The organism is Candidatus Clavichlamydia salmonicola (genome assembly GCF_015356765.1).
In the GTDB taxonomy this organism is placed as follows: domain Bacteria; phylum Chlamydiota; class Chlamydiia; order Chlamydiales; family Chlamydiaceae; genus Clavichlamydia; species Clavichlamydia salmonicola.
This window is the reverse complement of record NZ_WTCQ01000001.1, coordinates 115344-173014: the sequence shown is the minus strand read 5'-3', so window position 1 is coordinate 173014 and position 57671 is coordinate 115344. Positions and strand designations below refer to the sequence as shown.

Below are 57671 nucleotides of genomic sequence, written 5' to 3'. Positions count from 1 at the left end.
TGATCGTGCTTGTTCAAAAAGTATTTCGCCTTTTTGATCTGTTAGATTTGTATTTTTAGAAAAAGATACTTCTTCAAAGGATTTCACTAAATAGTCAGAAGGATATCTAGAACAAATGTAGTTAATTACTGCATTAATATCATCATCTCGGATAAAAGTACCTTGAGCTCTTACAATATTTGCGCTTCCTGGAGGAAGAAATAGCATATCTCCATTTCCAATAAGACATTCAGCTCCAGGATCATCTATAATTATTTGGCTATTCACTCGGCTTGAAACTTTAAAGGCTATTCGACAAGGGAAGTTAGCTTTTATTAAGCCTGTAATGACCTCTCTAGAAGGACGTTGAGTGGCTAAAACCATGTGAATTCCTACAGCACGAGCCATTTGGGCAATTCTAATAATTGGAGTTTCCATATCATGCGAAGATGATAAAAATAGATCAGCTAATTCATCAATAATAACAACAATGTAAGGCATTTTTTCAGGAATATCTAAATCTAAGGCAGTTTCAAAAGAAATATTTCTTTTACGTGTGTTAAAAGAATGAATATTCCGTAGCCCAAGTTGCCTTAAAATTTCATAGCGAAGTTCCATTTCTTTAACTAACCATAGTAAAGCGCTATATGTAGAGTTTGCTTCAGTGATGACGGGGGTTAACATATGAGGAAGAGAAGAATAAGCAGTAAGTTCTACTTTTTTTGGATCAACAATGACTAAGCGAACCTCTTGAGGAGAGGCATTCATGATAATGGACATGACTAATGAGTTAATGCAAACAGATTTACCGGAACCAGTTGCGCCAGCTATTATAAGATGAGGCATTTTTGCTAAATCAGCCCACAAGGGATCGCCATTACTTAATTTTCCTAAAAGAAGGGGGACAGAGTGTAGATGTTCATCAGAACGATAAAGATTTAGTAATTCTCTAAAATTTACTTCTTCAGCGTGATGGTTGGGAATTTCGATGCCAACAGCTGCTTTTCCTGGAATAGGAGCGATAATACGAATGCTCTTTGCTTGCATATTTAAGGCGATATCATTTTCTAAAGCTTTAATTTTTTGAACTTTGACTCCTGAAGAGGGCGTCACTTCAAAAGAAGTAAGGGTAGGCCCAGAGGCAATGTTTCCAAGACTTACATCTATTCCAAAGCTAGCTAATGTTTCTTTGAGAATCATCGCTTGTTTTTTCATATCATTTTTACTAAAGCTAGATTCAGAAGAGACTTTTGTTAATAGATCTGCTGGAGGAAATGCATAGGTAGAGTTTGTAAATTTTTTATTAATTGAAGAGTGGCTTTTTAAAAATATATTAGATGATCGTTGGGGTTCTTTAGATGTAAAAATAGAAAGAGTTTCTATTGGTGGTGTTGGGATGGTTTCTTTATGCAAATTGGATGATCGAATAGTAGTTTTTTGAAAAGAGGATTTTGAAAAATTATTAGAGGGTATTTTTGTTGTTTGTGGAGAAGATTTTACCACATCTAAATAACTTTTTTTGCTTATTTTATAAATATAATCCCATATTTTTTTTGGAAAAAAAATACTGGTTAAAAAAAAGTTAAATGCATTGCGTAATGTATTTAAACAATTTGTCATGCCAAGAAAAAAGAGTAAAAAGATAAAACCAAAGCTAGTAAAAAGGATAAGAGATCCTACTGCTCCAATCGCATTTTTAAAAGAATAAGGAGAAGTTCCACCATAGATAACTGCAAAAGGTTCTCCTCCAAGTAAGGCAATAGGTTCGATGGTATTTAAGAGTGGATGTTTTTTAGATACAAGAAAATGTGTAAAAGATTGAGTTAAATTAGGGTTATAAATAGCTAAAAACGACAGAATGAATGAAGAGCAACAGAGCATTCCAAAATAAAAAACACTTTTTTTAAAAAGGTAAGAAAGCTGCTTTGTTCTAAGAAAAGAAAGGCCAAGCCACCAAAGAAAAATAGGAATTCCAAAGGCATTTAATCCTAATGTATAAAAGGAAATTTTGCCAACAAGCCAGCCTAAAACGCCAATCCAGTTAGATTCCCAGGATGCAGATGCTTTATAGCTTGTAATGCTAAGAGAAGAAAAAAGAGCCCATCCCATTAAAGTCAAAGCTTTAAAAGGCATAGAAACAGATGGGGACTTTACTCTAGAAGAATTTTGTTTTTTTTTTGCCATTTAAAAACTTCACGACAAGAGAACAAGTCGTCTTCCTTTAAAATAGTATCTATCATATACACATAACAGAAAAAGAAGAATAGAAAGAAGTGTAATAACAAGAGGGCGAACGACGGGACTCGAACCCGCGACTTTTGGAACCACAATCCAACGCTCTAACCAACTGAGCTACGATCGCCATGAACAAACTGAGGTCTTAAAGCACATAATTGTGCTGAGATAAAAAATAAAAGTCAAATTACAAACGCATCAAATTGCCTGAATTATATATAGATGGAATGTCATTGTCTGAGATTTAAAGAGGGATAATAATTTTTTGCCAATGAATAGAAAATTTTTAGATTTAAATAAGGTTTTTATGTGCGCTGATTTGTGTCTTTAATATTGCAGAACCTCTTAATAGGAATAGTTTCTTAGAGAATGTTTCAGGCAGGGAATTTGGACTTTTAGAGCATAAAAATTCAAAATAAGTCTGTTTTTTAAATTATCATATGTTTTTTGTTTACATAGAGTTGAGTTTCAAAAAAAAAGAAAACTACATTTAAGCATGTGTGAAAAGCATTTTAATTTATATTTTTATGAATGCGAAAGCTTATTTTTTTTTGCAAAAATCTTGATGAAAGATAAACAGAAGTGGGAATATTTTTTCTTGTTTTACAGAGAGAAAAATGAAGGTTTTGTTTTTTTTCTTTCAAAATGCATTGCATTAAAAAAGCCTTTTTTAGTAGTATCTTGGCTTCTTGATCGAACTGATTCATTTGGTTCACAACGAAAGCGTCTTCTTCGAAGGACGCATAATGAGCTGAAAAGCTTGTTCTTAACAACACAAAAAAGACAAAATACAAGCCAGCAAAAAAATAAAAGCTTGTGAGGATTTTTTTAAAGATCCGTTAATTTATATTATATTTTTTTTTACTGAGAATTTGATCTTGGTTCAGATTGAACGCTGGCGGCGTGGATGAGGCATGCAAGTCGAACGGAACGATGACTTCGGTTGTTGTTTAGTGGCGGAAGGGTTAGTAATACATAGATAATCTGCCTTCAACTTGGGAATAACGGTTGGAAACGATCGCTAATACCGAATGTGGCGGCTCCAGGCATCTGGAGTTCGTTAAAGCGGGGGACCTTTGGGCCTCGTGGTTGATGAAGAGTCTATGGGATATCAGCTAGTTGGTGAGAGAAAAGCTCACCAAGGCTAAGACGTCTAGGCGGATTGAGAGATTGGCCGCCAACACTGGGACTGAGACACTGCCCAGACTTCTACGGAAGGCTGCAGTCGAGAATCTTTCGCAATGGGCGAAAGCCTGACGAAGCGACGCCGCGTGTGTGATGAAGGCTTTAGGGTTGTAAAACACTTTCGCTTGGGGACAAGAAAGACTTGCTAATATCAGGTCAATTTGAGGGTACCAGGTAAAGAAGCACCGGCTAACTCCGTGCCAGCAGCTGCGGTAATACGGAGGGTGCAAGCGTTAATCGGATTTATTGGGCGTAAAGGGCGTGTAGGCGGAAAGGTAAGTTAGATGTTAAATCTCGGGGCTCAACCCCGAACAGGCATCTAATACTGCCTTTCTAGAGGTCGGGAGGAGAAAAGGGAATTCCACGTGTAGCGGTGAAATGCGTAGATATGTGGAAGAACACCGGTGGCGAAGGCGCTTTTCTATCTTGATCCTGACGCTGAGGCGCGAAAGCAAGGGGAGCAAACAGGATTAGATGCCCTGGTAGTCCTTGCCGTAAACGATGCATACTTGGTGTGAGTGGACTCAACCCCACTCGTGCCGGAGCTAACGCGTTAAGTATGCCGCCTGAGGAGTACACTCGCAAGGGTGAAACTCAAAAGAATTGACGGGGGCCCGCACAAGCAGTGGAGCATGTGGTTTAATTCGATGCAACGCGAAGAACCTTACCCAGATTTGACATGTACGTGACAGCGATAGAGATATCGTCTTCCGAAAGGACAGGTACACAGGTGCTGCATGGCTGTCGTCAGCTCGTGCCGTGAGGTGTTGGGTTAAGTCCCGCAACGAGCGCAACCCTTATCACTAGTTGCCAACACTTAGGGTGGGAACTCTAGTGAGACTGCCTGGGTTAACCAGGAGGAAGGTGAGGATGACGTCAAGTCAGCATGGCCCTTATGTCTGGGGCGACACACGTGCTACAATGGCCGATACAGAAGGAAGCAAGACCGTAAGGTGGAGCAAATCCCAAAAGTCGGCCTCAGTTCGGATTGTAGTCTGCAACTCGGCTACATGAAGTTGGAATTGCTAGTAATGGCGCGTCAGCCATAGCGCCGTGAATACGTTCCCGGGCCTTGTACACACCGCCCGTCACATCATGGGAGTTGGTTTTACCTTAAGTCGTTGACTCAACCTTTTATTAGGAGAGAGGCGCCCAAGGTGAGGCTGATGACTAGGATGAAGTCGTAACAAGGTAGCCCTACCGGAAGGTGGGGCTGGATCACCTCCTTTTAAGGACAAGGAAGACTGCTTCGGCAGTTGGACTAAGGTTGGGCAAGCTTTTAGCTGAGCCTGTATTTTGTCTTCTTTGTGTTGTTAAGATGTCTATACATCTAAGAGTGAAGTACATAATATAAAAGTAACAAAGTAAGTAAAGTTAAAGTATTCAAGTTTTTTCACTTGCAATAATTAACGCTTAAAGAATACTTGTTTTGCGGCGAATCCTTATATTTTAAGGATGTTTATTTATATAAAATTTATGAGATCAAGTTAATAAGGGCTATTGGTGGATGCCTTGGCATTAACAGGCGAAGAAGGACGTGATTACCTGCGATAAGCTCCGGTGAGCTGGAAAGAAGTTAAGACCCGGAGATTTCCGAATGGGGAAACCCGATAAGACTAATATCTTATCATTTCATGCTGAATACATAGGCATGAAAGGCGATACTTGCTGAACTGAAACATCTTAGTAAGCAAAGGAAAAGAAATCAACGAGATTCCCTATGTAGCGGCGAGCGAAAGGGGAACAGCCTAAACCAGGGTTTTTAAATCCTGGGGTTATAGGGCCGATTACATTAAGAATAAAATCATTTAGTCGAACAATTCTGGAAAGTTTGATGATACAGGGTGAAAGTCCCGTAGACGAAAAGTGATTTTTACTTATATCGGTACCTGAGTAGAACCAGACACGTGAAACCTGGTTTGAATTTGGGGAGACCACTCTCTAAGGCTAAATACTAGTTAATGACCGATAGTGAACCAGTACTGTGAAGGAAAGGTAAAAAGAACCCCTGTTAGGGGAGTGAAATAGATCCTGAAACCAGTAGCCTACAAGCGGTCGGAGGCCTATGTCTCTTTTTAAGAGAAATGGCTGACGGCGTGCCTTTTGCATGATGAGTCAGGGAGTTACGTTAAACGGCAAGGTTAAGGGATAGACATTCCGGAGCCGAAGCGAAAGCGAGTCTTAATAGGGCGATTAGTCGTTTGATGTAGACACGAAACCAAGTGATCTACCCATGACCAGGTTGAAGCGGGAGTAATGCCTCGTGGAGGACCGAACCAGTACCTGTTGAAAAAGGTTTGGATGAGTTGTGGATAGGGGTGAAAGGCCAATCAAACTTGGAGATATCTTGTTCTCTCCGAAATAACTTTAGGGTTAGCCTCGGATATTAAGCTTTTGGGGGTAGAGCACTGAATTTTAGCGGGGGCCTACCGGCTTACCAACGGAAATCAAACTCCGAATACCAAAAGCAAGTCCGGGAGATAGACAGTGGGGGATAAGCTTCATTGTCGAGAGGGGAACAGCCCAGACCGCCGATTAAGGCCCCTAATTTTATGCTAAGTGAGTAAGGAAGTAATGGTTCAAAGACAGTTGGGATGTTGGCTTAGAGGCAGCAATCATTTAAAGAGTGCGTAATAGCTCACCAATCGAGAATCGTTGCGCCGATAATAATCGGGGCTAAAGCATAAAGCCGAAATCGCGGGTGCACCTATTTTTAGGTGCGCGGTAGGAGAGCGTAGTATGCTGCGTTGAAGGTGTATCGTAAGAAGCGCTGGAGTGCATACTAGTGAGGATCCATGACATGAGTAAACGATAAAGGAGGTGAAAATCCTCCTCGCCGTAAGCCTAAGGTTTCCAGGGTCAAGCTCGTCTTCCCTGGGTTAGTCGACCCCTAAGTCGAGGTGGAAACGCGTAGACGATGGGAAGTAGGTTAAATATTCCTACACTGCCTAAAGCTATAGCAATGGGATGACAGAGTAAGTTAAGCACGCGGACGATTGGAAGAGTCCGTGATATGATGAGATCGGTTGATAGGCAAATCCGTTAACATAAGGTCAGGTCATAGCCAAAGGGAATCTTCGGAGGAACTGATGGTGTAGCGCGATGCTTTCGAGAAATAATCTCTAGCTGCTGATTGGCAATCGTACCAAAACCGACACAGGTGGGCGGGATGAGTATTCTAAGGCGCGCGAGATAACTTTCGTTAAGGAACTCGGCAAATTATCCCCGTAACTTCGGAATAAGGGGAGCCTTTTGAGGTGATTGTCGAACGACTTGAGCGTCGAGAGGCCGCAGAGAAATGGCCCAGGCGACTGTTTAGCAAAAACACAGCACTATGCAAACCTGTTAAGGGGAAGTATATGGTGTGACGCCTGCCCAATGCCAAAAGGTTAAAGGAATATGTTAGTTTTTCGGAGCAAAGCATTGAACCCAAGCCCTGGTGAATGGCCGCCGTAACTATAACGGTGCTAAGGTAGCGAAATTCCTTGTCGGGTAAGTTCCGACCTGCACGAATGGTGTAACGATCTGGGCACTGTCTCAACGAAAGACTCGGTGAAATTGTAGTAGCAGTGAAGATGCTGTTTACCCGCAACAGGACGAAAAGACCCCGTGAACCTTTACTGTACTCTGGTATTGGCTTTTGACTTTTCATGTGTAGGATAGCTGGGAGACTAGGAAGGCGTTTCGTTAGGAATGCTGGAGTCAATCTTGAAATACCAGTCTTGACGAGTTGAGAATCTAACATATTTCCGTGAATCCGGAAGATGGACAGTGCTAGACGGGCAGTTTTACTGGGGCGGTATCCTCCTAAAAAGTAACGGAGGAGTCCAAAGCTTGTTTCATCGTGGTTGGCAATCACGAGTAGAGCGCAAAGGTATAAAACAGGTTGACTGTAAGACTTACAAGTCGAGCAGAGACGAAAGTCGGGCTTAGTGATCCGGCGGTGGAAAGTGGAATCGCCGTCGCTTAACGGATAAAAGGTACTCCGGGGATAACAGGCTTATCGCCACCAAGAGTTCATATCGACGTGGCGGTTTGGCACCTCGATGTCGGCTCATCGCATCCTGGGGCTGGAGAAGGTCCCAAGGGTTTGGCTGTTCGCCAATTAAAGCGGTACGCGAGCTGGGTTCAAAACGTCGTGAGACAGTTTGGTCTCTATCCTTTGTGGGCGTAGGATACTTGAGAGGAGCTGCTCCTAGTACGAGAGGATTGGAGTGGACAGACCTATGGTGTTTCGGTTGTTTTGCCAAAAGCATAGCCGAGTAGCTACGTCTGGAAAGGATAAGCGTTGAAAGCATCTAAACGCCAAGCCTCCCTCAAGATAAGGTATCCCATGAGACACCATCTAGATTAGGTGGTAGATAGGTTGAAGGTGTAAGCGCAGTAATGCGTTCAGCTAATCAATACTAATCAGTCGATTGTCTTGATCTCTTTTGTGATATTCTTAGCCGAATAGGCAAAAGCATGTGAAAAACATCATCTTTAAAATTAGATTTAACGCAGAGCAAAAGTGTTCTTTAAGCGTTAATTAGTGTGAGTGAATTGTTCATTATCATTGTGTACTCATTCGAAAGTTTGCTTGGTGACAATAGAGAAGGGGGTACACCTGATTCCATTCCGAACTCAGAAGTTAAGTCCTTTATCGCCGATGGTACTATACACAAGAGTATGGGAGATTAGGTTGTTGCCAAGCTTTTTTTTTGTTAAAAAATAATTGGCTTGAAAAGATGTTTTTATGAATATCTTTGAGCTTATCATAATTGATAATACAAACTATCTAAGTTTTGTATATCATTCTTATAAATTATATTTAAAACATATAATTACAGAAATAATATTTCTTAAATATTAATTTTATCCCTTAAAAAGAAAGTTCTTGAAGCTTTTGAATTCTTAAGAGCACAGTTTCTTGTAGAGTAGCTTGGATGGCTGAAGAAAATATATTTGTTACAGCAATTATACTTTTTCTAGAATACAAAGAATTTATTAATTCAATAATTCCATTAGGATATGCTTGATTAAAGTAGTAATCTGTAGGTAAAATTGAAAATACTAGACAGTTACTATTCAGAATAGCGAGCTTCCATTGATTTTCACAACAACGTACAGCTCTAAAATTAGAAGGACTGATATCTTCCAATCCATTTATGGTTATAAATTTTGCAAGTTGAATAAATGCAGCTTGTAATTCTTCATCATAATATTGCCAGATCTTATTAGCATAGATACTTGGAGCACATGTAATTTTTTCTTCTGCTAAATAAATATATTCTCGTCCTGCATGCTTAATCGTAAAAAGTTTATTTTTAGGAAGTATCAATTTGTCAAAATTTTGTTTCTTTAACTTTTGTTCTATTATTTTTATTTTTAAATATTTTTTTGACGTTTGATTGAAGTCATTAACATAAGCTTCAGAAGAGCAGTCGCTTATAGGTCCATTATTTGATGAATAGGTTTTAAAGATAATTCCAGGAAAGCTTTTTAGTTCAAAATGAATATGAGGAAGACTAACAGGATAATAATAATAAATATTAGGATGAGTTTTTTTCTGATTAATATCCTCTTTTAGTTCATATAGCTCTTTAATAACATTTTCTAAATCTAACTGATTAGGATCAGTAATACTGCTAAAAAAGTGTGTTTCAAGAATAGAAGAAATGTCTTTTGAAAAGGGATTGATTAAATTAGGTAAAGAAGAGCATTTGTTAATAGAATCAAAAAATATAGATCTTTCTTTAAATGTATGAGAGTAACGAAGTAAAAATTTTGCGAATAACATTATTAAAGGAATAATAATAGTTAGATAAGTAAAAATTTTACAGGCTGTGAAAATTTTTGAAGAAGGGGCTGATTTTACTAAGACACCTTGATGTAGAGAAGTTTTTTTGTTGGAATCAATAGATTCATCAACTAAGAATATAAAATTTTTATGAATATGAAAATATTGATCAACAGCATTAAGGGCATGCTGCCATAAGCAGGAAGGTTTATATCCATGATGTTTAAAAATTACTGGATACCAAAAAAATATCGACATTTTATAAAGCAATTCCTACAACGTGTAAGCGATAATTATTATTAAAAATTAATAATTTAGTAATATAAAAAAATACATAATAATACCACTATAATATAGAAGTTACATATTAATGCCTATATAATATACAAATTATTTTTTCTATATAAAAACATATATTTATTCTTAATTACTTTTAATGCTCATTATTTTTTTTAAAAAAGAACATTGATGAAATGTTCAATATTTGGTTTTATTTAAATACAATTATTAATTTTATTATTTAAACATATCTAAATTTTAATAAAAAATCATGATGTAAGGAGAAAGTTATGAAAACAGGATCACTGTACATAGATATAGAAAATATTTTACCAATTATTAAAAAACATTTGTACGCAGAGCATGATATTTTCATTCGAGAATTAGTATCTAATTCTTGTGATGCAATAGGAAAATTAAATCGATTAATGCGAAATGGAGAATCAGATTCTCAAGAGTCAGAATTTTACATAAAGATTAGCATTAATTCTAAAGAAAAAACTATTGCTTTTTCAGATAATGGTCTTGGAATGACAGGGGATGAAGTTGAAAAATATATAGGGCAAATTGCTTTTTCAGGAGCAAAAGAGTTCATAGAAAAGTATGGTCAAGGGGCAGAAGATAGTGGCATTATTGGTCATTTTGGATTAGGGTTCTTTTCTACCTATATGGTTGCAGAACATGTAGAGATTATTACTTTATCTCATCAAAATAATAGTACAGCTGTGAAGTGGCAATGTGATGGTTCTTCTCAATATACTTTAACAGATGATGAAAGAGATACTCATGGGACAGATGTTATATTGCACCTCTCTCCTGATGCATCTGAATATTTAGAATCATCTAAGGTTCAAGCAGTATTAGAGAAATTTTGTAAATTTTTACCCCATTCAATTTATTTAGATGGATTGCTTATAAATAAGGAACAACCTTTATGGTTAAAAAATCCTGCAGATGTCTCAGATTTAGAATATATAGAATTTTATAGAGCGAATTTTTCTGCGAAAGAAGATCCAATCTTATGGGTTCATCTAAATATGGATTATCCATTTTCTTTAAAAGGAATTCTTTATTTCCCTAAAGATCTTTCTGCACGATCATCAAAATCAGATGGTATCAATATTTATTCTCATCGGGTTTTTGTATCTAACGAAGGTAATGTTTTACTTCCTGATTACTTAAAAATTATTCAAGGTATGGTGGATTTTCAAGACCTTCCATTAGACGTTTCCAGAAGCTCTATTAGACATAATTCTAATGTTAAACAGTTAGCGACCCATATTACAAAAAAAATTATAGATAAGCTCCTGCAGCAATATAGCATCGATAGAAATCATTATATCGAGATCTGGAAAATCATAAGCATGATAATAAAGATTGGCCTTTTAGAAAATCCAAAGCTATATGATCGTCTTAAAGATATATTATTATGGAAAAACCAATCAGGAGAATGGAGTTCTTTAGAGCAATATTTGGAAAAAAAAGGAGATAAGATTATCTATTATACAGCTGAAAATATTAATAATTTGTTTTTGAACGAACTTTATGAAAAAAAAAATATTGAAGTATTGATAGGAGCTTCTCATATTGTGGAAACAGCAATTATGGGAATGCTAGAAAAAAAATTAAATGTTTCTTTCTATCGTATTGACGCTATGACTGATCAAATTATTAGCTCAAAACAAGGAAAGGATCTTTTTTTACAAGCAGATGGGAATCCATTTGCTAATTCAACATCTGTAGAAAATTTATTTACAAAAGTGCTTACTAAAAAATCCTTAAAAATTAATTCTGAAGAATTATCTTCAGACAATCTTCCAGCATTATTAGTAATAAATGAAGAAGAGCGACGTAGAAGAGAGTTAATACATACTTTTAAGATGCAAGGAGCTGATGTAGAAGAAGAAAATAATAATCAGCTACAGGAGTCTCAGTTAATTTTAAATTCCAACAATCCCCTCATTAAAAATATCATAAATTTTAAAGATAATAGCGAATTAACAGAGCTGTTAGTTAAAGAAATTTATGATCTTACAGCTTTATCTCAAGGAGAAGAGACCTTAGAAGGAGTAGAGTTGTTTTTAAAGCGAACAATGAAGTTATTAGAATTATTAATTAAAAAATAAACAATGTTCCGATTGTTGTGTTTGCTGCACAACAATCGGAAAATAAGCTAAAATTTACTTAACAGAGCAAGCAGTAGCATCAGCACATGATCCAGAAGAACTTTCTTTATCAGATGATGAAGGAAGAATATCAGAAATAGCAGCTGTCATTACTTCCATTTTAGATCCTTCAACCAATCTTAATATTACAGTTTTTTCTTTTACAGAATCTACATGACCAATAATACCCATTACAGTAACTTGATCCCCTTTTTTCATTGAACTACGCTTACGCTCCATAGTTTTACGACGTTTTTGTTCAGGACGCCACATAATGAAATAAAAGAACATTAAAGCAACACCAATCATAATAACTGGTTGCCAAACAGAGCCACGAGATGGGAGATTTACTTCTTCTTCTGCAAATAACATTCCTTGAAGGGATAAAAGCGCGAAAGAAGTAAGAAATGATATGGATTTAAACATAATCTTCCTCGAATATTGAACATAGTAATAGCAAACACATTACCAGAACAAGATGGTCTGATCAAGAAGATATGCACTTAAATATCCACAAGCATTTTAGAAAAAATTAAATTAACAATGAAAAAGGAGATGTTACTCTCCTTTTTCGAATGGAAAGAAAATAGAAGATAAGAAAGGGCTTTTCTAAATACTATCTTTTTCCTCTTTTGTTTTTTACTGCTTTAGCAATAGGTTTTTTAGCTACAGTTTTCTTAGCTACAGGCTTTTTAGCCACTACTCTTGTTGCTACAGTTCTTGTAGCGACTTTTTTTGCAGGAGCTTTGACTGCTACAGCCTTTTTCTTGACCACAGTTTTAGCTTTAGCAGCAGTTTTAGCTTTTACAGCAGTTTTTTTAGTAGCATTACGTTTTTTAGCAGGGGATTTTTCTGATTTAATCGACTCTTTACGGTATAGTTTTGCTACTTTTTCTAGCCTTACGGTCATGGTCCGGACTCGTTGAGCAGCTGCTTTGTTTCCATCTTCAGCTTTTGGTAAGTCCGTGGTAATTGCATCAAGCAATTCATGCATCATTTTACATGTATCTTTAAGAGCCATAATATTCCTCTTGGTTTATTTAATAAAAAGTCACTTTCTTACTTTAATTAGTGTCTTTCTTTAAATTTATGCAACTCTTTTTTCAAAAAAATATTTTTGAATTTCAAAATGAAATAAGCTTCATTTTTTTTATCCTCTTTAAAACAACTTATGGGGCCTATTTTTATCATGATCTTTTTTTTACGAGTTTTTACAAATTTTTAAATAAATATGAAAGGAACTAGCTTTTGATATATGAGTATGGTTAAAGAAAAGTATAATTGCTTTTTCAGATTGTTTACATAAACACTCACCCTTTGAGGAATAGTTGATGAGGTTGTCATTTATTGTTTTTTTTATAAAAGGCCTATTTTTTCTTCTGCTTTTAACCTTATCTATTACTGGTATCACTACTTTTGGGTATTGTTCTGAAAAAATAATGCCTTTAGAAGAGGGAAATCTCTTTCTTTTAAAAAAATATATTGATGGCAAGGCGCTTGAGCAAGCTCTTATTATTTTTCAAAAAATCATGATGGAAACAGTATATTCTTTAAATGCGCAAGAAAAAGAGACTTTAGGGAGGTTGGCAATTGAGTTATCCGAACTATGTTTTCTTAATGAAAGGAAGGAAAGTGGGTTATCCATTTTACAAAATATTCAGGAATTATCTATTTCTTCTAATCTTCGTTTTTCTATTGAAGAAGAATTACAGAAAAGAAATGCACAAGCTCATTCACCAGAAGAATTTTATCGTTATCTACAATCTAGAAAAGACTTTTTATCCCCATCATATATGTCCTTGCAGGATGAGTGTTTTTCAAAGGTTTTACAGGAAGCACTAAGAAGTAATTATGATTTATTATTAAAAAGCGCACAGCGCTTGTTAATCATGGAAAATTATGATGAAGCTTATGAAAAATATCAAAAAATATTGAATGTATTTTCAAAAGACCCTGTTTGTTTTGAAGAATTATCTTTGAAAGAATTTTTTCTTGCTCGATTAAAAAAAGATGTTGCTTGGGCATATTTGAAAAAAAATGAATCTGTAGAAAAAGATCTAGGAAGTGCTACGCATATACAAGCATTAGCAGGGTATTCCAATGCTGCTGAGTATTATGAAAAAATTTGTAAAAATTTAGATGGGACAGTGGCAGGGAAGCCTATGAATAGGAATGATTTATTGGACAGGGTTTTCTTAGAAGATGGTGCTTATTATCACTCTTGTCAGAAAGATGATTTAGCGCTGCATTTATTAAATATCTTACTAGGGGATAATAAATATACATCACAAGAAGAAAAAAGAGCTGCATTCCTTGCAGCTAAGATTTACTTACAGCAAGGCTCATATAAAGAGGTGATTGCTATTATTCATAAATGGGAAGAAACCTTAAATGAAAAAGAAGTTTTTGCTCCTTTATTTTTAAAAGGAAGGTTAGCGCATGCAAAAGGAGAGTTTTTTAGGGCCGCTCAATTTTTAGGAAGAGCCTTAGTGGTAGCTGAAGAAGCTGAGGGTATTTTTATTGGAGAAGGCTTACAGTTATTAGGATGTACTTTTCTTCAGTTATTTTTAAAATCTTCTAACAAACAGCTTAAACAAGATTGTTTAATGAAAGCAGGGGATGTTTTTTTTAAAGCTGCAAAGAATCATGGCTTATCAGAAGGTGTTGTAGGTTTTGCTTATGTTCTTCGTTTAAAGAAGGAGATGGGCATGGTTGTTTCTTTAAAAGAACACAATGAGCTTATAAAATTTTTTAATAATTTATCTGATCAAGATCGTTTTTGGATTGTGCGTCAAAGTCTTGCAGGGGGAGATTTTTTATATCTAGAAGAAGGTTCAGTAGAGTTGCAGGCAGGAAGAAGGCAAAGCTATTATTTTGAAGAAACATTGATTAGAAGCTTAAGGAATACCTCTGATTCCAATACTGCAGCAAAAGAAAGATTATTAAATCTTACAGAAGAATTATTGTTTCATTTTAGCCAAAGCTCTTTGTTAGAGCCACTTCATGGCATTTATCAATTATTGCAAGATGATTTAATGAGATCTCTTAAAGATTTATTATTAGGTATTTTTACAGACCATAAAGAAGGTCCTATAAGTGATTATTTAGAGGGAATTTTTGCTATTATAATTAAAGATAATCAGCAAAAAAAGATGGTTAAAGCTTTAAAATCTTTGCAATTAGTAGATTTTGAACTAGAAGATCGGTTATTTATAGAAAAATACATGAAGGCAGCGTTATATTCTGTGAAAGGTCTTAAAGCAAAGGCTATTTCAGAGTTATATGATGCTTTTGGTTCCATAAAAAAGAGCCGGTATCAATTAAAATTACGTCTTTTTTTAGCGAAATTAGGTGTTTATGGGGGAAAATTACTTTCCCTTAATCATTTTTCATGGAAAGAGTGCGCTTATTATCCTTTAGCTGATGAATGTTTTTTTTTAGAGTATTCTTTTCAAGATTATATGCAAGGTTCTGAAGGAGTTAAAGAACATTTACAGCAATTTTCAGACTTATTTCCTCACTCGTTATTACAGCCCCTGGTTCTTTATTTTTTAGGAAATAAAGAACCAGATGTACATATAGCTATATCTTTGCTAGAGGAAGCTTTACAGGAAGAGAAGTTTATAGCTCCTAGTGGAAATGCACTGAAAGGACAGGCTTATTTTCATTATTGTATTAAAGAATTATTAGCTGAAAGGCTTGCAGTATCAAAAGATTATCCAAAAGGGCTGTTGCAAGCAGTTGCTATTTCTGAGGGGATTTTATCAGATTTTTCTCTTCCAAATCATCCTTTTGCATCATTATTGCTGGATGATCATGGATATCTCTCTATATTGCGTAATGTTGATTATTCGTTAGCAAGGTATTACTTATCGTTGAATGAATTCGATAAAGTGACACGCCATAGCAGTAAGGTTATAGGGCATTATATTCATAATCATTTATACCAAGATCCATATTTGGCTAATATATGGCGTATGCTTGCGTGGGTTTTTTCTAATAAAAAAGAATATCAAGCAGTAGTGAGTTGTCTATGTAATGCAGATAATGCCTTACCTTCTAAAGCAACACCTTTTTCAAAAAAATTACCAGATGTACTTGTGGATGTAGAAGATGATAATTATGTATTTTTATCAGAAGTAGTTAATATTTTATTGCCTAAGTAGAAGATGGCCTTAGGTTTATTCTGTAGAAGCAAAAAGATAACGTTAGGCTATGTTCTGGCGGATTCTGGCGGAAAAGAAAAAAACATAAGGTAAGAATGAATTGTATATATAGCTTTATTTATCATTTTTTAAAAAGGCTACACATGGCATTTGGTAGACATCCTAAATATGAAGAAGACAAGGAGTTATTAATGGTATAGGGTCGGGAATTAGTTAAGTCTGGATTAAAAGTAACTCGATGAGAGTGTTTGTTTGTGGAGAGAGAGGATGTAGTTGTAGCGCCTAACATGCTTGGTAAAGCTGAGGATTCAGTGGAAAATGGCTTAAGACAGGAATGTGAGATGGGTACTGGAATTGCATCAGATAGATATTCTGTAGGCAGTGTGTGTGGGTATGTACAAGGATCAGCGAAAGAAGGTATTTCTTCAAGGGATAATGAGATACCAAAATCAGAGGCTTTGCTTTCTAATGCATTTTTAATTTTGGTAAAAGTATTTTTTAATTCTAATAAAAAATCATTCACCCAAGGGTCATGATCTATAGATGTAATTCTTACAAGATAATGTATAGATCGACTTGTATGTAGGGTTGTATAGTCGATCCATTTTATAAGCTGTTCTTTTTTTAAAGAGGAGCTGTTGTTTGAGTGCATGATTAATTTATCATATACATTTAAAAGAAGGATAAAAGAATTTTTTAATCTGAATGGAAGATATTTTAGTTGTATAATTTCTGTGTTGGAAGTGCTTTGATGGGATAGTGAGGTTAAAATTTTAGATAAACTAAGAAAGAGAACGTTGATTAACAAGTCATCTTCTTTAGTTAACCTTGCAAAGGCACTTATAAAGCTAGGATAAAGGGTTGATAAGGATTCATATATATCAAAAAGATTAGGGCCAAGGAGTTTATTCTCTAATGTCTGTATAGGCATAAGAGAAGGGCTAGGATTTATTGATGGCAGAGCTAATGCATATCTTAGAATTTGTTTTTGGATAGTTACTTTTATTGCTGTTGAATGCATCTGTTTTTGTGCACATGACATTAAATATAAGGGAGATAGGATGCTAGGTACAGGGGTTAGGAAAAGATCGTAATTTTCAGTGGGTTCTATGTTTAGTGCTAAACATTCCTGTGCGGCATAAGGGAGGCTGTTGTTTTTAAAAATAGATCTTAGTAATGGTGATAACTTTGTGATAGTTAGTAGGTTTAATGGCGCGTTTTCTGAAACGCTATTAGAAGTATTATTGGAGAGGGGAAAAGGAGTTTTTAATACAGCTAATGTAGCCAATGTTGTTAACGATGGAATCGTTAAAGAGATAGGGGAACTTATTGGGAGCTGTTTTTGCAGGTATAAAAATGTAACTTTTAACGCTTCTTCTAGATGTGGTAAGTGAGGCAAAGTCTGGTGAAGTATAAAAAGTTTGGTTTCACCTATGAGGGTTTTACTTTGTAAATAATAGAGTAGTTCAGTTCTTAGGTAGCTTATTGCTGAAGATAATAATTGCACAACCTGTGTGGGGTGTGAAATGGATAACGTTTTCTTAACGCCTTTTTTTGAATAACATACTTGGAGAGGGAAAGAGAAATACATTGAGCCAGACAGAGCAAATGTTATGCTTTTGATTGTTGCTAAAGCATTTTTTAAGATAGCATTTTTTTTTGGAAGAGGATACAGATGATCAGCAAAACTTATAGATGTTGGGGTGCAAGAAAATGAAATCCAACCAAGATATAGAGATGATGAGCAAGGAAGAGATGAAGGTAATGAACGAGCAAAAGATAAGGATGCTGAACGAGCAAGATATAAAGATGATGAGCTAAGCTCAAGGCAAGAAGGAGGAATGATCTCTTTTAATGCAGTTATTTCATTAGATTGTGTAGTTAAAAGAAAATGAGAAGAAGACATATTTTTAGTAAAATAATTAAATTAATAAATCATTTTCTTTTTGTAAATAATTTGAATCAACATAAAAGAAAATATTATATTGTTAAATTTTTTGATTATAATAATATATTACTATGAGAAGCAAGGTAGGTTTAAGAGCATTAATAATTAGAAACTGCGACTTTAAGGCTGATCTGTAGAGTCTTCAAGGATATGCTGAGGATATCTATTTCAATCGAGGAGAAAAGTTACTGAAAGTTTTTTTTTCATGCAAGTAGGTGAGTTTTTTTCAGAAAAGCCTCCATCTACTAATTCAATGGGATGCTGAGATAAGGAAGATTTTTTTAAGCAAGAATGGGTTATAGGAGCAGAGGTTACTGTAGCTATATATCCTGTAGGTAAATCTTCTGAGTAAATAAGAGTAGGATCAATGGGGGATGATGGATTAGGATTGATTGTCATATTAAGGCTAGAAGCCTTTTCTTTTAATCTACTTTGAGTAGTAGTTATAGTGCTTTTTAGTGAGGAGAAAAAATCTTTAAGCCATAATTCTTGATTCATTACCATGGCCTTCTGAAGATAATTTAGTGTTCGGAATAGCCTTTTTTCTATCGATCGTAAGAATGACAGAAACATTTTATCTGTTTCTAAAGATGGGTTTTGTAAATAAGTGTATAAATTAAAAGCAAAGATTGAAAAATACTGTGAGAGGCTAGAAATGCAAGCATCTGTAGAGGAAAGGTTTAAGGGGCCATTTGAAGAATGAACTGGTTTAGACAATTGTGAGAGAAAGTTAGATAGCATCTGTATGATTACATTTATGATCATGTCATCTCTTGGGCTCATAAGTAATAGAGAAGCAAGTCTAAAATTTTTGGCATAAATAACTAATTTTTCATATTCTAAATATCGATTATTTCCCAGTAGTTTGCTGGTTAAAACGTTCATGGAAAGAGATGTAGAAGAAGGGTTTATCAAAGGAGAAGCAAGAGCTTGTTGCGCGATCTGACTTTGTATTATTCTAGTTGTTGCTATTATGTGGCTCCATTTTGTTGTGAAAGAGAGCAAATTTAAAGATGCTATTGGCGCGTAAGTGGCTTCTAGTGTAATACAAGATGTTTCTTTATTTGGTGTTAGAGAAAATCTTAATTCTAAAGATTCATGCGCGATATTAAATAACTCATGTAATTTAAAAATACTTCTTAGTAATGGAGAGAGTTTTTTTATAGCTGAATGATTTTGCAAATGCTCATCAAAACACATATCTACTTGCTTACCTGAATAGGGTGGAACAGAGTCTTCATGCTGAATAGTTGGCAGCTTTAATACAGCTAATGAAGCTAAGGTGGTTAGGGAAGGTGGAGAAAATGAATGTAAGGAGGATTTTATTGGTGATGTTGCTTGAAGATCTAAAAATATGATTTTTAGGTGGTTTTGAGCCGCCAATATAGAAGGTACAATATCGCTTAATAAGCTTTTTTTGTTAATAGCTGAAACATGCGTCCGTAGTGAGGAATAGCAAACCTGCGTTTTAAGATATCCTAATGCTGAAGATAAGAATTGGAGAAGATGAATAGGGTGAGTAATTGTCAAGGGGGTCTGTAAATTATTGAAAAGGCAGCTAATCTTTAAAGGAAAAGGCAATTGTATTGAAGTAGATATTAGTGATGCAATTCTAGATATCTTTTGGATAGTGTTTTTTAAAAGCATGGCATCATCAGGGTAAGCGTAGCAGTGTTCTTGTAAAGTTATCATGGGGTTAGCTAGAGAAGTATTAATCCAGCCAATTATAGGACTGTTTGTTTCAACATTCACTGAAGAATATGGCATTAAAGAAGATAGAGTGAGTATTTCTGAAGATTGTGCGTCTAAAAGAGAAATGGACATAGTTAAAAAAAAAGAATAACAATTATTATATAAAGATCAAACAATGGTATTACAAAACATAATTTTATTGTTTAAAAAAAACTATAACATGTTGTTTTTAATATCTAAACGATAGTGGCGCAAGCTTATTTTTGAGAGGTGTTAGAGGCTTTCAGAGGCATCATCATGATGAGTATTTAAATTTAAGGAAAAGCGTACAGATGATTTTAAGAAATGCTTAGATCTAGAAGGTATGGTTGAGTTAACAGAGGATGTTTTTAGGCAAGAATGGGTTATAGGAGCAGAGGTTACTGCAGCTATATATCCTGTAGGTAAATCTGAGGAATAAAAAAGATCTTTATCGATAGGATATGTTTGATTAGGATCCAGTATCATATTAAGGCTAGAAGCCTTTTCTTTTAATCTATTTTTAGCAGTTTTCAAAGAGCTTTCTACTTCTGACAGTAAATCTTTGAGCCATACCTCCTGATTCATAGTCATCACTTTTATAAGATAATTTAGGGTTCGGAGTGTCTTTCTCTCTCTGGATTTTAGATATGCTAAAATTTTTTGTTCCCTTTTTAAGGAAGGGTTTTTTAAATAAGAATATACATTAAAAGAAAGGTCAAAAAGATGATTCAAGAGATTTTTATTAAGATTATGTGTAGCTGTACCATGAAAAGGTTCTGGTGAAAAGTGAGATGGTTGAGATAATAGCATGAGAATATTAGATAACCCTTGAAGCAGGACATTCATTACGCAATTATCTCTGGGGCTCATGTATAAGAGAGATGCAAGGGTAAAATTTTTCCCAATATGGATTAATAATGATGCATAGTCAAAGTATTGATCATTTCCTAGCAATTTGCTTGTTATAGCATTGGTGGAAAAAGGTATGGGAGTAGCAGTTATCAAAGAAGAAGCAAGAATTTGTTGCATGATCTTACTTTGTACAATTCTTTTCATTGTTATTAGGTGGTCCCATTTTGTTGCATAAGGGATTAAGTTCAATGGTGCTATTTGATGGAGACTATTTTCTAGGGTAAGAATGGGTATTTCTTCATTTGGTAAGAAAGAAAATTGTAGTTCTAAGTATTGATGTGCAACATTAAATAATTCATTTAGTTGAAAAATGTTTCTTAGTAATGGAGAGAGATTTCTTATAATTGAATGATCCTTAAAATTTTCATCAAAACATATATGTACTTCAGTGCATGAACAGGACGGAATAGAATATTGGGGATGAATATTTGGCAGCTGTAATGCGGCTAATGAAGCTAGGGTGGTTAGGGAATGTACAGATGAAGGTAACGATTTTACTGATGATAAAGTTTGAAGGTTTAAAAATATGACTTTTAGTTGTTGTTGGGCAGACGATATAATTGGCAAAAGGTGTTGTAGTAAGGATTTTTTGTTAAGAATTGAAATATGTGTTTGTAGTGAGGAGTAAAGAACCTGAGTTTTAAGATATCCTAACGTTGAAGATAATAGTTGAAGAAGGTGAAGAGGGTGGGTAATTATTAATGTTTTTTTTAAATCGCTACTAAAACAGTTAATCTTTAAAGGAAAAAGAGATTTTTTTGAAGTGGATATTAGCAATGATATATTACATATTTCTTGAATAATTTCTATTAAAAATAGGTTGTCAGTCGGAAAAGTATATAGATGTTCTTTGAAAATGATAGCAGCCCTATTACTAGAAACTTGAATCCAACCAATTACAGGACCTTTTGCTTCAATATCCACTGAAGAAGAGGGCATTAAAGCAGTTAAAATTAATATTTCTGCAGATTGTGAATTTAAAAAAGAGATGGACATAGTTTAAAAAAAATACAAGATCAAACTATTTTAAAGTAAAAAGAGTAATAGTTGTTAGTTTTTACTCTTTTAAATTAATGATTCATTATTTTTTACAATAAAAAAAAATATTGTTTTATAATATTTAAATGAGGAGGCAAGTCTATTGTTGTGAGGTGTTAAGAGCTTTCAGCTAAATCGCTGGCCTCTTCATGGTCATAATGATGATCCACATTGAAATGTAAGGAAAAACTTATAGATGATTAGGAGTAATTCTTAGATGTCCAAGGTTTTTTTAAGCAAGAATGAGTGACAGGAGCAGAGGTTGCTGAGGTGAGATATTTTGTAGGTAAATCTATTGGACAACAAGATTAGGATCAAGATGCATATTAGGTCTAGAAGCGACTTCTGTTAATTTCTTTTGAGCAGTATTTATAGTGCTTTCTACTGAAAATAAAAAATCTTTAAGCCATAGTTCCTGATTCATTAACATGACCTTGTTAAGATAATCTAGTTTCCGTGGAACCTTTTTTTCTGAGAATTTTAGACTTGATAAAAAGAGTTTTTTCTTCTCTGGGGAAGGCTCTTTTACATAAGAGTATAAATTATTAGAAAGCTCAAAAAGAAGGTTTAAGAGTCTCCATATGCAAGTAGAAAGAGATTGAGTATATAAAGATGCGGTTGAAAAAGAAGTTGGTTGAGGTAATGGTTCGAGCATGTTAGATAATCTTTGTATGAGTAAATTTATTATCTGTTCGTCTCGTGGGCTCATATATGATACAGAGGCAAGTCTAAAATTTCTTTTAATATTAACTAATTCTTCATATTCCAAATATAGATCATTTCCCAGTAGTTTGCTGGTTAAAAGGTTCATGGAAAGAGACGTAGTAGGAGGGTGTATCAAAGGAGAAGCAAGAGCTTGTTGCATGATCTGACTTTGTATAATTCTAGTTGTTGTTATTGTGTGGGAACATTTTGTTGTGTAGGAAAGCAATTTTAAAGGTGCTATTTTTGGATCATAAGCTTCTAAGGTAATAAAAGGTGTTTCGTTATCTTTTAAGAAAGAACATTTTAATTCTAAAGATTGATGCGCATTATTAAATAACTCATTTAATGAAAACATGCTTCTTAGTAACGGAGAGAGTATTTTTATAGTTGAATGATTTTGCAAATTCTCATCAAAACACCTATGTATGTTAGTGCATGAACAGTGTTTAATAGAATCTTTAGGCTGAATAGTTGGCAGCTTTAATACAGCTAATGAAGCTAAGGTGGTTAAGGCAGGTGGAGAAGATGAGTGTAAGGATGATTCTATTGGTGATGTTGCTTGAAGATCTAAAAATAAGGTTTGGAGGTGTTGTTGAGCTGCCAATATAGAAGGCGTAATATCGCTTAATAAGCTTTTTTTGTTAATAGTTGAAACATGCCTGCGTAGTGAGGAATACAAAACCTGAGTTTTAAGATAGCCTAATAATGAAGATAATAGTTGGAGAAGCTGTATAGGCTGAGTAATTGAGAAGGTTGTTTGAAAATCGCTGAAAAGGCAACTAATCTTGTAAGGAAAATGGGACTGTATTGAATGAGATGTGAAATATGGTGCTTGAGATATGGTTTGGATAGTTTCTTTTAAAAGAGAGGCGTCAGTAGGGCAAGTATAAAGATGATCTTTTAAAATTATAGTGGAGTGATGAAGAGAAGCCTTAATCCAACCAATTACAGGCATTTTTGTTTCAACATCGACTGAAGAATAGGGCATCAAAATAGCTAAAGTTAATATTTCTGAAGATTGTGGCCCTAAAAGAGAAATGGACATAGTGTAAAAAAAACATTAGTATTAAAATGAAATATTTTATCCTAATTAGGAAATAATTGTTAATTTATATTAATTTAAATTAATAATTTAACAATACTTTAAATATAAATAGGTAAAGCTTATGAAAGCGTTTGTGACTAATGCTAGAGGCTAAAATTTACTCGATAAGAGTCTTTCCCTTTAGAGTAAGATGATTGATTTTTAGGTTCTGTAATGAAAGGTAAATTTGAGGCTGTGCTTAAAGGGTGGCTGGGATGAACAGAAGATGATTTGAGACAAGAATGAGTTATAGGGGCTGGAATTGCATCAGATAGATATTCTGTAGATAGGGCTTTTTTATAGATATAATCATCTAAATAAGACATTTGTATCAAATGTAATGGCGCGTCAAGGGTAGAAGCTTTTTCTTCTAATGCGTTTTTAGCGCTTTTTAAAGTGTTTGTTAATTCTAATAAAAAATCTTGCATCCAAGGGCTGTGACTTATAAGAGATATTTTTTGAAGATAATTTACAGATCGACATGTAAATTTTTCTACTTGTTGTAGTTGTTTTAAAACTTCTTCTTTTTTCAAAAAAGAGGGATTTTCTAGATAAAAGAATAAGGTAAATGACAGGAGTAACAGATCTTCTGCGATCTGATCCATTAGATAAGATGTAGAGTTAAGCTGTACTGTTTCAATTGAAGAAGGGATTGGTAGAGACAGAGGGGTTAACATATTCGAAAAACCATTCCAGAGTATATTTATTAAGTGGTTATCTTTTTTGCTTAAAAATGGATAGGAGAGTGTGAAGCTGCGTGCAATTATGGCTAATTTTTCATATGCCTGCAAAAGGTTATACCCAAGAAGTTTGGTTTTTAATGCATTTTTACAACAAATAGAAAAGCAAGAATTTATTGAAAAGATTGTTAATGCATGTTCTAAAAATTGTTTTTGTAAAATGACTGTTATTGCAGCTGTGTGAAAGCGCTTTTTTGTATAAGAGAGCAAATTTAAACAAGATAGGTAGCCAGGGGTAGCTTTTAGGGCAAGTTCATAAATATCTGAACTTTCTTTAGAAGTTATTTGTAATTCTAAATAATCGTAAGCTATTTGTGCCATTTGATTTTTTTGAAAAATACTTCTTAGGAATGGTGATAGCATTTTGATAATAGAAGAGCTTAAGTTACTCATAGTTAAAAGATTGCTAGAATGGTTATTGGATTGCGAGGTAGGAATTTTTAACACAGTTAATGTAGATAAAGTTATTAATGATGGAGGAGTTAGGGCATGCTGTGTATTTATTTTTGATAGTGTATGTAGGTTTAAAAAAGTAGTTTTGAGTGATTGTTCTATCGCAGGAATGTGGGGAAGGATTTTTTTAATAATACAAGTTTTAATAGTTGATGGGATTTGATCATGCTGTAAATAATAAAATAACTGAGTTTTTAGATAACTTGTAGTTGAAGATAATAGTTGTATAACTTGGCTTCTAGAAGCAACTGTGAAGGTTTTTTGAACAGTGTCTTTGTAGCAATAGATTTTTAATGGAAAATAAAAACCTACTGAAGTAGATAAGATAGATGTAAGTATGGAGATTGTTAGTAAGTTATTTCTGATGAGAAAGGCCTTTGCTGGAATAATATAAAACGCTTCAGAAAACGTTATAGATTTTTTATTAAAAGAAAGACGAATCCAGCCAATTATAGGAATACCAGTGTTAGCAACTACAGAATAGGGGATGGTTTCTGCTAATGCAGAAACAATTGGAGAGGAAGGGCCTAAAATAGGATTTAAAGACAATGGAATGCTCATTAAAGATATTATTAATTCATTAAAACAAGCTTATGATAATTAATATGATAGATCAATTTAAAAAAACTATGCTGAAGATAATCTTAGGAGTGGAATTGCCTTTGGCAATCTAAAAGGGTAGTAAATATTATGAAGAAGATATTTATCAATTAATAAATGTCAAAAAGATAGAAGCCAAATTTAGACATATTCCTATTGAAATATGTCTTTTGGGCATGCTGTAATGTCAAATTGTCAAATAGTGGTTAATTTTGGAGAAAAGATACCTTCAATTTTTTATGAGGCTTATTTTTTAAAGCAGAGGATCTTGTAGAGCTTCCTGTTGCTATTTGTAGATTTTGCAAAGATAAAAGAGCTTCTGGAGAACTTGTTAAAGGATTGGAAATAGGAGCAAGATCAATACCAAATGTAGTAGCTGTAGATAGCAAGAGATCGTGGCCTAAAAGTAAGCTATTTTTCATTTCTGACAAAAGGTCTAAGAGCCAATGTTCAATAGACATATGGGCAACTTTAGTTAAAAGAGCGATATTTTTGATTATACAATGAGACTGTTTGTCAGCTAATTGCGCAAGTATTTGTTGATGATCCTGATTAGGGTGTTTCAAAATATATATTGATTGAGAAGAAACCTCTAAGAGTGATTGTACAGTCTTGGTAATGATTTTTGTAATAGAGCGAACTTGTAAAGGTGCTGCTAAAGAAGATTCTTCATAAGAGAACGCAGTTAATGTTTTCAAGAAAAATTCATTCATAGTACTCATTATAAAAATATGACGGGGTAAGTAGAGGGTTGTAGATGAGCGAAAGTGTCCTCTCATGGTCTTTAGTAATTCATAAGGTTCCATTAAGAGAGGGCCTGAAAATTTTTCAATCAGAGCTTGTTGAGGAATAAAAGAATTAAGGCCTTTCATTTGTGGATAAGAAAGTGCTGTAAGAGTGAGTCTTTCCTGAATTAATCTTCTTAGTTGTATGTCATTTTTGCCACCAAAAGATAAAGGAAGAAGGTTAAGGAAGGGCAAAAATGAAGAGCTCTGTTCTAAGGTAAGAGTGGGGGGCTTCTCTCCTAATGTAACAGCTAAGCTTAGGGTTAGATGAGAATTTGCTAGTGTAGCTAAGGAAACGTTTTCAAAAGCTGCTCTTATTAATGGAGAAAGCATTGTAATAGCAGGATGGGCTTTTAAGTCATCGCTGAAGCAAAGATGAAGAGAGCGACATGAGCAATGACTAGGAGGGGAATCTTCTTGGTTAAGGGGGGTATGTAATACAGCTAAAGCTGCTAAACTTTGTAGAGAAGGAACAAAGGATGTAGAATGACAAGCATATAGATTAGGTGAAGATGTTATAAATCTACTCTTTGCATTTTCTAATATAGGCATTATAGAATAGTGTAATCTCATTAAAAGTGCCTCTCTATCTGAAGGAAGTAGAGAAGGGTCTTGAGAACAATAAAGGTGCTGATTTTTTAGAAAGACAACTAAAGATGCCAGTATTTGGAAAATATTTAATGGTGACAATGGTGGGCTATGCCATGCAGGTGCAGTATCCCTTAAGTAGGTTAAACAAAGAGGGTTTTTAAAAAAATCTAAGGAAAAAAGGGAGGACAAGATTTTTTTTAAATTGTCCAAAGACTTGTTCAATGATGCAGCCTGATCAGGCAATTTCATAGTTTTTTGTGTAAGCGTGATACCATAGCAATTATATTCAACAGTTACCCAGTAAAAGATGGGGCAACCACTTTTTAAATCTACTGTAGTGGGTGCTAATACAGTGCATAGTTCTTCTACTGCTGAAGAATCTGGTGTTAAAAATAATGATGATGAAGACATGTTTTACTTCAGTTGATTTATGAAAATATTTAAACAAAGGATAAAGAGGCATTAAGAGATAAATCTAGGATTGCATTTGGCGATAGAGGTATTCATGAGTTAAGTTTTATGAAAAAAATACTTTTTTTGTTTCTAAGGAGTTAGATGTGAGAACAATAGATAACACAAATTAATAAAGAAGTATAGTTGCAAATCGAATTATTTTAATAAGAAAATCTTTCTATTTGAATAAGAAAATATTTCTATGATTATTAAAAAATTAATTTATAGTATCTTTTGGATCAAACCATTGAATTTCATCTGGATCTTCAGAAAATGAAACATGCAGTTTTCTAGGAGTGTTTGTGCGAAGAGAAGATTTAGTAGAAAAAGAAGCTGTTTCTTCCAGGAGAAGAAATTGTAAAGAAAGAGGCGTAGCGTAGTCAATTGTTGTTAGTTGAGCTGGATTATATTCTAAATCAATAATTAATTTTAATTTTCTAGCCTGTTCCAATAAAGTTTTATGGGTAGAAAGTGCAGTGTTGAAAACTTCTTTTAAAAAATCCTCAAGCCATGGTTCTGTATTTACCTGAGCAACTTTTTGTAAAAGTGTTATTTTTCTTTTTGTATGACGGGTTTTTTTCTGAAGATTTTGCAAGATGGTTTTTATGTTATGAGGTTGAGAATGCTTGAGGAGGAAAGAGGCTGTGCTAGAGAAAGAAGCAAGTGAATGTAAGAGTTTACTTACAGTCTCTTCAACAGAGTGAAGGGTAAATGGAGATGTGCTTTGACATTTTTTTCCAGAAAATAGAGCAATAATTTCAAGAAGACAAAAGCTGATTGTATTTAAGAAAGTTGCTTCTCTGTAGTTTGTAAAGTGTAAAAGATCATGAGATAATTGATGTTTAATTGTCAAAAGTTCTTGGTATTGGTGATTTAAGCAAGGGCCTATCATTTTTTTTAAAAGTATAGATGGACAAACTTTGCAATGATTAGGGGTTGATAAAAATGAGGCAAGATACTGACTAGTCAGTTGTTCTTTTATAATGCTTTGTAATGAAATAATGTCATTAGGATTCATTGTAAGAGGGAGAAGGTTAAGTTCTGAATTTGCTGGGCTAGAACTTTGTAGCATAAGTGTGTGCCTACCTTTTTTGGAAAAAGGTTTTACTGTGAGGCTAAGCTTTTGATTCATTGTTAAGAAAAGTTCTTCAGTAAAAGATAATTTGTTCAGTAATGACGATAATTGTTTTAATTCTAGATGGCTTTCTATGAATTCATTTAAGCACTGGTGAGTTTCTTTACAATCACAACTAGTAGGGGGAGTTGGTAAGTGAGGAAGGGGTGCTTTTAGTAGTGCTATTGTGGATAAGCTTGTTAATGAAGATGGCGAAGTGGATCTTTCAGTGCTTTTGATAGTATAACTCGCGTAAGTTGTTTGTAATTTGACTAACAAAGGAGTTACAAAATTTTTTATATGAGCTAACGCCACTTCTCGGTGTGAAAGGCTAATATGAGTATTTTGAGAGCAGTAAAGAAGCTGGGTTTTTAAACACTCTACTAATGAAGCAAGAAGTTGGATAATTTGAGGTGGTGAGAGGGTTGAAGTTTCTAAAATAATAGTCCCATTTTTGCAGCAAGTAAATGTGATCTGAGGTTGTGATAGAGAAGCTATAGGTAGTGATTTAAGCCATGTATTTATTGTAGATAAGGTGGTTTTTACTTCATGTTCATGATTGAAGATACAAATGCTGGAGTTATTCAAAAATAAAGAGTCAGAGTTATACGACAGGTCAATCCACTTGATGCTAGGATTTCTTGAATGGCTAGTAATAATGGGTTGTTTTATCAGTGTAGCTATGGCTAGTATTTCAGGAGAATCTACTCTTAAGCTAGAAAATAAAGAAGACATAATTACAAATTGTTATAAATAAAAAATAAACTTAGTATTTATTGCATTCTCATTCTTTTTGATTTTTATAGAGATATTAGTGAGTAAGGTCTCTTCTGTAATCGCTCCACTAGTATAAAAGTAATTGTCTAGATTAACTTTTAAGAAAAGCTAGATCAACTGCGAAACGAAAATCATAAAAAATCTATTTAGAAAAGGTCATACAATCAAACTAAAGTTTAAAAGAAACTTTATTCTCCTTTTTCTTCTTTGAAGAAGGTTTTCTTAATATAGATTTAGTTATGGAGAGAGAGGGGGGGATGTCTAAATATTCTTTAGATAATTTATGATCATACAAGAGATTAGGATTAGGCAAAAAAGGTGAATAAGAAGATTTTAGAGAAAGATTTAGTTCTTCACCTTTTGCAAGTAGTGCTTTTTCGATAGTCTGAAGGGTGAGTTGAAGTTCATGTAAGAAACCATCAAGCCAAAATTCACCATTCATGCCAGCAATTTTACCCAAGACGCTAATTTTTCTATTTATAAAACGAGGAGCATTTTGTAATAGCTTTATGATATCATTGGCACTGGGTTGTGTTGTGACATCTGTGTAGAATGCAGAAGAAGTCTCTCCAAAAATTTTCATAAGCTCTAGCATTATATCTGGAATAGATGAAACTTTTAATCGTTCTTCTGTAGGGCCATGTTCCATATTAAGAGCTATTTGCACATTAGTTAAAAAGAAGAAAAGGCATTTCATTAAATAATGATGAGAAGTGGTGCATGACATGATGCCAGCTAGCATGGTTGTTTCCAATTTTTGTAGCATAAGATAAGGTTTTTGCAACCAAGGGCCAGTCATTTTTGATATTACTATTGGAAGAGGGATGGAAAAAGATGATCCACTGAGCGTAGCAACAGTAGAAGAGCTTGTTAATAATTTTTTCTTTAGTAGGTATTCTAATTGTAATGTGTGAGTGACCAATGTACCCCAATTAATGAGGCTGAGGCAGGGTGTGCTAGGGGATGTCATTTCTAAACTCCATTCAGGTGACCCATCAACCCAAGAAACTGAATTAGCTAGGTTAAGGCCAGAAGGTAAGCTTTGACTCACACATCGTAAGAAGCTAGTGTTTTTAAATACTGTAGAAATTTGCTGCAGTAGCTGATTTCCCCCTAAATTCTCAGAAAAGCAAGTATGAGAGCCCACGCAAGCGCATGCTTGTGTAGGTGGTTCATATTTTGCTGAAGGTGCTTGCAATAAAGTATTAGCAGCTAATTGGACAAGAGATGGAATTGTGTTTGGCCTAGGTGCTTGTGGATGATTATTTTGATGTTTGAGGTAGAAATTGTGAGCTTGTTGAAGTAGTGGTATTAATGAGAACTCTATATATGCGCAAAATAATTTTTTATGTTTAGGATGAATGCCTGGGTTTAAAAAACAATAAGATAATTGATTTTTAAGACATTGAACTAAAGAAGCAAGCATTTGAACAAGATGGAATGGGCATAAATGACGCATCGTCATTGATAAAAAGCCATCTTTTACTAATTTAATGGATAAACGGCTAGAAAATGTAGTTGAATGAGATGCGAGAAATATTATTTTCCCTACGCAGGTAAAAGCTTCTTGTAGAGCTTGTATATTTGTAGGGATCTCATAAGCACAGTTTTGGATAATAATAGTCTCTGCTGATTGAGAAATTTTAATCCAATGAAGAGTTGTTTGAGTCAATGAGGTTCCAACACAGCTGGGCTTCAGCAATTCTGTCAGTCTAATAATTTCGAAAGATTCTGAAGTTAAGATAGGAAAAGAAGACCTACTTGAGGATAAAGGTGCTAACGCCATTAAAATAAAAAAATAAAATTTAATAATAAAAGGAATTATAATTGATATTATTTAATTAATCAATAATACTTTTATTTTTTATTTATTAAAAAGATAAAGAAGATAAGTTTTTTGGTTTATTACGCGATGGTGATAGATATGAATCAAACGCCATAGCGATTACACGTATAAATAACTCTCCTAATCCACTAATATAAATATAATCATTAGTATTTTCTAAAAATCCCATCATTTCCATTTTTAATAAGTCATCATTGATAGAAGAAAACTTGTTGTCAAAAATAATTTGAAAGATATTAAAAAATTCATTTTTATCTATTTGAAAATTACACATTATTTGATGGATAATCCATTTTCTAAGGATATCTTCAGAAGAGAGAGCATGTCCTTTAGAGACAGGAAGAGACCGTTTATCTAGAGATTTGTAATATTCAGTAAGGTTATCATGGTTTTGGGTGTAACGATTTTGGAAAAAGCTTTGAGAAGAGACTCCAATGCTTATTAATTCATCTGTTGGGTTAATAGTATAGCCTAAGCAGTTACGTTGAAGTTTTTTGTTAAGATAAGCTAGAGACATAGAATCTTTTTTTAAGGCGAACTGATCCATACCAATACCTAGATAGCCTTGATGAATAAAGTACTCCCGTGCATTGGAATACATTCGAAATTGTATCTGAGAAGAATTCATAGAAGGGCTATTAGATTTTTCTGAGGTAGTTATGCTAGGGGCAATTTTAGCGTAAGAAAAGAGAGAAATACGGTCTGGGATTAGCTGAATAACATTATGTGTCAGTTCTGAAAAAGATTTTAATGTTTCAAAGGGTAGCCCATAAAAAAGATCTAGATCAATGCATAAATTATTATCTTTTGCTTGAGAAAAGCACTTTAATGTCATTTCTTTACTAGAGTATTTATTAGTAGCTTCCTGATCTACAGGTTGTATTTCTTGAACTCCAAAGCTTACTCGGTTAAAGCCTAAAGATTTAATAAATGAAAGCTGATCTTCTGAAGAAAGTGCTATTAATTGTGGGTCTATCTCTATTTTAATTTCTGCTTCTGGAAGGATTGAAAAAGAAAGAAGTACTTTTTCCATCAAACGAGTTAATAAAGCGTGAGATAATTTTATAGGAGTGCCACCACCAATATATATAGAAGAAATTTTACATTTTTTGTCTATTCGAGATAATAAGAGGTCTATTTCTCTTTCAAGAAAATAAACGTATTCAGCTTCTTTTTCTGGATTGCGGTTAAGGATTGCTGAACAAAGGCAATAAGAACAGTTAGCTGTGCAAAAAGGAATATGAATATAAAGAGCTAATGTTGTTTCATCTCTTGTTTTTAAGAGAGCAAGGCTTTCTTCATAAAAAGCTTCGGGTATAGGTTTCCACTCATCTGAAATAGGGTAAGATAGATAATGAGGTGCTGGTTTTTTTCTTCCTGATAAAAAACTAAGATCTAAATCTAACATATTCACATTGCGTTCTTATGGGGTTATAAAAAACTTCAAAAAAATAGTAAAACAAGATTATGAGGAAAGGGAAAATGATGAAGGATCTTTTAATGGAAACTGTACAGATAATAGTTTAATTATCATGTTGGTAGTTTCTTCAGGATTATCTAAAGCTTTTATGGGTAATAATTTTTGCAGAAAATTATCTTTTTCATGAGATTGTTGAGCTAGTAGATTTTTATCAGTAAGTTTTAAGATAGAGAAATCATTTTTTAATCCAAAAATACGTAATCGTGTTGAATGGTAGAGCCATAAGACTTCATGGGGAGGAGGGCCAAATCGATCTTCTAATTCATCGAGAAGAAATTTTAAATGCTTTTCATTATCTTCAAAACCAAAGCGTTGATAAAAGTCCATCCGTAGGGAGACTTCATTTACATAAGTTTCTGGAATTTTAGCAGCAAAGGGGATTTCTAACTTAAGATCTTTTTCAAATAATACTGGGATAGTATTGTTTTGTAAGGCAGTCACAGATTTTTGTAATAATTTACAGTAAAGAGGGAATCCAATAGCAGAAATATGTCCTGATTGTTCAGTTCCTAAAATATTACCTGTGCCTCTCATTTCTAAGTCATGCAAAGCTATTTTTAGTCCTCCACCATGTTCTGTATGAGTAAGGATGTCTAATCGTTTTGCTGAAACAGAAATAGGACTTCTTCTTCCATCAGTGAGAAAATAACAGTAAGCTTTTCTGTTCCACCGACCAACTCTTCCACGCATTTGATAGAGATCTGCCAGCCCAAAATGATCAGCATTATCTATTAAAATAGTATTAGCATTAGGGATGTCGATTCCATTTTCAATAATTGAAGTTGCTACTAAAATATCAGCACGACCTTCTTTAAAATCTAAAAATATTCGATCTAAATCTTTTGCTGACATTTTCCCATGGGCAGCTACCACTCGAGCATCAGGGAGCAGTTCTTGTATATCAGTAGCTCGTCCAAATAATGTTTCAATTCGGTTATGAATAATGTAGGATTGGCCATTCCGTAATAGCTCTTGAAGAAGAGCTTTTTGTATTAATTCAGGTGATGAAGGACAAACAACAGCACGTATTGGTAAACGATCAGATGGAGGAGTATTGATCACTGAAAGATCCCTAGCTCCTGTTAGAGAAAGATAAAGAGTTCTTGGGATAGGTGTTGCAGATAATGTTAGACAATCAATTGAAGTAAATAAGTTTTTAATATGCTCTTTAACACGGACTCCAAATCGTTGTTCTTCATCAACAATTAATAAACCAGGATTATGTAAGATCACATCTTTACCAATGACACGATGCGTACCTATTAGGATATCAATAGTACCAGCTTCTAGTTGTTGTTTTGTTTCTTTTATTTCTTTAGAAGAGCAAAAACGAGAAAGAATGCCTATTTTGACATCAAAAGATTTGGTTCTTTGAAGAAAGGTTTCATAATGCTGCATGGCTAAAACAGTTGTTGGAACCATAAAGACAACTTGTAATTTACCATCTAAGACAGCTTTCATTGCTGCGCGCATAGCAATTTCTGTTTTTCCTACACCAGCATCTCCACAGACTAGTCGATCCATCATCTTTGAAGATTCCATGTCAGCATAAATTTGATTTAGTGCTAATAATTGATCAGGGGTTTCTTCATAAGGAAAACTTTCTTCAAATGCTTTAAATAAAGGCCCTGCAGGAGGGTAAATAAAGCCATTTTTTGATGCACGTTCTGCTTGAACTTGCAATAGATTTTCTGCATAACGAAGGATAGATTGTTCTGTATTAGCTTTGATTTTTTTCCAACGAGATCCTTGTAAAGGATAAAGATCTGGGCTTTGTGTGCTACTACCAATATATTTAGAAACAAGATGTGCTTGGTCCATAGGCACAAATAGTTTAGATCCTTCAGCATATTCTAGGACCATATATTCTGTTTCTTGATTTAAATGGTTACGACGTTTTTCAATCCCTAAAAATCGACCAATACCATTGTTAAGATGAACGACTGTCTCTCCAGAAGATAACTCCATTTTTTCATGAATGTCAGAATGATGATAAGTGCGCTGTTTTTGTCTACGAAGTTTCTTTGTTTTTGAAATATCACTAAAAGAGATAAGGGCGATATTATGTTTTTTAATGAAAAATCCTGAAGAAAGATAGCCTTTTTCAATAGAGATCTTAATAGCCTTAAGTAAGGGCATATCTCCACTAAAAATTGTTTCCAGATGTTGCTTTTCAGAATCATTAGTAAATGTGATGATAAGATGGCCAGCTTCTTTATTGAATGCTTCTACAGTAGTACTGACTAAGTCAGCAATATTTATAGGAGGATGAATGGGATCGCAAAGATCTGTAATGGGAAAGCAAGAGGAATGCCATTTTTCTGCTGTGAAAGATCTATTAAAAAAATCAAAAGTAACTTCATTTTTCTTTAAAGATGATGATTTTTGAGATGTAGTAGTTAGTGTCGACAGAGATTCTTGAAATAGATAAAGAGATCTTTTTGATTTAATTTTTTCAAATAATTCTTCCTGAGAAAAAAAGATAGAAGGGGATAGTTTAATTGATCCAGCAATTTTAGAAAAAAGTTCTTCTTGACTATCTAAAGAGTCAAAAATAATTAAAGTATCATCCCCAAGATGGTCTAATAAAGAAGCAGAGGATTTTCCTTCTGAAAGATCTTGAGCAGGTGTAATAAGAAGAGAATCTTGTTTTAATACAGAAATTTGAGTGACAGGATTAAAGGTTCGGATAGAAGCAATTTTATCTTCCCAAAATTCAATACGGAAGGGTTCTAAAGAGGCTAGTGGATAAAGGTCTATAATGCCACCTCGGCAAGCGTAATCTCCTTTTTCATTAACGATAGGGGCTTTATGATAGCCAAAAATTTCTAAAGTAATAAGGAGATCGTCAAAAGAAAAATTTTCATTCTTTTTCAAATGCAGATGTGTATCTTTTAAAGAAATAGGGGAAGGTAATTTTTGAAGTAAGGCTTGAAAACTTGTTAGGCAACAAATAGGACCTTTTTGCTTATGTAAGTCTTCTAATAATAAATCCCGTTTTCCAAGAAGGTCAGGATTAATAATTTTTTCTTTCCCAAACCATTCTGGAGCAGGTAGTTCTAAAGGTGGTGAGCCATAAAAAAAAGCTAAATCTTGAAAAAGAACGCTAGAAGAAGGTTCTTCAGAGACAATAACAATATTAGATTTAATTTTTTTTAATAATCCTGCAATTAAAAATGACTGTACAGCAGGAGTAACTTTATCCACGACAACATCTGTGCCAGCATGAATCATTTTAATCAAATCTTCAATAGGAAGATTATTTAAGCTATAAAGGTTGAAATCCATTGATAAACAAGTGTTGGGATATGGGTGATAGAAGATGTGGCAGGACCACCTCCTTGAGCAAATTCAGCTTTGCCGCCTGATTTAATTTCAATAGATCCAGAGATTTCTTTAAGTAAACGAGCAGCAGATAAACCAATTTGTATTAAATTTTTAGAAACTTGGCATATGACAGAAGTTTTATTGGTGTCTTGAGCAGCAAGTACTAAAACTAGAGAAGGAGCTAACTTAGAAAATACATCTGCATATTTCTTTAATAAAGAGATTGATAAAGCTGGTAACGTATGAGTCAAATATGGAATACCATTATGCATTTGAATCAAAGGAAGTAATGCTTGTACTTCTAGTTGAATCATTTGTTCTAATAGAATTTCTTTTTGTTGATTCAGGATCTTATATTCTTTTAGCAAATTTTGAATTTTCTCTTCGATGAGATTATCAGGGGTATGTAAAAGATTAGCAACGTCCTGTAATCGGTGCTTCATAGTCTCAGCTTCTAGTTCAGCTTCTAATCCTGTTACAGCTTCTATACGTCTGATGCCAGCAGAAACAGCACTTTCTTTGACAATGCGAAAATAACCAATATTTCCTGTAAAATTAGTATGAGTTCCGCCACATAATTCCTTAGAGCTAAGCATGCTTACGACACGGACTTGAGCGCCATATTTTTCGCCAAATAAGCTTTTAATTTCCCCATCTGCTAAAGCTACAGTAAGGTCGACTTCACTAATAGATACAGGTTTATTAGATCGTATGGATCTATTCACTTTGTTTTGAATCTGATCTAATTCTTTTCCAGAAAGAGCGCGAGAGAAAGTAAAATCAAAGCGAATTTTTGTATCGTCTAAAAATGATCCTGCTTGCCGAGCTTCATTACCAATAGTTTCTTGTAATGCCTGATGTAAGAGATGAGTGGCAGTATGGTTACATGAAACTTTGTGGCGATGATTTTCGTTAATTGAAGCGTCTACAGCATCATTAATAGTAAAATTTCCTTTAAGAACTCGTCCTTTATGGCAAATGATATCTTTTTTTGGAGAATTTGTAGAAATGACTTCAAAAATGCTTGTAGAGCTTTTTATTATGCCACAATCTCCAATTTGCCCACCTTTTTCTGCATAAAAAGGAGTTTCTTTTAATACAATAGAACAAAGATCTCCTTCCATAACAGTATTACAACTGCCTGAATCATTAATGAGCGCAAGAATTTTAGAAGAGACTGAGCAACTTTCATAACCTAAGAATGTAGAAACAAGGTTGGCTTCATCAATTTCATCCCAATTTAGAGAGGTATCTTTTTTAGTTGAAGATTTTACAGCACGGGAGCGTTCACGAGCTTCTTTTTCTAATGCATGAAATTTTACTGTATCAACAGTTAATTCATTATCTTTTGCTATTAATAAGATTTCTTCTATTGGAAAGCCATAGGTATCTTTAAGTTTAAAAGCATTATCTCCAGAAATAATAGATGAATTATGGGAGTTAACCAAAACTGAGTTAAGTAAATTTTTACCTCGATGGAGTGTTTTTAAGAATCCTTCTTCTTCCTCTGTTAAAATCTGAGCCACTCGATCTTGGCTTTGCTTTAATTCTGGAAAGTCTGATCCCATAGCAGTAATTACAGCAGGTAGTACTTTATGCAGAAATGGTTTTTGAAGATTGAGCAGGCGTCCATAACGAACAGCTCTGCGCACTAATTTACGAAGGATATACCCACGTTCAGTATTACTAGGAAGAACACCATCTGTTATTGCAAAAAATAAAGCTCGAACATGATCAGCAATAACTCTAAAAGCAGGAGAGGATTTTTGATTTTTAAGAGAATAAGCTTGGCCAGAAATTTCTTCAATTTTATAAATGATAGTTTGAAAGATGTCAGTTTCAAACACTGAATTAAAACCAAATTTTAATGAAAGCAATCTTTCCAGACCTGCTCCAGTGTCTACATTTTTTTTTGGTAAATTAATCATTTCAGTAGAGCTGAGACGATTATTTTGCATAAATACAAGATTCCAAAATTCTAAAAATCGATGGCCTTCATGGTCTTGATCTAAAGAAGTAGCTTGTCCAAATTGAGGCCCACGGTCATAAAATAATTCAGTGCAAGGCCCACAGGGCCCTTTATCAGCCATCGACCAGAAATTATCTTTTTGTCCCATGCGGACAATATGGTGAGCTGGAACGAAGTTTTCCCATATTTGGAAAGAATCATCATCTTCTTCAAATACTGAAATCCATATTTTGTCTGAATCAAATTCAAAGACATTACAAGTAACATCCCAAGCCATTTTAATGGCATCTTCTTTGAAGTAATCTCCAAAAGAAAAATTTCCTAACATTTCAAAAAAAGTAAGATGACGAGAAGTATGCCCAACATTTTCTAGGTCGTTATGTTTCCCCCCAACACGGATGCATTTTTGAGAAGAACATGCTCGAGGATATAAAGGAGCTTCCTTGCCTAAAAAAAAATCTTTAAATTGATTCATTCCTGCATTTACAAATAGAAGAGAAGGATCATTATGGGGTAATACAGGTGATGAAGGAACAATGGTGTGATTTTTATTTTTAAAAAATTCAAGAAATCGACGCCGAAAAGAAGTGCTTGCCATACCAGTACAAATTACTGTTAAAAAAGAATATCATAGAGATGCATTACATATTTATAATACAGCTGCTCTTAAGATTGCTTATAATTCTAAAGGGATAGTTGAAAAGAAGTACAGAAAAATTATTCTTCTTGTAATTAGGGCCTTAAAATGAAAATAACAATAAATAATCATTAATTATAAATGGTAGCAGTTCAGTGAATAACAAGAAAAAAAATTAAAAAAACATGAGTTTTAGTTGACAAATCATTTTTAAGTCAGATGATAGAGTCCCCAAAAAGAATAAACTAAGGCTGGTAACATGAGTACTAAGGGATTAGATGATGTTCAAGTAAAAATGTTTGAAAAAATAGCTGATACGATAAGGCAATTAAGCATAGATGCTATTCAAAAAGCAAATTCAGGACATCCAGGAGCACCATTAGGGTGTGCAGAGTTAGGGGCTTACCTTTATGGGCAAGCATTACAACATAACCCTAAAAATCCTAGATGGGCAAATAGAGATCGTTTTGTTCTTTCAGCTGGCCATGCTTCGATGCTGCTTTATTCGTGTTTGCATTTAGCTGGTTTTGATATTTCATTAGATGATATTTGTGATTTTCGGCAATTACATTCTAAAACACCAGGACATCCTGAATTTTCTATTACTGAGGGAATTGAAGCAACAACTGGTCCTTTAGGACAAGGAGTGGCTAATGCAGTGGGCATGGCGTTAGGAATGAAAGTTTTAGGCGAAAAATTTAATCGTCCTAGTTATTCTATTTTTGATTCTAAGGTATTTTGTCTTGCAGGAGATGGAGATATTATGGAAGGCATTAATCATGAATCATGTTCTTTTGCAGGGCACTTTGGTTTAAATAATTTAATACTTATTTATGATGCTAATAAGATTACCTTAGATGGCGATTTATCTGATTCTTGTTCTGAGAATGTTACAGCTCGTTTTCTTGGTTATAATTGGGACGTTATAGAGGTAGATGGACATGATATTCGTAAAATTCATGAAACTATTTCTACTATAAGAGAATCTCAAGAGAAGCCAACCTTAGTTATAGCGCATACAATTATTGGCAAAGGAGCTTCAAAAGCAGGAACATGTAAGGTTCATGGCGCGCCATTAGGAGAGAGTGAAGTAGAGGCTTTAAGAAAAATTTTTACAAATGTAGAGACTGATTTTTATGTTCCTTCTTCTGTTACAGCTTTCTTTTCTCAGAAATTGCAAAAAGATAAAAAAAATGAAGATAAATGGTTAGAGATGTACCGATTATGGAAAAAATCTTATCCAGAAGAAGCTGCATCTTGGGAGCAAATGGAAAAAAATCTTATTCCAATTGATACAGAACTTTTTGTTAAAGAAATTAGTTTGCCTTCATCTGTTTCTGGAAGAGCTGCTTCTCAAACATTACTTAATGCTTTAGCTGATCAAATAGAAAATTTTATAGGTGGATCAGCAGATCTTTCTGGTTCTGACTGTACATGGATGAAGCAAAGAGATAAGGTTGAAGTAGGTAAATATTCATTGGGTAATATTAAATATGGTATCCGAGAATTTGGAATGGCAGGGATTTTAAATGGCCTGGCATATATGGGATATTTTCGTCCTTTTGGGGGGACCTTTTTAGTATTCTCTGACTATATGAGAAATGCTATTCGATTAGCTGCTTTATCAGAACTGCCTGTTATTTATCAATTTACCCACGATTCTGTGTTTTTAGGAGAAGATGGTCCTACTCATCAACCTGTAGAACATTTAATGTCTTTAAGGGCAATGCCAGGGTTAACGCTTATACGGCCTGCAGATGCTAATGAAGTAAAAATGGCTTGGGTAGCAGCTTTAAAGGCTAAGGGTCCAGTTGCTTTAATTCTTTCAAGACAAAATCTTCCAAGCATTGCTAATACAGATTGTAGTTATGCTGAAGGGTTAGGAAGAGGGGCGTATATTGTCAGTAAAGAAAAAGAAAAGGCTGAATATACATTATTTGCAACAGGGTCGGAATTATTTTTAGCAACAGAGGTTGCGAATAAATTACGAAAATTAGAAAAAGATGTTCGTGTGATCTCTATGCCATGTTGGGAGTTATTTGAAGAACAAGATAAAGCATACCAAGACGCTGTAGTTGGTGGTGATTTAGGCAAACGCATTGCTATAGAAGCAGGGTGTGACCTTGGTTGGTATAAATATATTGGAATGAATGGCATTGCTATTACCATGGATTCTTTTGGAGCATCAGCGCCACAGCCTGATCTAGCAGAAGAGTTTGGTTTTACAGTAGATAGTGTATTAGAGCGTATTTTTGCTCTTTAATTCATTTTCATATGAGGAATATCGTGGCTATATAGGCTGCGATGTTTTATCTTTGTTTGCCCAATAATTTTATTCAATTGTTTAGAGGCTTTTATTCCCATATTAATATGATTTTTTGTGAAAGTTTTTAAAACATATGTTCCACTTTCTTTAGTTTTGATTCCACCTGGTGTTAATGGAAGATCTGAAATTAATAGAAGTGCGCCTAAAGGAACCTCTCTTCGATAGCTAGCAGAAAATAAGGTGGCGCATTCCATTTCAATGACTTGTGGTTTGTTTTTTTTGAGGATATTTTTAAATGGCTCGTTGAATTCCCAAAAACGAATATTAGTTGTGTGTGTAATTCCTATATGATAGATAGCTTTTTCTTTATCTAAGATATTTGTGATAATTTTTTGAATAATGAAATTTCCAAGAGCAGGAACTTCAGGAGAAAAATAAAAATCAGAAGTGCCTTCTCCTCTGATGCTTCCGACTGGGACAAAATAATCTCCTACTTTATAGTAATCCCGTAAACCCCCACATAATCCAAGCATAATAACAGCTTTGATCTGAGGAATAAAAGAGCACAGATCTACTGCTAATGCAGCACTTGCTGAGCCTAATCCAAAATTAAGTATACTTACTTGTGTATCAGGGTCATGAGAAGCTGAAAACATTGCACCTTGAGTTATAGGACAATGGTATGTTTTAGAAAAATCGTCTACATAAGATGAAAAATTTGTTAAGAGAAGAAATGAACCAAATTTTTTATAACTGGAACCACAATAACGTTCAAGGGTATCTAAAGCGATTTTAATTTCATTATTAAAAGATTTATCAGGCATATATCATATGTTTAATTAAATTAACATCTATTATATTTTAACACCTATTTATTTATAAATAAGTATCTTTATTTTTAATTATAAAAATAATCATAGAAATATTCTTCAAATAAAGAGACTTCTTCACAAAAAGCAATTTTTTTGAAATGATAACTGCTTCTGTATGAAGTCAAATTATTAGATAGGGCCTATCAACAGAAGAAAGAATAAATTAAAAATGTGAAAATTATGGTTCGTGTCAGCACAAGTGAATTTAAAGTGGGCCTTAAGGTAGAAATTGAAAAACAACCTTATGTGATTTTAATAAATGAATTTGTTAAACCAGGGAAAGGACAAGCTTTTAACAGGATTAAAATTAGAAATTTAATTTCTGGCAGAGTTATTGAAAAAACTTTTAAATCTGGGGATTCTATAGAAACAGCTGATATTGCTGAATCGAGGATGAGGTTATTGTATACTGATCAATTTGGTGGGACTTTCATGGATGAAGAGACTTATGATCAAGAAGTAATTGGATGGGAAAAATTAGAACATATCCGTAAATGGCTTGTAGAAGAGATTGTTTATGAAATTCTATTCTATAATGGAGATATTATTACTGTTGATGCGCCTATTTTTATGGAGATGACTATAGCTGAAACTGCCCCAGGAATTCGTGGCGATACAGCATCAGGTCGTGTATTAAAGGCGGCTGTTACTAATACAGGTGCTAAGGTCATGGTTCCTATTTTTATTGAAGAAGGGGAAAAAATTAGAGTAGATACTCGCACAGGCGAATATGAATCACGCGTTGCAAAATAATTATTTTTATTAAAAAGTTATTTTTATCTTTAATTTTTTTTTTTAAAAGAGCAGTCTAAGGACATGTATAAAGATCTTCTTAAAGATAGTTCTGTTGAAGTAGAGCTTTTAAAAAAGCTCAGAGAAAAATCTTTCCAAAGGGAAGAATTTTCTGCTGCAGAAGAAAAAAAAATACAAAAATGGGTAGAACGCTTAAAAAATAATGAAGAAGAAACTTCTTCATTAGAAAGCGTTGCCCATATCAAAGCTCGTTATCCAGCATCTCCTGAAGGAATAAAAAGTTTTTTAACTCGTTTATATGAAGATCTTATTTAGTTTTTATTTATATTGCTGAGTTGTTTAAGTCGAGAAAGTTGTTATTGGAATAGCGCTAAGACTTAGTGGAGTATCAAGCTTATCCAAATTATTGATAGTAAATTGTTCTATTTTCATTTCATTAATAGATAAATGTATAATAAAAAATGATGATTTAGAAATAAGCGTTGCAGATCCCGCATCGATAATAATAGGAAAAGATTCTTTTCTCTTATCTATAATACTTCCATTATGATTATGCCCATGAAGGTACAGTTTAATTGTAGAAAATTCTTTCAAAGTTTTTTGTAATAGATCAAAACCTAAAAGATCATGAGAAGCTTTTTTGCCAGGAAGCACAGGAAAATGATTCCCAATGATTACTTTTGCAGAGTTAGGTAATGATGATAAGATTGATCTTAGCTGTTGATCTATAGAGAAAGAGTATAATCCATGAGCAGTATTCCATTTATTACAATAAGTACAGTCTAATCCTATCCAAAACCAATTATGGGTGAGTTGCTTGATATAAACTTTATTTCGCTGCAGATCTATATTAGGAAAGGTATGATAAAAAAGGTTTTTTTGAAAAGAATCAGTTGTGTAGTAGTCATGATTTCCAGGTAAAATATCTACATTAATTTTTTGTTTCTGGAAAGTTTTTATAAATGATAGCGCTTGTTTAAATTCGTAGGGAGTAGCAGTTAAGGTTAAATCCCCAGTAATAAAGGCATGATTAACTCCTTTTTGTTTTAATAGAGGAGCTAGTTGATGGATTCTTTGAGTTTTAAAATTAACAGATCCAGATAAGATGCGAAGGAGTCCTTTTAGACGTTTGTTAAGCCAGGAGGAAGGATGTGAACGTAAAAATGCAAAATGAATATCAGATAGGTGAGAAATACAGATTTTTTCTGGAAATGTCATACATAATACCTATTGCAATCTTATATAAATAGTTAAAATAAAAAATTTTAACAAGAAAAAAAAAGCTTTATTCTTAGCAGAAAGACTCCATTTTTATTAATAACTGCTTTTTAAACTTATTTATACTATTAATAAAATCGCTATTTGCTGAAAGGTTCATAACATCCTCTTTAATCGTGTATTAAATTAAGAAAGAGGACGTTGCTCTGATCAATAAAATGCAAAGACAGTATGTTATGGAATATCAGCGTCTCCAATAGCGACTTCTGTTAGTAATATGGTAGCAGTAGAAGAAAGAGCTTTTTCAAAAACTTCTAAAACTATACGGGTAGGATCAAGGATTCCATGTTCATAAAGATTTTCAATTTTTTCTGAAACTAAGTTAAACCCAACAAATGGATTAGTGTCTTCAAGTATTTCTCTTTGTATACATCCACGTTGTTCATGAGTAGATAATAATTGTAAAAATGGGGCTTTACAAGCTTGTATAACAATGTTCATGCCAGCTCGCTCAGCAGCATCAGAGGGAAGTTTAGATTCTAAAAGACTTGCAGCTCTTAGTAAAGCAATACCTCCTCCTGGAAGGACTCCATTAGATAAAGCGCTTTTTACAGCATTAACACAGTCTTTGCATAGAATTTTTTTATAGCGAAATTCAAGATCACTATCTGCGCCAATTTTGATTAATGCTACTTGGCTTTGAAGCATTGCTTGTCTTTTTTTAAATGAATCTTTGTCAGCAACTTTGTTTCTTTTATTGGCTATAATATCCATATGTAAACATCGAGATTCGCAAGCAGTCTTTGATCCTTTTCCTCCAATAAACGTAGAATTATTTTCCCCTATAATAATTTTTTTACAAAATCCCAAATGCGCTTTAGAAATCTTTCTTAGATCATGACCTGTTTCTTCTGTTAAGGGAACCCCACCTGAAAAGATTGTTACATCATAAAGCCAGCCTTTGCTTAATTGTTCTAAAACTTTGATAGAAATAACAGCAACCTTTATATGTCCTTGAATACTATTTGCTGCTAATGAAGCTAAGACATCATGGCTTATGCTCTTGCAAATAATGACTAGAGGATGATTTTCTTGAGAAAGGATTTGTAAAATAGGTAAGAGTTCATGAATAGAGTTAATTACTCTATCTGACAGTAAGATATAGGCATTTTCTATGGTTCCGCTTGTTTCATTACTGGATAAATAGGAAAGGTTAAGGCGAGTAGTAGGAATGCGTAAACCATTAATAATTTCTACAACAGTCTCTCTTTGGCGACCAGTTTCTACGCTAACAAATCCTTTTTCATCAACTTGCTCAAAGGCAGACATGACAATTTTTGCTAATTCAGCATTCCCTCCTGATGAGGTGAAAGCTACCTTTTCTATAACATTATCTCTTTGAGCACTAATAGATATTTTTTTTAGATATTGAATGACAAGTTCTATTCCTTTATTAATACCTTTTTGTAAAATTACTGGTTGAAAGCCTGCTTGGATCATCTGTAGACCTTCTTGGACTGCTGCATCCATAAGAATAATACTCGTAGTTACACCATCTCCATGCTGTTCTTTGATATTCACAGCAACTTCTATAGCTAGTCCAGCTCCCATATTTTCAAACTGATCAGGTAAGACCATATCTTTTAAAATATAGCCACCATCAGATGTAATGGTATAGCCTTCTCCTTTTTCTTTTTCAAACCCTGTAAAGCGACATTTAGGGCCTAAAGTATGTCGAATGCTTTGGGCTATTTTACTAATGCCATCAGATAGTTTTTTACGGACATCATGGCTAAACATTAATTCTTTAGGTATATTCATAAATCACCTTTTATATAAAAATAATTAGAATTTAAAATCTATACCAGTTTTGATGTTTAGTTCTCAATGAATGAAATAAAAGAATAATATTTTTATGATTAATAATATTATAAGTAGAAAAAATATATTTTTATTGATGTATAAAATAAAGAAGGTGGCACCCAGATTCGAACTGGGGATAGAGGCTTTGCAGGCCACTGCCTTACCACTTGGCTATGCCACCATATGAGCCAGGTAAGAAATTATCAAATTTTGATAATTAAATCTCAATCATTTTACTTTTTTATGTAGTCTTTTTATCAACTGATATAATTTTAAAAAAAAGAAATTTTGAAAGGAAAAGGAATGAGATCTGGTTTATTAGAAGAAAATTTTGTTGAATTTAATGATCTGAAGCTTAGTCCTGAAAAAATACTAGGGATTGCCATTGATAGTCGTTTGGTTAATCCAGGAGATTTATTTTTTGCCTTACCAGGTAATCGTGTTGATGGGCACTCATTTATTAAAGAAGCTAAAGATAAAGGTGCAGTAGGTGTCGTTCTTTTAAAAGGAAAAGAGTCATTATCTGAGGGATTGTCTTTTTTAGCAGTTGAAGATGTTGCTGATAATTTACGAAAATTAGCAAAAATAGTTTTACAAAAGAAAGCTATTCCTATCATAGGAATAACAGGCTCTTTGGGAAAAACAACAGTAAAATATTTTTTAAAAGATTTATTAAGTAATGAGTTTAATATTTTTTGGAGTCCAAAAAATTATAATACGAGGTTGTCTTTACCTATGAGTATTATTATGGCTGAAGAAGAACAAGATTTCCTTTTATTAGAAATGGGTAGTAGTGAACCTGGAGACTTAGATCAGCTACTAGCTTTTGCCCCACCAACTATTGCAGTACTTACAGGAATTGCTCCTCAACATGCAAAATTTTTTGCTAATGGCATACAAGGGATTGCTGAAGAAAAAGCAAGAATTTTTTCTTCTTCGTTATTAACGACAGCTCTTTTTCCTTTAGATTCTCCATATACAGATTTGTTTCATCAAAAAACTCAACATGTGGCCTCAGTATTTACATTTGCTAATCATGATGTGCAGGCTTCTTTTTCGTTTTCATTGATAAAAGAAGACTTTGTTATTATTAAACATCCTCAAGGTGAAACAAAGATTAAGATACATTTTTCATATAAACCTGCTTATCGCAATTTATTGATTGCTTTTTCGACAGCATTTATAGCAGGTGTTCCAGTAGAAAAGCTTTTATTTTGCATAGAAAATAATGAGTTAAAGATGCCTCCCATGCGCTTTGAAAGTGTAAAAAGACAAGGTATAGTTTTCATTAATGATGCTTATAATGCACTTCCAGAATCAATGAAAGCAGCATTGGAAGCAATGCCATCAGCATTAAATGGAAAAAAGATTGCTGTCTTGGCTCAAATGAATGAAATAGGAGTTTATTCTGAAGAAGGACATAAGGAAGCTTTTATTTCAGCATGCCAACATGTAGATTATTTAATTTGTATTGGTCCATTTTGGGAATGTTGTAAGGACGTTGTTCCTAATGCTAAAAAAAATAAGATTTCTTTTGTCTTTTCTACTGAAGAAGGTGCTGTTTATTTACAAAAATTAGCACAGTCTGGTGACATTATTTTATTAAAAGGTAGTCGTACTTTTGAGTTAGAAAAATTAATAAATCTTTACGAATAAATGATATTTAAAAAATATAAGTAAGAAAATTTATTATTAGTAAGGACTTATGGTTGGGTGTATCTGTAAATTACTAGAACAGTGGTTAGGTCTTTCATCTTCATTAGGAAGCACTTTATTATCTGGCATAGGAGCTCTTGTTTCTTCTTGGTTACTTACGTTATTTTTAGGTCCTTTTTTTATAAAAATGCTTTCTTGTTATAGGGTAAGTTTGTTAGAAGATCGCCCTTATTGTGGCACTTTAAATCAGTTACATGCACATAAAAAAGCAACTCCTATTATGGGAGGATTGCTTATTCTTCTTTCTATTACTATGTCGTGTATTTTTTGGGGAGGGACTCATAATATTTATAATGGATTGCTTTTGGTAATTTTATGTAGCGGGGGGATAGTTGGTTTTTTTGATGATCGTAAGAAAGTAAAATATCAAAATGCTGGTGGTATTACTCCTCTAAAAAAATTTCTTGTACAATTTTTCATGGGGGGAGTTGTAGCTTTTTTTACTTTAGTTTCTCCTGGAGAGCAGGTCTTGCAAGAGTCAGGAGATATTGCTTACAGAGTAAAAAATATCAGCTCTTTTTTTCACCAACCTGAATTTTTATTGCAGCTACCATGTTATCCTTATCCTGTAAAAATCTTAGGATATTTTGGAGTGTTAATAGGCGTCATTTTTATTATTTTTGTTCTGACAGGAAGTTCAAATGCGGTCAATCTTACAGATGGATTAGATGGATTAGCTGCTGGCGTGGTTGTATTAAGTGCCATTCCTTTAATGCATGCATCGTACTTATCTCATTTAAAAATAACTGCCATAGGGATAAATTTTTTATATGGGTCTCCCTATGAAGCTGCTTTTATCATGCTAGGAGCTATTATAGGCGCTTGTTTAGGATTTCTTCGTTATAATACTTGTCCAGCTAAAGTTTTTATGGGAGATTGTGGCTCATTACCTTTAGGAGCAGTATTAGGAGCATCAGCTATTATTATAAAACAAGAATTGTTATTAGCTATTGTTGGGATAGTATTTTTAATTGAGGTCTTATCTGTGATTTTACAAATTTTAAGTATGCGTTATAGAAAAAAACGAATTTTTTTATGTGCTCCTATTCATCATCATTTTGAATATAAGGGATTATCAGAAAAAAGTATTGTAATGCGATTTTGGGTAATTGGTGGTGTTGCTGCTTTTATAGGTTTGATTATTTTAAAAATTAGTTTTTAAAAGATAATTTTTTAAAACAATCAAATAGAAGTATAGGTAGTAATGTTAAAAGAAAAAGTGCTCATTATAGGAATGGGAATTTCAGGAAGCGCTGTTGCTGATTATTTAAAAAAGCAAAACATTGCTACTATCTGTGCAGATGATTCTTTAGAAAAACTTCATTTATTTCAAAAAAAAGGCTATGAAATTTTAAAGAAAGGAGAAGCATTTCCTTCAGATATTCATAGTTGTGTTTGTTCTCCAGGTATCCCTTTAGATCATCCTTTAAGAAAAATAGTAGAAGAAAAAGCAATACCTATTATAGGAGAGTTTCAATTAGGGTTAATGTTGCTGAAAAATAAAAAATGTTATCGATGTCTTGGAGTTACAGGGACTAATGGAAAGACAACAACAACATTATTTGCAGCGCATCTTTTAAATCATGCAGGAAAAACTGCTCGTGCTATTGGTAATGTAGGAGATCCTGTTATTGCAGCATTAGATGCTACAGAAGAGGTATTAGTTATAGAAGCAAGCTCTTTTCAATTGGCTCATTTAGGAAAACATAATTTTTTTGAAGCTGCTGTAATTTTAAATATCACTCCAGATCATCTAGACTTTCATAAAAGTATAGAGGCTTATCAAGAAGCAAAAGCTTGTATGCTTGATTGTGTAAATGTGGATAACCCTGTTTATATTCATGAAGAATTAAGATTTGTATTTCCTTTTAAGAAATGTTTTGTGTATTCCTTTTTGAAAAATTTTGTGAAAACATGTTTAAAAAAAGAAGGTTTATTGGAAGGTACATATGAGCATGATATAGATAATTATGCTGCAGCATTAAGTATAGTTTCTGTAATTCTGCCTATTTCTGAATCAGTTTTTTGTAAGGCAGTAAAGACATTTCAAAAACCTGAGCATCGAATTGAGTTTGTAAAAGATATTTGTAATGTTCATTATGTTAATGATAGCAAAGGCACAAATCTTGGAGCAGTAGTTCAAGCCGTTTATTCTATTTCAGGGCCTATTATACTGATTGCTGGTGGTAAAGGAAAAAATATAGATTTTTCTTTTTGGCGAAGTCTATTTAGATCGAAGATAAAAGCAATTTTCGCTATAGGAGAGTCTGCTGCTGATATTTATAAGGCATTATCTCCTGAGTATGATGTATTCTGTGTGCATGATTTAGAGCTGGCTGTAAAGGCTGCGCATGATATTGCTGCTCAAGGCGAAACAGTTTTATTGTCTCCAGGTTGCTCGAGTTTTGATCAATTTAATGGATATGATCATAGAGGCAATTGTTTTAAAAAATTGGTAACATCTTTAAGTAAGGATGAGGAAGATGAATCGTAAAGAAACCATGATAGCCGCCATAGCTGTGAATGCTATTTTATTAGTGGTGTTATTTGCTACTTCACTGCGCTCTAAGAACGCTACAAATGACAGTTCTCTGGTTCAAACTGCATCAGAACAAACTATTCCTGTTAAGGTTCATCCCAAGATTATTCCAATTGTGGAAGAAGATATTCTTAAGGAATTTGTTCCAGGGATAAGCAAAAAAGAAACAGCAAATCAAGAAAAAGGGGTTACTTCCTCTACACATTCTTTGACTAAAGAAGAAGCATATGGAATGACTTCTATTCCTTCCACAAATGCAGAAGAAAGCGTTCGTAAATTAGCAGAAAAAGAAAAGAAAGAACATTTTGTTAATGTTGTGGTTAAAAAAGGTGATTTCTTAGAACGGATAGCAAAAGCTAACCGTACAACTGTCACTGTTATTATGAGGGTAAATAACCTTACATCTACTCAGTTACAAATAGGTCAAATCTTAAAAGTACCACTCGTAGATGATGTAAATAGTACTGAAAGTCAAGCAGCAACATTCATAGATTCTGTAGAGTATTATCTTATCAAAGAAGGCGATAGTCCGTGGGCTATTGCGATGCGTCATCGTATGAAGCTGGAAGATCTATTAAGACTTAATGATCTTGATGAACAACGTGCCAGGACATTAAAGCCAGGTGATCGTTTAAGAATAAGGTAAGCAGTTTATGAAGTTAGTCATCATCATTTGTTTTTTTTTGATTTTTGCCACAGGATTAACAATGGTGTTTAATACTTCATCAGCAGAGGTTTTAGATAAATCTTTGAGTTGTAGCACTCATTATGCATTATTTCGTCAAATTACTTATGCTTGTATTTCTGGTTTTATAGCTTATTTAGTTTGGAAAATAGGTATTTTTGAAGCTATTCGTATAAGTCCAGTTTTGTTTGCTATAAATATTTTGGCCTTATGTTTAGTTTTTGTTCCAGGTATTGGAGTATGTCGTAAAGGAGCGCATCGCTGGCTTAATTTTGCAGGATTGCATATACAACCTTCAGAGTTTATTAAATATATAATGCCTTTATTTTATATCGAAAAAATTACCTCTTTTCCTGAATATAAGGAGTCATTTAAAAAATTTTTAATTCTTGCATCATCTTTACTTATTTCTGTTATTTTGGTGATGTTAGAACCTGATAATGGCACAGCTCTTGTATTGTTAGCTACGATGGTTGTTTTATTTATAATATCTGAGGTGCCTTTAAAATTTTGGATGTGGCCACTTTTAGTAAGTTTAATTATCGGGAGTGTGACTGCTTATAATTTGCCTTATGTGCGAGGACGTATTGCTGTTTATTTAAACCCTGGGTTAGATTTAAAAGGAAAAGGGCATCAACCACATCAGGCAAAAATAGCTGCAGGATCAGGACGTATTTTTGGAAAGGGCCCCGGTAATAGTTTACAAAAATTAACCTATTTACCAGAGGCAAAGAATGATTATATAGCTGCAATCTATGCAGAAGAATTTGGATTTATAGGTATTTTAGTATTAACAAGTTTCTATGCAACGTTAGCGTATGGAAGCTTTGTAGTAAGTCTTAATAGTGCTACTATCAAAGGGGCGTATTTAGCTGCAATTATTGCTTTTATAGTGGCCTTTCAGGTCTTTTTAAATCTTGGAGTAGTGTCAGGGCTTTTGCCTAGTAAAGGGGTTAATTTACCTTTTTTTAGTCAGGGAGGCTCTTCTCTTATTGCTAATTTTTGTGGGCTAGCTCTTTTATTAAAAATTGGTCAACATGAACAAAAAAATTATAATAGCAGCAGGCGGAACAGGAGGGCACCTCTTTCCCGCACAAGAAATAGCACAACAGTTAAAAGAAAAGGGATATGAGATCCTGTTTATTAGCAAAGGGCTTTCTTCTAACTTTTTTTTTAAAAAAGAGCTGTTTAATTTTCATGATGTGCCATCGGCTTCTTTATCGTTAAAATCACTATTTAAGAGTGTTTATTACTTATGCAAAGGTATTTATGCTTCTTGGAGAATTTTAAGAAAATTTAATCCAGATATAGTTATTGGCTTTGGAAGTTATTATAGTTTACCAGCTGTTACAGCTGCATTACTTATGCGTATTCCTGTTGTTTTGCATGAGCAAAATATCATGCCAGGAAAGGTAAATAAGCTATTATCTCGTTTTGTGAAGAAAGTTTTGGTTTCATTTGAACAGACAAAGAAATATTTAAAAGGAGATATTACTACTGTTAATTATCCTCAAAAGGTATGTACTGCAACAAATTATTATAAAGAAAGGTTTCAACAAGACGTACCAATTGTTCTTATTATGGGAGGCTCTCAAGGCGCCTCTTCTATCAACAAAAGCATATGTAAAGTTATTAAAAAAATCTCTTCTTCAGAAAGATCTATACAGGTGATTCATCTAATAGGTTATCAAGAAGACGTTTCTATGTATGAACAGTTTTATGCAAATTTAGGAATAACTGCAGAGGTAAAACCATTTGAAAAAAATATGGCCTCAGCATTGAGTTGTGCTGATTTTGTTATAGCTAGAGCAGGCGCAGGGTCTATTTTTGATTTACTATATTTTGAAAAACCTGCTTTGTTAATTCCTTACCCTTATGCAGGAGCACATCAAAAATTTAATGCTGTTTTTTTTACAGATGAAGTAAAAGGTGGGTATTGGGGACAAGAAGATTCTAATTTAGAGATATCCATAACTCAATTTATTAAAAAAATGTTATTGCCATCAGTGAGAAAATCTTTAATCGAAAATATTCAATTCTATAAGCTCGGGAGAGTTAATATTGAATGCATTGATATACTCAATCAAATGCTGATTTCTTTATAAGTATAAAATAAAAATTTCCCCATAAAATGAGTAAAAAAATATGATAAATTATCATCTTATAGGTATCGGGGGCATTGGCATGAGTAGCTTAGCCCGTATTTTATTAGCAAAAAATCATAAAGTCTCGGGTAGTGATTTAAATTTACATAAAGGTACTGATGATTTAGTCGCTCAAGGAGCAAACATTTTTAAAGGTCATGTTGCCGCTCATATTCCTTCTAATAGTATTGTTGTCTACAGCTCAGCTATATCAGTGAATAATGAAGAGTATCAAGAAGCATTAGTTCATTCTTCTCAGATGATGCATAGAGCCGAGCTGTTAGCAACTTTAATGGAAGGGCAACAAAGTTTAGTTGTTACAGGAAGTCATGGTAAAACAACCACTTCTGCTCTTCTAACCTTTGTTTTACAAACAGCTAATAAAGATTTTTCTTTTTCTATTGGTGGAATGTTGCAGGAAAGTAATGGAACTTTTGGGAAAGGACCTTATTTTGTTGCTGAGTTAGATGAAAGTGATGGTTCTTTAAAGTATTACCAACCGTTTTCTGCAATTATTACAAATCTTGATAAGGATCATTTAAATTATCATAAAACAATGGATAATTTAAGAAAGAGTATAAATAATTTTATTCAAAAGGTAAAAAATCCAGAATATTTGTTATATAATGGTGATTGTCTGGAGTTAGCTAAATGTTCTTGGCCAATAGGAAGTATTTCATATGGATGTTCAGATGGCTGTGCTATTCGTTTATCAAATTATCGTATAAGGGGGATGCAGTCATTATTTGATCTTAATATTAATGAAAGGTCGTATCATGACATTTTATTAAATATACCAGGTGTTCACAATGTTTCTAATGCTATTCCTATATTTGCTCTTTGTCTCATGTTAGGAATATCTGAAAAGATAATAAGGCAAGCATTTGCTACATTTCCTGGAGTAGCAAGACGTTTAGAACAAAAACAAGAAATTAAAGAAGTCTTATTTTTAGATGATTATGCTCATCATCCAACAGCTATTAATGCAACGCTTAAGAGCTTGTATGAGCTTATGCCTCATCGTCGTCTTATAGCTATTTTTCAACCTCATAGATTTTCTCGGTTACAACATTCTTGGTCAGAATTTAAAGAGGCTTTTGGCTATGCAGACATTATATTAGTCACAGATATGGAAGCTGCTGGAGAAGATCCTATAGAGGGGATCAGTTCAATAGATTTTGTGAAATCTATATCCAAAACATTCAAGCAAGTCTGTCGTTATGTGCCACGTGATGCAATAAAAAAAATGATAACAGAGCTTATTTTACCTTATGATATCTGTATTACATTAGGAGCAGGGGATATTAATTATCTTCATGATGAATTAAAGGATTTTGTTCCACGTTCTTTAAAGATAGGATTTTTATTTGGAGGGCCTTCGTATGAGCATGATATATCAATTTTATCTGCTAGGCATATCATTAATGTTTTTGATAAAGAAGTCCATGAAGTAATTCATGCTGCGGTTAATCTTCAATTACATTGGGAAATAGGAGAGCGTGCAGAAATATTTTTGCAAGATACGACTCTTTCTACAATACCAGAAGATATGGGGGAAGAGATTCATTCTCCAGTTGTTCAGAAATTTCTCAAAGATATTGATGTGATTTACCCAATGCTACACGGTACATTTGGAGAAGATGGTTATCTACAAGCTCTTGCTTTTATCTATAAAAAGCCTATTGCAGGACCCTCTTTTTCTTATGCTTGCTCTACTATAGATAAGGTATTAACAAAAAGAGTGGCTCTTCAGATAGGAGTTCCTACTGTTCCATTTTTAGTAATTCATCTAGATGAGTGGAAACATCAGTCAGAACAAGTAATAGAAAAAATTGTGAAAACATTTGATTTTCCTTTTTTTGTGAAAGCATCTTACTTAGGGTCAAGTGTAGGAACGTTTTGTGTTTATAAAAAATTAGAGTTGAAGAGTGTTTTGCAGGAATGTTTTTCCCTGCATAATGAGATTATAATTGAAGAAAGTCGTTTGGGCTGTCGCGAAATAGAATTTTCATTTCTAGGGGATGCTTTTAAGTTAGGTTTATTAGAAGGGTTTCCTGCTGAAAGATTATCACAGGGATGTTTTTTAGATTATAATTATAAATATGGGCTTAATGGAGTAAAAGGAATAAAATCTCAATTTATAGATCTTTCAGATGAGTTAATACAGGTAGGTAGACAGCATGCCTTAAAGATTTATCAAGCAATGGGAGCCACAGGATTAGGGAGAGTAGATTTCTTTTTAGATGAAAATAATCAATTTTGGTTCTCTGAAATTAATTCCATTCCAGGATGTACTCTGCATAGCACATTTACTCAGAGCTTAGAAAAAATGGGCATAACTCCAAAAAAAGTGATAGAACATCTTTTAGCATTAAGCATAAAAAATGGAGTGATATGAAGTAAAAAAAGCAAATATTATGTAGATATTTGCTTTTTTAAAAAAATACATAAAAAATTAATTATGCGTTTTCTAATTCTTTTTCTTCTATAAAATCTGAGCTTTCTTGTAGATCACTTTCTATATCTTGACGTCGGTTCATACAACAAGAAATTCCTGAATGACAACAAGAAGAAGCAGGAGCATGGTTAGGTGTTTCCATACAATCTTCTGAAGATAAATCAGGACTTTCATCAGCATAAGTTTGAATTAACTCCAACTGCACTTTTTTCTTCACTCGAGAAGAAATGCGACGAACAATAGTTCTCAGTGCATGAATGGTATTGCCACGACGACCAACAATTTTGCCAACATCATTAGGAGCAACTTTAATTTCTATTTTTATGCCATCTTCTTCAGGAGAAGAAAAAACTTGAACTTCTCCTGGTTCAGCAACCAAATTTTTTACAATATAGGCAACAAATTCTTCCATATATAACTATCCATAAAATTAGGATCATAAAGAGATAATCCTAGAATTGTCTCATAGATTAGTGTTTTTAATCAAGAAGGAGAGAGTTTTCTCTTAACCAGATAGCATACCCAGGGCTAAGATAAGATACATTAACAGCAATGATTTCTGGTATTTCATAAGCAGTATTTAAGCAAATAAAATCTTGAATTTTTTGAAATAATGAATGATGTGCTTTTAGTGTGATTTGTAGCTCTGTTTGTTTTTCAATAATGCCTTTCCACTTATACATGGATTGTATTGGTGATGAGATATTGGCGCAAACAATCAATGATTGGTCGAGTAAATCTGTAATAATTGACTGTGCTTCATCTTTTGATGAACAGGTCCAATAAATAAGTATCCATTCAGTTTGCATAATGAGTTCATGTTTAATTGTTAAAAAAAATAAAATATAATAAACAATTATTAATTTTCATTAATTATTAATGCGATGTTAGGGATACGAAGATCAAAAACAGAAGCAGCTGGAATGCTATTGGAAGAAGTATTACGCATGAAAAGATAACCTAGCAACTCTTTATCATAATTAAAGATAGTCGTACGAAGAAAATCTCCAGAGCGTGTTTTGATATGAATTTCTTTAAATGCGCCATCTTGATCTAGTAAAGAAAAATCAACATATTCTAGGGGTATAGTTAATAAAAGTTTAACAATGTCTTGAAAGATAGCAAATATTTTTGGAGGAAGTTTTTCAGAAATAGCAATAATTTCAGGATTCCCTATATATAAAAAAGGAAGCTTTTTTAAAGATACAAAAGCTGCTTTAGGAAAAAAACATCCAGAGGCGTCTATTGCCATATTGGAAATATTACCAGCATAAGCAACAGGTTGCCGTAATGCATAGTGGATGATAGGTTCTCCAAATATGTTTAGAGATATGGATACTTCTGAGAATAGGTGTGTGTTTAAAAGAATTTGTTCAGCTGCTTTTTTATCAAATGAACGAAGTGTGAGCTTGGAAGATTTATATAAGCCTAACATTTCTATAAAAAAATGAGGAGGGATATGATCCCCAGGAGTTTTTGAAATTAATTGAAAAGATTGAATGAGAGTGTTTTGGGATTTAAATGAATAGTCATTAAAGATAAAAGCGCCTAGGCCCAGAGAAAGGCAAGAAGAAATGAGAATAATGATAAATAAAAAATGCCTACGCAATGTAATGATTCCATTAAGAATAAAAAATTTAGAGATAATGGTTTAAAAGAATAAAAAATTTTGGTACAGGGCTTTTATCTCTTTTGAAGCCATTATTATTTTCATTTTAACAATAAATGAAGAAAAGAGCATTCTTATATGAATAGATTTTTGCAATTTTCTAGGAAAATTGTTTTTTTATTCTGAATAACAATAATGTTTACATCAGATTATTAAATTTTATAAGGGAGATTAGGCATGAAATTCCAGGTCGAACAAAGAGGGGATGTGTTAATTGTTTTCCTGCAAGAACGATTAGATGCAGCCACAGCTACAATGTTGGAAGATCAACTGAGTACTCTCATAAATAATGGAAGTAAGAAACTACTTTTGAATATGCAAAATACCAAATACCTTAGTAGTGCTGGGGTAAGAGGCCTATTATCAGTTCATCGCAAGATGTGTCATCATGAAGGGCTTTTAATTTTGTGTGAATTACAAGAAGAAGTGCTGGATATTTTGCGTATAGCAGGATTTGATAACGTTTTACAAATTTGTGAAACAGAAAAAGTTAGTTTTTCGTATTTTTTATAAATGGTAAAATCTTTTCTTTCGGAATGTAAAGAGCATCCACTTTGTCTTCAAGGACCAGATACTTTGGTTAAAAAATGGTGCTTAATGAAAAAGCAGCCTGGCAAAAAAATAATTTTATTAGCTGGTCCAACAGGAGTGGGGAAAACTGCTCTTTCTATAATGTTAGCGAAGCTATTAAATGGTGAAATTATTTCCACAGACTCTATCCAAGTATACAGGGGCATGGACATTGGGTCAGCAAAGGTATCTAAAAAAGAGAGAGACTCTGTTCCTCATCATCTCATAGATATAAGGCATGTTCAAGAACCCTTCAATGTTGTAGATTTTTATTATGAAGCTCGGCAGGTCTGCGATTCTATATTAGCTAGAAATAAAGTGCCTATTCTAGTTGGAGGCGCAGGTTTTTACTTTAAAACTTTTGTTTCAGGGCCGCCTCCAGGACCACCATCTGTTAAAGAAATTAGAGCGCAGATAGAAGCTCAAATGGCAGAACAAGGCGTCCTGTCAATGTATGAAAAATTACATGAATATGATCCTGAATATGCAGGTACTATTTCTTCTAAAGATATTCATAAAATTGTTCGAGCTTTTGAAATTATTACACTAACAGGTGCTCCTGTTAGTGCATGTAAATGGGCCATGAGTAAAGCAAGACCAGATAAATCTACAGCAGAAGAATATGTATATATGGGATGGTTTTTGTCATTACCTAGAGACATCTTGCATCAACGTATTAATGAAAGATGTGATGCTATGTTAGCAGAAGGCTTTGTAGAAGAAGTTAAAGCTTTAAAGCAAGAAGGCATTCAAAAAAATCCTTCAGCTGCAAGGTCAATAGGATATGCCCAGTGTTTAAAATTTCTTGAAAGTAATCAATCAATGGAAGAGTACAATGCGTTTGTGGCTGATTTTAAAACAGCTTCACGACGTTATGTGCGAAGGCAGTGTACATGGTTTAAAAAAGATCCTTTGTTTGATGTGTTGGATATTAATGGCAAAAATTTACAGATATTGG

34 protein-coding genes, 2 tRNA genes, 3 rRNA genes and 2 pseudogenes (2 of these 41 cut by a window edge) are annotated in these 57671 nt (G+C 33.6%); 17 read left to right on the top strand and 24 right to left on the bottom strand.

Going from position 1 to position 57671, the window contains the following annotated elements; genetic code table 11:
• The 3 genes and pseudogenes from CLAVI_RS05635 to CLAVI_RS00730 form a co-directional block, all read right to left on the bottom strand.
• Positions 1 to 1197 (bottom strand): annotated as a pseudogene (locus CLAVI_RS05635) (DNA translocase FtsK) (its annotated part extends 183 nt beyond the left edge of the window); the annotation flags it as partial.
• 624 nt (positions 1198 to 1821) lie between these two features.
• Positions 1822 to 2088: pseudogene (locus CLAVI_RS05630) on the bottom strand (DNA translocase FtsK 4TM domain-containing protein); the annotation flags it as partial.
• A 179-nt stretch (positions 2089 to 2267) separates the two neighbouring features.
• Positions 2268 to 2341 (bottom strand) — tRNA-His (locus CLAVI_RS00730).
• 733 nt (positions 2342 to 3074) lie between these two features.
• On the opposite strand from CLAVI_RS00730, the gene CLAVI_RS00725 reads away from it, so the two are divergent.
• The 3 genes from CLAVI_RS00725 (at position 3075) to rrf (ending at position 8092) form a co-directional block, all read left to right on the top strand.
• Positions 3075 to 4628: ribosomal RNA gene (locus CLAVI_RS00725) — 16S ribosomal RNA — on the top strand.
• 251 nt (positions 4629 to 4879) lie between these two features.
• A 23S ribosomal RNA gene (locus CLAVI_RS00720) occupies positions 4880 to 7830 on the top strand.
• Between the two features lie 147 nt (positions 7831 to 7977).
• Positions 7978 to 8092: ribosomal RNA gene (rrf, locus tag CLAVI_RS00715) — 5S ribosomal RNA — on the top strand.
• Together the 16S, 23S and 5S rRNA genes form the textbook arrangement of a ribosomal RNA operon.
• A 168-nt stretch (positions 8093 to 8260) precedes the next feature.
• On the opposite strand, the gene CLAVI_RS00710 is transcribed toward rrf, so the two are convergent.
• On the bottom strand, positions 8261 to 9436 hold the full coding sequence (locus CLAVI_RS00710) for a hypothetical protein (RefSeq protein WP_194843671.1): 1176 nt from the start codon (positions 9434 to 9436) through the stop codon (positions 8261 to 8263).
• Positions 9437 to 9747: 311 nt separating this feature from the next.
• Here CLAVI_RS00710 and htpG point away from each other — a divergent pair, with 311 nt between their 5' ends.
• The gene (gene htpG / locus CLAVI_RS00705; protein ID WP_194843670.1) at positions 9748 to 11583 is read left to right on the top strand and encodes a molecular chaperone HtpG; all 1836 of its coding nucleotides are present in this window, start codon (positions 9748 to 9750) and stop codon (positions 11581 to 11583) included.
• Between the two features lie 54 nt (positions 11584 to 11637).
• Here htpG and yajC read toward each other — a convergent pair whose 3' ends face one another.
• Together yajC and hctA are read right to left on the bottom strand one after the other, a co-directional pair.
• Positions 11638 to 12048, bottom strand: coding sequence for a preprotein translocase subunit YajC (gene yajC, locus CLAVI_RS00700; protein WP_194843669.1), 411 nt, complete (start codon positions 12046 to 12048; stop codon positions 11638 to 11640).
• A gap of 190 nt (positions 12049 to 12238) precedes the next feature.
• A complete protein-coding gene (gene hctA / locus CLAVI_RS00695) occupies positions 12239 to 12643 on the bottom strand; it encodes a histone H1-like protein HctA (protein ID WP_194843668.1) in 405 nt (134 codons plus the stop codon).
• A gap of 310 nt (positions 12644 to 12953) precedes the next feature.
• Between hctA and CLAVI_RS00690 the strand changes: the two genes are divergently transcribed.
• Positions 12954 to 15788 carry a hypothetical protein gene (locus tag CLAVI_RS00690; protein WP_194843667.1) on the top strand — a complete coding sequence of 945 codons (2835 nt, stop codon included), beginning with the start codon at positions 12954 to 12956 and terminating at the stop codon, positions 15786 to 15788.
• Positions 15789 to 15909: 121 nt separating this feature from the next.
• Here the strand turns inward: CLAVI_RS00690 and CLAVI_RS00685 are convergent, their stop codons facing one another.
• The 11 genes from CLAVI_RS00685 to alaS form a co-directional block, all read right to left on the bottom strand.
• Positions 15910 to 17694 (bottom strand): hypothetical protein, encoded by a 1785-nt coding sequence (locus CLAVI_RS00685; RefSeq protein ID WP_194843666.1) that lies wholly within the window; start codon positions 17692 to 17694, stop codon positions 15910 to 15912.
• 210 nt (positions 17695 to 17904) lie between these two features.
• A complete protein-coding gene (locus CLAVI_RS00680) occupies positions 17905 to 19560 on the bottom strand; it encodes a hypothetical protein (protein WP_194843665.1) in 1656 nt (551 codons plus the stop codon).
• 141 nt (positions 19561 to 19701) lie between these two features.
• Positions 19702 to 21357 carry a hypothetical protein gene (locus CLAVI_RS00675; RefSeq protein ID WP_194843664.1) on the bottom strand — a complete coding sequence of 552 codons (1656 nt, stop codon included), beginning with the start codon at positions 21355 to 21357 and terminating at the stop codon, positions 19702 to 19704.
• A gap of 334 nt (positions 21358 to 21691) precedes the next feature.
• Positions 21692 to 23149, bottom strand: a complete 1458-nt coding sequence (locus tag CLAVI_RS00670) for a hypothetical protein (protein ID WP_194843663.1) — start codon at positions 23147 to 23149, stop codon at positions 21692 to 21694.
• 143 nt (positions 23150 to 23292) lie between these two features.
• A complete protein-coding gene (locus CLAVI_RS00665; RefSeq protein ID WP_194843662.1) occupies positions 23293 to 24942 on the bottom strand; it encodes a hypothetical protein in 1650 nt (549 codons plus the stop codon).
• Between the two features lie 245 nt (positions 24943 to 25187).
• Positions 25188 to 26768, bottom strand: a complete 1581-nt coding sequence (locus CLAVI_RS00660; protein WP_194843661.1) for a hypothetical protein — start codon at positions 26766 to 26768, stop codon at positions 25188 to 25190.
• Positions 26769 to 27027: 259 nt separating this feature from the next.
• Positions 27028 to 28659 (bottom strand): hypothetical protein, encoded by a 1632-nt coding sequence (locus CLAVI_RS00655; RefSeq protein WP_194843660.1) that lies wholly within the window; start codon positions 28657 to 28659, stop codon positions 27028 to 27030.
• A 211-nt stretch (positions 28660 to 28870) separates the two neighbouring features.
• Positions 28871 to 30487 (bottom strand): hypothetical protein, encoded by a 1617-nt coding sequence (locus CLAVI_RS00650; protein ID WP_194843659.1) that lies wholly within the window; start codon positions 30485 to 30487, stop codon positions 28871 to 28873.
• Between the two features lie 85 nt (positions 30488 to 30572).
• The gene (gene hemN, locus CLAVI_RS00645; protein ID WP_228547630.1) at positions 30573 to 31955 is read right to left on the bottom strand and encodes an oxygen-independent coproporphyrinogen III oxidase; all 1383 of its coding nucleotides are present in this window, start codon (positions 31953 to 31955) and stop codon (positions 30573 to 30575) included.
• Positions 31956 to 32012: 57 nt separating this feature from the next.
• Positions 32013 to 35315, bottom strand: a complete 3303-nt coding sequence (gene mfd, locus CLAVI_RS00640) for a transcription-repair coupling factor (RefSeq protein WP_194843657.1) — start codon at positions 35313 to 35315, stop codon at positions 32013 to 32015.
• Positions 35291 to 37921 carry an alanine--tRNA ligase gene (gene alaS, locus CLAVI_RS00635; RefSeq protein ID WP_194843656.1) on the bottom strand — a complete coding sequence of 877 codons (2631 nt, stop codon included), beginning with the start codon at positions 37919 to 37921 and terminating at the stop codon, positions 35291 to 35293. Before alaS ends, mfd begins: the two co-directional genes overlap by 25 nt.
• Before the next feature lie 298 nt (positions 37922 to 38219).
• Here alaS and tkt point away from each other — a divergent pair, with 298 nt between their 5' ends.
• Positions 38220 to 40223 (top strand): transketolase, encoded by a 2004-nt coding sequence (gene tkt / locus CLAVI_RS00630; RefSeq protein ID WP_194843655.1) that lies wholly within the window; start codon positions 38220 to 38222, stop codon positions 40221 to 40223.
• On the opposite strand, the gene CLAVI_RS00625 is transcribed toward tkt, so the two are convergent.
• Entirely contained in the window at positions 40220 to 41050 is an 831-nt protein-coding gene (locus CLAVI_RS00625) for an AMP nucleosidase (protein ID WP_194843654.1), read from the bottom strand. The genes tkt and CLAVI_RS00625 overlap by 4 nt on opposite strands.
• Before the next feature lie 228 nt (positions 41051 to 41278).
• On the opposite strand from CLAVI_RS00625, the gene efp reads away from it, so the two are divergent.
• Together efp and CLAVI_RS00615 are read left to right on the top strand one after the other, a co-directional pair.
• Positions 41279 to 41851 (top strand): elongation factor P, encoded by a 573-nt coding sequence (efp, locus tag CLAVI_RS00620; RefSeq protein WP_194843653.1) that lies wholly within the window; start codon positions 41279 to 41281, stop codon positions 41849 to 41851.
• 63 nt (positions 41852 to 41914) lie between these two features.
• Positions 41915 to 42166 carry a hypothetical protein gene (locus CLAVI_RS00615; RefSeq protein WP_194843652.1) on the top strand — a complete coding sequence of 84 codons (252 nt, stop codon included), beginning with the start codon at positions 41915 to 41917 and terminating at the stop codon, positions 42164 to 42166.
• 24 nt (positions 42167 to 42190) lie between these two features.
• Here the strand turns inward: CLAVI_RS00615 and CLAVI_RS00610 are convergent, their stop codons facing one another.
• From CLAVI_RS00610 to CLAVI_RS00600, 3 genes are all read right to left on the bottom strand, one after another.
• The gene (locus CLAVI_RS00610) at positions 42191 to 43069 is read right to left on the bottom strand and encodes a metallophosphoesterase family protein (RefSeq protein WP_194843651.1); all 879 of its coding nucleotides are present in this window, start codon (positions 43067 to 43069) and stop codon (positions 42191 to 42193) included.
• 234 nt (positions 43070 to 43303) lie between these two features.
• Positions 43304 to 44890 (bottom strand): chaperonin GroEL, encoded by a 1587-nt coding sequence (gene groEL / locus CLAVI_RS00605; protein WP_194843650.1) that lies wholly within the window; start codon positions 44888 to 44890, stop codon positions 43304 to 43306.
• Positions 44891 to 45042: 152 nt separating this feature from the next.
• Positions 45043 to 45113, bottom strand: a tRNA-Cys gene (locus CLAVI_RS00600).
• A gap of 107 nt (positions 45114 to 45220) precedes the next feature.
• On the opposite strand from CLAVI_RS00600, the gene CLAVI_RS00595 reads away from it, so the two are divergent.
• Genes CLAVI_RS00595 through murC form a run of 7 tightly spaced genes read left to right on the top strand, consistent with a single transcriptional unit; the run spans position 45221 to position 54414 of the window.
• On the top strand, positions 45221 to 46588 hold the full coding sequence (locus CLAVI_RS00595) for a UDP-N-acetylmuramoyl-tripeptide--D-alanyl-D-alanine ligase (RefSeq protein WP_194843649.1): 1368 nt from the start codon (positions 45221 to 45223) through the stop codon (positions 46586 to 46588).
• A 49-nt stretch (positions 46589 to 46637) separates the two neighbouring features.
• The gene (gene mraY, locus CLAVI_RS00590) at positions 46638 to 47810 is read left to right on the top strand and encodes a phospho-N-acetylmuramoyl-pentapeptide-transferase (protein ID WP_194843648.1); all 1173 of its coding nucleotides are present in this window, start codon (positions 46638 to 46640) and stop codon (positions 47808 to 47810) included.
• 42 nt (positions 47811 to 47852) lie between these two features.
• Positions 47853 to 49142 carry a UDP-N-acetylmuramoyl-L-alanine--D-glutamate ligase gene (gene murD / locus CLAVI_RS00585; protein ID WP_194843647.1) on the top strand — a complete coding sequence of 430 codons (1290 nt, stop codon included), beginning with the start codon at positions 47853 to 47855 and terminating at the stop codon, positions 49140 to 49142.
• Positions 49132 to 49833 carry a lytic transglycosylase gene (locus CLAVI_RS00580; protein WP_194843646.1) on the top strand — a complete coding sequence of 234 codons (702 nt, stop codon included), beginning with the start codon at positions 49132 to 49134 and terminating at the stop codon, positions 49831 to 49833. Before murD ends, CLAVI_RS00580 begins: the two co-directional genes overlap by 11 nt.
• A gap of 7 nt (positions 49834 to 49840) precedes the next feature.
• Positions 49841 to 51004 (top strand): peptidoglycan glycosyltransferase FtsW, encoded by a 1164-nt coding sequence (locus CLAVI_RS00575; protein ID WP_194843645.1) that lies wholly within the window; start codon positions 49841 to 49843, stop codon positions 51002 to 51004.
• The gene (gene murG, locus CLAVI_RS00570; protein ID WP_194843644.1) at positions 50910 to 51977 is read left to right on the top strand and encodes an undecaprenyldiphospho-muramoylpentapeptide beta-N-acetylglucosaminyltransferase; all 1068 of its coding nucleotides are present in this window, start codon (positions 50910 to 50912) and stop codon (positions 51975 to 51977) included. The genes CLAVI_RS00575 and murG overlap by 95 nt, the downstream gene beginning before the upstream one ends.
• 40 nt (positions 51978 to 52017) lie before the next feature.
• Positions 52018 to 54414 carry a UDP-N-acetylmuramate--L-alanine ligase gene (gene murC / locus CLAVI_RS00565; RefSeq protein WP_194843643.1) on the top strand — a complete coding sequence of 799 codons (2397 nt, stop codon included), beginning with the start codon at positions 52018 to 52020 and terminating at the stop codon, positions 54412 to 54414.
• Positions 54415 to 54475: 61 nt separating this feature from the next.
• Here murC and CLAVI_RS00560 read toward each other — a convergent pair whose 3' ends face one another.
• From CLAVI_RS00560 to CLAVI_RS00550, 3 genes are all read right to left on the bottom strand, one after another.
• Positions 54476 to 54886 carry a KH domain-containing protein gene (locus tag CLAVI_RS00560; RefSeq protein ID WP_194843642.1) on the bottom strand — a complete coding sequence of 137 codons (411 nt, stop codon included), beginning with the start codon at positions 54884 to 54886 and terminating at the stop codon, positions 54476 to 54478.
• Positions 54887 to 54953: 67 nt separating this feature from the next.
• On the bottom strand, positions 54954 to 55283 hold the full coding sequence (gene cutA, locus CLAVI_RS00555) for a divalent-cation tolerance protein CutA (RefSeq protein WP_194843641.1): 330 nt from the start codon (positions 55281 to 55283) through the stop codon (positions 54954 to 54956).
• A 50-nt stretch (positions 55284 to 55333) separates the two neighbouring features.
• Positions 55334 to 56083 carry a hypothetical protein gene (locus CLAVI_RS00550; RefSeq protein WP_194843640.1) on the bottom strand — a complete coding sequence of 250 codons (750 nt, stop codon included), beginning with the start codon at positions 56081 to 56083 and terminating at the stop codon, positions 55334 to 55336.
• A 237-nt stretch (positions 56084 to 56320) separates the two neighbouring features.
• Here CLAVI_RS00550 and CLAVI_RS00545 point away from each other — a divergent pair, with 237 nt between their 5' ends.
• Entirely contained in the window at positions 56321 to 56656 is a 336-nt protein-coding gene (locus tag CLAVI_RS00545; RefSeq protein WP_194843639.1) for an STAS domain-containing protein, read from the top strand.
• Positions 56657 to 56740: 84 nt separating this feature from the next.
• Positions 56741 to 57671: the 5' portion of a tRNA (adenosine(37)-N6)-dimethylallyltransferase MiaA gene (gene miaA, locus CLAVI_RS00540; protein ID WP_194843638.1), read on the top strand. 38 nt of this gene lie beyond the right edge of the window; 931 of the gene's 969 nt are visible here — the first part of the coding sequence; its start codon is at positions 56741 to 56743; its stop codon lies beyond the right edge, outside the window.

What these genes read in the sequence shown, in the direction of transcription:
- yajC (WP_194843669.1), bottom strand. Translation starts at nt 12,048, where the DNA reads ATGTTTAAATCCATATCATTTCTTACTTCTTTCGCGCTTTTATCCCTT.
- CLAVI_RS00575 (WP_194843645.1), top strand. Translation starts at nt 49,841, where the DNA reads ATGAAGTTAGTCATCATCATTTGTTTTTTTTTGATTTTTGCCACAGGA.
- alaS (WP_194843656.1), bottom strand. Translation starts at nt 37,921, where the DNA reads ATGGCAAGCACTTCTTTTCGGCGTCGATTTCTTGAATTTTTTAAAAAT.
- CLAVI_RS00660 (WP_194843661.1), bottom strand. Translation starts at nt 26,768, where the DNA reads ATGTCTTCATCATCATTATTTTTAACACCAGATTCTTCAGCAGTAGAA.
- murC (WP_194843643.1), top strand. Translation starts at nt 52,018, where the DNA reads ATGATAAATTATCATCTTATAGGTATCGGGGGCATTGGCATGAGTAGC.
- CLAVI_RS00710 (WP_194843671.1), bottom strand. Translation starts at nt 9,436, where the DNA reads ATGTCGATATTTTTTTGGTATCCAGTAATTTTTAAACATCATGGATAT.
- CLAVI_RS00675 (WP_194843664.1), bottom strand. Translation starts at nt 21,357, where the DNA reads ATGTCCATCTCTTTTTTAAATTCACAATCTGCAGAAATATTAATTTTA.
- CLAVI_RS00685 (WP_194843666.1), bottom strand. Translation starts at nt 17,694, where the DNA reads ATGTCTTCTTCTCATTTTCTTTTAACTACACAATCTAATGAAATAACT.
- CLAVI_RS00580 (WP_194843646.1), top strand. Translation starts at nt 49,132, where the DNA reads ATGAATCGTAAAGAAACCATGATAGCCGCCATAGCTGTGAATGCTATT.
- CLAVI_RS00650 (WP_194843659.1), bottom strand. Translation starts at nt 30,487, where the DNA reads ATGGCGTTAGCACCTTTATCCTCAAGTAGGTCTTCTTTTCCTATCTTA.
- CLAVI_RS00560 (WP_194843642.1), bottom strand. Translation starts at nt 54,886, where the DNA reads ATGGAAGAATTTGTTGCCTATATTGTAAAAAATTTGGTTGCTGAACCA.
- hemN (WP_228547630.1), bottom strand. Translation starts at nt 31,955, where the DNA reads ATGTTAGATTTAGATCTTAGTTTTTTATCAGGAAGAAAAAAACCAGCA.
- CLAVI_RS00670 (WP_194843663.1), bottom strand. Translation starts at nt 23,149, where the DNA reads ATGTCCATTTCTCTTTTAGGGCCACAATCTTCAGAAATATTAACTTTA.
- murD (WP_194843647.1), top strand. Translation starts at nt 47,853, where the DNA reads ATGTTAAAAGAAAAAGTGCTCATTATAGGAATGGGAATTTCAGGAAGC.
- tkt (WP_194843655.1), top strand. Translation starts at nt 38,220, where the DNA reads ATGAGTACTAAGGGATTAGATGATGTTCAAGTAAAAATGTTTGAAAAA.
- htpG (WP_194843670.1), top strand. Translation starts at nt 9,748, where the DNA reads ATGAAAACAGGATCACTGTACATAGATATAGAAAATATTTTACCAATT.
- CLAVI_RS00545 (WP_194843639.1), top strand. Translation starts at nt 56,321, where the DNA reads ATGAAATTCCAGGTCGAACAAAGAGGGGATGTGTTAATTGTTTTCCTG.
- groEL (WP_194843650.1), bottom strand. Translation starts at nt 44,890, where the DNA reads ATGAATATACCTAAAGAATTAATGTTTAGCCATGATGTCCGTAAAAAA.
- efp (WP_194843653.1), top strand. Translation starts at nt 41,279, where the DNA reads ATGGTTCGTGTCAGCACAAGTGAATTTAAAGTGGGCCTTAAGGTAGAA.
- CLAVI_RS00615 (WP_194843652.1), top strand. Translation starts at nt 41,915, where the DNA reads ATGTATAAAGATCTTCTTAAAGATAGTTCTGTTGAAGTAGAGCTTTTA.
- CLAVI_RS00690 (WP_194843667.1), top strand. Translation starts at nt 12,954, where the DNA reads ATGAGGTTGTCATTTATTGTTTTTTTTATAAAAGGCCTATTTTTTCTT.
- CLAVI_RS00610 (WP_194843651.1), bottom strand. Translation starts at nt 43,069, where the DNA reads ATGACATTTCCAGAAAAAATCTGTATTTCTCACCTATCTGATATTCAT.
- CLAVI_RS00680 (WP_194843665.1), bottom strand. Translation starts at nt 19,560, where the DNA reads ATGTCCATTTCTCTTTTAGACGCACAATCTTCAGAAATACTCACTCTA.
- CLAVI_RS00655 (WP_194843660.1), bottom strand. Translation starts at nt 28,659, where the DNA reads ATGTCTTCTTTATTTTCTAGCTTAAGAGTAGATTCTCCTGAAATACTA.
- mraY (WP_194843648.1), top strand. Translation starts at nt 46,638, where the DNA reads ATGGTTGGGTGTATCTGTAAATTACTAGAACAGTGGTTAGGTCTTTCA.
- CLAVI_RS00665 (WP_194843662.1), bottom strand. Translation starts at nt 24,942, where the DNA reads ATGAGCATTCCATTGTCTTTAAATCCTATTTTAGGCCCTTCCTCTCCA.
- hctA (WP_194843668.1), bottom strand. Translation starts at nt 12,643, where the DNA reads ATGGCTCTTAAAGATACATGTAAAATGATGCATGAATTGCTTGATGCA.
- cutA (WP_194843641.1), bottom strand. Translation starts at nt 55,283, where the DNA reads ATGCAAACTGAATGGATACTTATTTATTGGACCTGTTCATCAAAAGAT.
- murG (WP_194843644.1), top strand. Translation starts at nt 50,910, where the DNA reads ATGAACAAAAAAATTATAATAGCAGCAGGCGGAACAGGAGGGCACCTC.
- mfd (WP_194843657.1), bottom strand. Translation starts at nt 35,315, where the DNA reads ATGGATTTCAACCTTTATAGCTTAAATAATCTTCCTATTGAAGATTTG.
- CLAVI_RS00625 (WP_194843654.1), bottom strand. Translation starts at nt 41,050, where the DNA reads ATGCCTGATAAATCTTTTAATAATGAAATTAAAATCGCTTTAGATACC.